The sequence below is a fragment of the Sphaerisporangium sp. NPDC005289 genome (assembly GCF_040607455.1).
Lineage (GTDB): Bacteria > Actinomycetota > Actinomycetes > Streptosporangiales > Streptosporangiaceae > Sphaerisporangium > Sphaerisporangium rhizosphaerae.
In genome coordinates this window covers 172,379-226,858 of sequence record NZ_JBEXGS010000014.1, presented here as the reverse complement: position 1 = coordinate 226,858, position 54,480 = coordinate 172,379, and the positions used below count along the sequence as shown (strand labels likewise).

At 70.1% G+C, this 54,480-nt stretch carries 54 protein-coding genes, 1 tRNA gene and 2 pseudogenes (1 of these 57 running past the window's edge); 29 read left to right on the top strand and 28 right to left on the bottom strand.

Features of this window, described 5'->3' with window-relative positions; genetic code table 11:
- The coding region (locus ABZT47_RS24830; RefSeq protein WP_354846470.1) for a lectin at window positions 1-516 on the top strand (516 nt) is incomplete at its 5' end.
- A 273-nt stretch (window positions 517-789) separates the two neighbouring features.
- Here ABZT47_RS24830 and ABZT47_RS24825 read toward each other — a convergent pair.
- From ABZT47_RS24825 to ABZT47_RS24815, 3 genes and pseudogenes are all read right to left on the bottom strand, one after another.
- A complete protein-coding gene (locus tag ABZT47_RS24825; protein ID WP_354846467.1) occupies window positions 790-1,050 on the bottom strand; it encodes a hypothetical protein in 261 nt (86 codons plus the stop codon).
- Between the two features lie 8 nt (window positions 1,051-1,058).
- Window positions 1,059-1,211 carry a hypothetical protein gene (locus ABZT47_RS24820; protein ID WP_354846464.1) on the bottom strand — a complete coding sequence of 51 codons (153 nt, stop codon included), beginning with the start codon at window positions 1,209-1,211 and terminating at the stop codon, window positions 1,059-1,061.
- 23 nt (window positions 1,212-1,234) lie between these two features.
- Window positions 1,235-1,651, bottom strand: a pseudogene (locus ABZT47_RS24815) (ATP-grasp domain-containing protein); the annotation flags it as partial.
- A gap of 232 nt (window positions 1,652-1,883) precedes the next feature.
- Between ABZT47_RS24815 and ABZT47_RS24810 the strand changes: the two are divergent.
- The 3 genes from ABZT47_RS24810 to ABZT47_RS24800 all read left to right on the top strand — a co-directional run bounded on the left by ABZT47_RS24810 (window position 1,884) and on the right by ABZT47_RS24800 (window position 4,430).
- On the top strand, window positions 1,884-2,018 hold the full coding sequence (locus tag ABZT47_RS24810) for a hypothetical protein (RefSeq protein WP_354846461.1): 135 nt from the start codon (window positions 1,884-1,886) through the stop codon (window positions 2,016-2,018).
- Between the two features lie 219 nt (window positions 2,019-2,237).
- Window positions 2,238-2,393: a hypothetical protein gene (locus ABZT47_RS24805; RefSeq protein WP_354846458.1), complete on the top strand. Its 156-nt coding sequence runs from the start codon at window positions 2,238-2,240 to the stop codon at window positions 2,391-2,393.
- A gap of 570 nt (window positions 2,394-2,963) precedes the next feature.
- Complete coding sequence (locus ABZT47_RS24800) at window positions 2,964-4,430, top strand: HAMP domain-containing sensor histidine kinase (protein WP_354846455.1); 1,467 nt, start codon at window positions 2,964-2,966, stop codon at window positions 4,428-4,430.
- Between the two features lie 387 nt (window positions 4,431-4,817).
- On the opposite strand, the gene ABZT47_RS24795 is transcribed toward ABZT47_RS24800, so the two are convergent.
- Window positions 4,818-5,447 carry a TetR family transcriptional regulator gene (locus tag ABZT47_RS24795; RefSeq protein ID WP_354846452.1) on the bottom strand — a complete coding sequence of 210 codons (630 nt, stop codon included), beginning with the start codon at window positions 5,445-5,447 and terminating at the stop codon, window positions 4,818-4,820.
- A 442-nt stretch (window positions 5,448-5,889) separates the two neighbouring features.
- Here ABZT47_RS24795 and ABZT47_RS24790 point away from each other — a divergent pair, with 442 nt between their 5' ends.
- Entirely contained in the window at window positions 5,890-6,807 is a 918-nt protein-coding gene (locus ABZT47_RS24790) for an NADP-dependent oxidoreductase (protein WP_354846449.1), read from the top strand.
- A 154-nt stretch (window positions 6,808-6,961) separates the two neighbouring features.
- On the opposite strand, the gene ABZT47_RS24785 is transcribed toward ABZT47_RS24790, so the two are convergent.
- The 5 genes from ABZT47_RS24785 to ABZT47_RS24765 all read right to left on the bottom strand — a co-directional run bounded on the left by ABZT47_RS24785 (window position 6,962) and on the right by ABZT47_RS24765 (window position 12,686).
- The gene (locus ABZT47_RS24785; protein ID WP_354846446.1) at window positions 6,962-7,924 is read right to left on the bottom strand and encodes an RIO1 family regulatory kinase/ATPase; all 963 of its coding nucleotides are present in this window, start codon (window positions 7,922-7,924) and stop codon (window positions 6,962-6,964) included.
- Between the two features lie 360 nt (window positions 7,925-8,284).
- A complete protein-coding gene (locus ABZT47_RS24780) occupies window positions 8,285-9,292 on the bottom strand; it encodes a LacI family DNA-binding transcriptional regulator (protein ID WP_354846443.1) in 1,008 nt (335 codons plus the stop codon).
- 35 nt (window positions 9,293-9,327) lie between these two features.
- Window positions 9,328-10,680, bottom strand: coding sequence for a hypothetical protein (locus ABZT47_RS24775; protein WP_354846440.1), 1,353 nt, complete (start codon window positions 10,678-10,680; stop codon window positions 9,328-9,330).
- A gap of 10 nt (window positions 10,681-10,690) precedes the next feature.
- On the bottom strand, window positions 10,691-11,815 hold the full coding sequence (locus tag ABZT47_RS24770) for an FAD-dependent oxidoreductase (RefSeq protein ID WP_354846437.1): 1,125 nt from the start codon (window positions 11,813-11,815) through the stop codon (window positions 10,691-10,693).
- 286 nt (window positions 11,816-12,101) lie between these two features.
- Window positions 12,102-12,686, bottom strand: coding sequence for a TetR/AcrR family transcriptional regulator (locus ABZT47_RS24765; protein ID WP_354846434.1), 585 nt, complete (start codon window positions 12,684-12,686; stop codon window positions 12,102-12,104).
- Between the two features lie 78 nt (window positions 12,687-12,764).
- Here ABZT47_RS24765 and ABZT47_RS24760 point away from each other — a divergent pair, with 78 nt between their 5' ends.
- A complete protein-coding gene (locus tag ABZT47_RS24760; RefSeq protein ID WP_354846431.1) occupies window positions 12,765-13,544 on the top strand; it encodes an oxidoreductase in 780 nt (259 codons plus the stop codon).
- On the opposite strand, the gene ABZT47_RS24755 is transcribed toward ABZT47_RS24760, so the two are convergent.
- The gene (locus ABZT47_RS24755) at window positions 13,541-13,675 is read right to left on the bottom strand and encodes a hypothetical protein (RefSeq protein WP_354846428.1); all 135 of its coding nucleotides are present in this window, start codon (window positions 13,673-13,675) and stop codon (window positions 13,541-13,543) included. The two genes, ABZT47_RS24760 and ABZT47_RS24755, sit on opposite strands and share 4 nt — an antisense overlap.
- Window positions 13,672-13,923 (bottom strand): hypothetical protein, encoded by a 252-nt coding sequence (locus tag ABZT47_RS24750; protein ID WP_354846425.1) that lies wholly within the window; start codon window positions 13,921-13,923, stop codon window positions 13,672-13,674. The genes ABZT47_RS24755 and ABZT47_RS24750 overlap by 4 nt, the downstream gene beginning before the upstream one ends.
- Before the next feature lie 901 nt (window positions 13,924-14,824).
- Here ABZT47_RS24750 and ABZT47_RS24745 point away from each other — a divergent pair.
- Together ABZT47_RS24745 and ABZT47_RS24740 are read left to right on the top strand one after the other, a co-directional pair.
- Window positions 14,825-15,247, top strand: a pseudogene (locus ABZT47_RS24745) (substrate-binding domain-containing protein); the annotation flags it as partial.
- A gap of 58 nt (window positions 15,248-15,305) precedes the next feature.
- Window positions 15,306-17,378 (top strand): cellulose binding domain-containing protein, encoded by a 2,073-nt coding sequence (locus tag ABZT47_RS24740; protein WP_354846422.1) that lies wholly within the window; start codon window positions 15,306-15,308, stop codon window positions 17,376-17,378.
- Window positions 17,379-17,441: 63 nt separating this feature from the next.
- On the opposite strand, the gene ABZT47_RS24735 is transcribed toward ABZT47_RS24740, so the two are convergent.
- Window positions 17,442-17,723: a hypothetical protein gene (locus tag ABZT47_RS24735; RefSeq protein WP_354846419.1), complete on the bottom strand. Its 282-nt coding sequence runs from the start codon at window positions 17,721-17,723 to the stop codon at window positions 17,442-17,444.
- 124 nt (window positions 17,724-17,847) lie between these two features.
- Here ABZT47_RS24735 and ABZT47_RS24730 point away from each other — a divergent pair, with 124 nt between their 5' ends.
- Window positions 17,848-19,215 (top strand): ISNCY family transposase, encoded by a 1,368-nt coding sequence (locus tag ABZT47_RS24730; RefSeq protein ID WP_354846417.1) that lies wholly within the window; start codon window positions 17,848-17,850, stop codon window positions 19,213-19,215.
- 528 nt (window positions 19,216-19,743) lie between these two features.
- Window positions 19,744-20,475, top strand: coding sequence for a sulfite exporter TauE/SafE family protein (locus ABZT47_RS24725; protein ID WP_354846414.1), 732 nt, complete (start codon window positions 19,744-19,746; stop codon window positions 20,473-20,475).
- A gap of 178 nt (window positions 20,476-20,653) precedes the next feature.
- Here ABZT47_RS24725 and ABZT47_RS24720 read toward each other — a convergent pair whose 3' ends face one another.
- The gene (locus ABZT47_RS24720) at window positions 20,654-21,346 is read right to left on the bottom strand and encodes a hypothetical protein (protein ID WP_354846411.1); all 693 of its coding nucleotides are present in this window, start codon (window positions 21,344-21,346) and stop codon (window positions 20,654-20,656) included.
- 223 nt (window positions 21,347-21,569) lie between these two features.
- Between ABZT47_RS24720 and ABZT47_RS24715 the strand changes: the two genes are divergently transcribed.
- Window positions 21,570-24,308 (top strand): hypothetical protein, encoded by a 2,739-nt coding sequence (locus ABZT47_RS24715; RefSeq protein ID WP_354846408.1) that lies wholly within the window; start codon window positions 21,570-21,572, stop codon window positions 24,306-24,308.
- Here the strand turns inward: ABZT47_RS24715 and ABZT47_RS24710 are convergent.
- Complete coding sequence (locus ABZT47_RS24710; protein ID WP_354846405.1) at window positions 24,297-24,698, bottom strand: hypothetical protein; 402 nt, start codon at window positions 24,696-24,698, stop codon at window positions 24,297-24,299. The two genes, ABZT47_RS24715 and ABZT47_RS24710, sit on opposite strands and share 12 nt — an antisense overlap.
- Before the next feature lie 221 nt (window positions 24,699-24,919).
- On the opposite strand from ABZT47_RS24710, the gene ABZT47_RS24705 reads away from it, so the two are divergent.
- Window positions 24,920-25,909, top strand: coding sequence for an NAD(P)-dependent oxidoreductase (locus ABZT47_RS24705; RefSeq protein WP_354846402.1), 990 nt, complete (start codon window positions 24,920-24,922; stop codon window positions 25,907-25,909).
- 194 nt (window positions 25,910-26,103) lie between these two features.
- Entirely contained in the window at window positions 26,104-26,646 is a 543-nt protein-coding gene (def, locus tag ABZT47_RS24700) for a peptide deformylase (RefSeq protein ID WP_354846399.1), read from the top strand.
- A gap of 38 nt (window positions 26,647-26,684) precedes the next feature.
- Here the strand turns inward: def and ABZT47_RS24695 are convergent, their stop codons facing one another.
- Together ABZT47_RS24695 and ABZT47_RS24690 are read right to left on the bottom strand one after the other, a co-directional pair.
- Window positions 26,685-27,239: a hypothetical protein gene (locus tag ABZT47_RS24695; protein WP_354846397.1), complete on the bottom strand. Its 555-nt coding sequence runs from the start codon at window positions 27,237-27,239 to the stop codon at window positions 26,685-26,687.
- A complete protein-coding gene (locus ABZT47_RS24690) occupies window positions 27,236-27,877 on the bottom strand; it encodes a dihydrofolate reductase family protein (protein WP_354846394.1) in 642 nt (213 codons plus the stop codon). The genes ABZT47_RS24695 and ABZT47_RS24690 overlap by 4 nt, the downstream gene beginning before the upstream one ends.
- A 106-nt stretch (window positions 27,878-27,983) precedes the next feature.
- Between ABZT47_RS24690 and ABZT47_RS24685 the strand changes: the two genes are divergently transcribed.
- Window positions 27,984-28,853, top strand: coding sequence for a LysR family transcriptional regulator (locus tag ABZT47_RS24685; RefSeq protein ID WP_354846391.1), 870 nt, complete (start codon window positions 27,984-27,986; stop codon window positions 28,851-28,853).
- Window positions 28,854-29,033: 180 nt separating this feature from the next.
- Window positions 29,034-29,174 carry a hypothetical protein gene (locus ABZT47_RS24680; protein WP_354846388.1) on the top strand — a complete coding sequence of 47 codons (141 nt, stop codon included), beginning with the start codon at window positions 29,034-29,036 and terminating at the stop codon, window positions 29,172-29,174.
- Window positions 29,175-29,361: 187 nt separating this feature from the next.
- On the opposite strand, the gene ABZT47_RS24675 is transcribed toward ABZT47_RS24680, so the two are convergent.
- A tRNA-Pro gene (locus ABZT47_RS24675) sits at window positions 29,362-29,435 on the bottom strand.
- Between the two features lie 194 nt (window positions 29,436-29,629).
- Here ABZT47_RS24675 and ABZT47_RS24670 point away from each other — a divergent pair.
- From ABZT47_RS24670 to ABZT47_RS24650, 5 genes are all read left to right on the top strand, one after another.
- Complete coding sequence (locus tag ABZT47_RS24670; RefSeq protein WP_354846385.1) at window positions 29,630-30,094, top strand: hypothetical protein; 465 nt, start codon at window positions 29,630-29,632, stop codon at window positions 30,092-30,094.
- A 231-nt stretch (window positions 30,095-30,325) separates the two neighbouring features.
- Window positions 30,326-31,231, top strand: coding sequence for a hypothetical protein (locus tag ABZT47_RS24665; protein ID WP_354846383.1), 906 nt, complete (start codon window positions 30,326-30,328; stop codon window positions 31,229-31,231).
- Between the two features lie 3 nt (window positions 31,232-31,234).
- Window positions 31,235-32,497, top strand: coding sequence for a hypothetical protein (locus tag ABZT47_RS24660; RefSeq protein ID WP_354846380.1), 1,263 nt, complete (start codon window positions 31,235-31,237; stop codon window positions 32,495-32,497).
- A 9-nt stretch (window positions 32,498-32,506) separates the two neighbouring features.
- Window positions 32,507-32,701: a hypothetical protein gene (locus ABZT47_RS24655; protein WP_354846378.1), complete on the top strand. Its 195-nt coding sequence runs from the start codon at window positions 32,507-32,509 to the stop codon at window positions 32,699-32,701.
- Window positions 32,702-32,763: 62 nt separating this feature from the next.
- Complete coding sequence (locus tag ABZT47_RS24650; protein ID WP_354846375.1) at window positions 32,764-33,159, top strand: CBS domain-containing protein; 396 nt, start codon at window positions 32,764-32,766, stop codon at window positions 33,157-33,159.
- 182 nt (window positions 33,160-33,341) lie between these two features.
- Here ABZT47_RS24650 and ABZT47_RS24645 read toward each other — a convergent pair whose 3' ends face one another.
- The 3 genes from ABZT47_RS24645 to ABZT47_RS24635 all read right to left on the bottom strand — a co-directional run bounded on the left by ABZT47_RS24645 (window position 33,342) and on the right by ABZT47_RS24635 (window position 36,133).
- Complete coding sequence (locus tag ABZT47_RS24645; RefSeq protein ID WP_354846372.1) at window positions 33,342-34,697, bottom strand: FAD-dependent oxidoreductase; 1,356 nt, start codon at window positions 34,695-34,697, stop codon at window positions 33,342-33,344.
- A gap of 42 nt (window positions 34,698-34,739) precedes the next feature.
- Complete coding sequence (locus ABZT47_RS24640) at window positions 34,740-35,138, bottom strand: ATP-binding protein (RefSeq protein ID WP_354846369.1); 399 nt, start codon at window positions 35,136-35,138, stop codon at window positions 34,740-34,742.
- 212 nt (window positions 35,139-35,350) lie between these two features.
- Complete coding sequence (locus ABZT47_RS24635) at window positions 35,351-36,133, bottom strand: SigB/SigF/SigG family RNA polymerase sigma factor (RefSeq protein WP_354846367.1); 783 nt, start codon at window positions 36,131-36,133, stop codon at window positions 35,351-35,353.
- Window positions 36,134-36,357: 224 nt separating this feature from the next.
- On the opposite strand from ABZT47_RS24635, the gene ABZT47_RS24630 reads away from it, so the two are divergent.
- On the top strand, window positions 36,358-36,726 hold the full coding sequence (locus ABZT47_RS24630) for an STAS domain-containing protein (RefSeq protein WP_354846364.1): 369 nt from the start codon (window positions 36,358-36,360) through the stop codon (window positions 36,724-36,726).
- A 71-nt stretch (window positions 36,727-36,797) separates the two neighbouring features.
- Here ABZT47_RS24630 and ABZT47_RS24625 read toward each other — a convergent pair whose 3' ends face one another.
- The gene (locus tag ABZT47_RS24625) at window positions 36,798-37,511 is read right to left on the bottom strand and encodes a GAF and ANTAR domain-containing protein (RefSeq protein WP_354846362.1); all 714 of its coding nucleotides are present in this window, start codon (window positions 37,509-37,511) and stop codon (window positions 36,798-36,800) included.
- A 146-nt stretch (window positions 37,512-37,657) separates the two neighbouring features.
- On the opposite strand from ABZT47_RS24625, the gene ABZT47_RS24620 reads away from it, so the two are divergent.
- Window positions 37,658-39,556, top strand: coding sequence for a SpoIIE family protein phosphatase (locus ABZT47_RS24620; RefSeq protein WP_354846359.1), 1,899 nt, complete (start codon window positions 37,658-37,660; stop codon window positions 39,554-39,556).
- Window positions 39,557-39,759: 203 nt separating this feature from the next.
- Window positions 39,760-40,935: a glycosyltransferase gene (locus ABZT47_RS24615; RefSeq protein WP_354846356.1), complete on the top strand. Its 1,176-nt coding sequence runs from the start codon at window positions 39,760-39,762 to the stop codon at window positions 40,933-40,935.
- A gap of 84 nt (window positions 40,936-41,019) precedes the next feature.
- Here ABZT47_RS24615 and ABZT47_RS24610 read toward each other — a convergent pair whose 3' ends face one another.
- Both ABZT47_RS24610 and sthA read right to left on the bottom strand, forming a co-directional pair.
- Window positions 41,020-41,472 carry a hypothetical protein gene (locus ABZT47_RS24610; RefSeq protein ID WP_354846354.1) on the bottom strand — a complete coding sequence of 151 codons (453 nt, stop codon included), beginning with the start codon at window positions 41,470-41,472 and terminating at the stop codon, window positions 41,020-41,022.
- Between the two features lie 415 nt (window positions 41,473-41,887).
- Entirely contained in the window at window positions 41,888-43,291 is a 1,404-nt protein-coding gene (gene sthA / locus ABZT47_RS24605; protein WP_354846351.1) for a Si-specific NAD(P)(+) transhydrogenase, read from the bottom strand.
- Window positions 43,292-43,401: 110 nt separating this feature from the next.
- Here sthA and ABZT47_RS24600 point away from each other — a divergent pair, with 110 nt between their 5' ends.
- Window positions 43,402-44,520: a family 16 glycosylhydrolase gene (locus ABZT47_RS24600; protein ID WP_354846349.1), complete on the top strand. Its 1,119-nt coding sequence runs from the start codon at window positions 43,402-43,404 to the stop codon at window positions 44,518-44,520.
- On the opposite strand, the gene ABZT47_RS24595 is transcribed toward ABZT47_RS24600, so the two are convergent.
- Entirely contained in the window at window positions 44,505-45,584 is a 1,080-nt protein-coding gene (locus ABZT47_RS24595) for a helix-turn-helix domain-containing protein (protein WP_354846346.1), read from the bottom strand. The genes ABZT47_RS24600 and ABZT47_RS24595 overlap by 16 nt on opposite strands.
- Window positions 45,585-45,678: 94 nt before the next feature.
- Between ABZT47_RS24595 and ABZT47_RS24590 the strand changes: the two genes are divergently transcribed.
- Window positions 45,679-46,596: a proline dehydrogenase family protein gene (locus ABZT47_RS24590; protein ID WP_354846343.1), complete on the top strand. Its 918-nt coding sequence runs from the start codon at window positions 45,679-45,681 to the stop codon at window positions 46,594-46,596.
- A gap of 8 nt (window positions 46,597-46,604) precedes the next feature.
- Window positions 46,605-48,230: an L-glutamate gamma-semialdehyde dehydrogenase gene (gene pruA / locus ABZT47_RS24585; RefSeq protein ID WP_354846340.1), complete on the top strand. Its 1,626-nt coding sequence runs from the start codon at window positions 46,605-46,607 to the stop codon at window positions 48,228-48,230.
- Between the two features lie 61 nt (window positions 48,231-48,291).
- Here pruA and ABZT47_RS24580 read toward each other — a convergent pair whose 3' ends face one another.
- Window positions 48,292-48,471: a hypothetical protein gene (locus tag ABZT47_RS24580; RefSeq protein WP_354846337.1), complete on the bottom strand. Its 180-nt coding sequence runs from the start codon at window positions 48,469-48,471 to the stop codon at window positions 48,292-48,294.
- Between the two features lie 308 nt (window positions 48,472-48,779).
- Here ABZT47_RS24580 and ABZT47_RS24575 point away from each other — a divergent pair, with 308 nt between their 5' ends.
- Entirely contained in the window at window positions 48,780-49,937 is a 1,158-nt protein-coding gene (locus ABZT47_RS24575; RefSeq protein WP_354846334.1) for an MFS transporter, read from the top strand.
- On the opposite strand, the gene ABZT47_RS24570 is transcribed toward ABZT47_RS24575, so the two are convergent.
- Both ABZT47_RS24570 and ABZT47_RS24565 read right to left on the bottom strand, forming a co-directional pair.
- Complete coding sequence (locus tag ABZT47_RS24570; RefSeq protein ID WP_354846332.1) at window positions 49,938-50,330, bottom strand: hypothetical protein; 393 nt, start codon at window positions 50,328-50,330, stop codon at window positions 49,938-49,940. It abuts the gene before it with no gap.
- 26 nt (window positions 50,331-50,356) lie between these two features.
- The gene (locus tag ABZT47_RS24565; RefSeq protein ID WP_354846329.1) at window positions 50,357-50,809 is read right to left on the bottom strand and encodes a helix-turn-helix domain-containing protein; all 453 of its coding nucleotides are present in this window, start codon (window positions 50,807-50,809) and stop codon (window positions 50,357-50,359) included.
- A 390-nt stretch (window positions 50,810-51,199) separates the two neighbouring features.
- On the opposite strand from ABZT47_RS24565, the gene ABZT47_RS24560 reads away from it, so the two are divergent.
- Window positions 51,200-51,883 (top strand): hypothetical protein, encoded by a 684-nt coding sequence (locus ABZT47_RS24560; RefSeq protein ID WP_354846326.1) that lies wholly within the window; start codon window positions 51,200-51,202, stop codon window positions 51,881-51,883.
- 258 nt (window positions 51,884-52,141) lie between these two features.
- On the opposite strand, the gene ABZT47_RS24555 is transcribed toward ABZT47_RS24560, so the two are convergent.
- A complete protein-coding gene (locus ABZT47_RS24555; protein ID WP_354846323.1) occupies window positions 52,142-53,317 on the bottom strand; it encodes an SgcJ/EcaC family oxidoreductase in 1,176 nt (391 codons plus the stop codon).
- Window positions 53,318-53,594: 277 nt separating this feature from the next.
- Between ABZT47_RS24555 and ABZT47_RS24550 the strand changes: the two genes are divergently transcribed.
- A protein-coding gene (locus ABZT47_RS24550; protein WP_354846320.1) for an NAD(P)-dependent oxidoreductase crosses the window boundary here: on the top strand, window positions 53,595-54,480 show its 5' portion. 5 nt of this gene lie beyond the right edge of the window; the window shows 886 of its 891 coding nt (coding positions 1-886); the start codon lies at window positions 53,595-53,597; the stop codon falls past the right edge of the window.

The following is a 54,480-nucleotide window of genomic DNA, read 5'->3' as shown; positions in this document are numbered from 1 at the left end:
ATCACCGACAAATACTCCTGGCGCTCCGGCGACACCCCCCTGCTCTTCGACGGCAACTTCAACAAAAAGCAGGCCTACACCTCCGTCCTCGACGCGCTCAATGGCGGCACCTCCACTCCCCCGCCTTCGGGTGGCGGCGCGATCAAGAGCGCGCAGTCGGGCCGGTGTGTCGACGTGGCCGGCGCCTCGCAGGCCAATGGCTCGCAGGCACAGATCTGGGACTGCAACGGTCAGACCAACCAGCAGTGGTCCTCTACCAGTTCCAGTGAGTTGCGGGTGTACGGAAGCAAGTGCCTCGACGTGAACGGCGGCGGCACCGCCGACGGCGCCAACGTGATCATCTGGGACTGCAACGGGCAGAACAACCAGAAGTGGCGCTTCAACTCCGACGGCACCATCACCGCCGTCGGCGCGAACAAGTGCCTCGACGTGTATAACAACGGCACCGCCAACGGCACCAAACTCGTCATCTGGTCCTGCAACGGCGGCTCCAACCAGCGCTGGACCCGCACCTGATCCACCTCGCGGCCCGCCTTGCCCGGCGCCACCGGCGCCCGGCGAGGCGGGCCGATGCCATGGCCGCCCCCGCGGATGGTGTACATCTCTGTGGACACCGCACTGGACGCTAAGGCAGGACGGGTTCGCGGACGCCCGCGCGCACGCCGAGGTAGGCGAGGACGCCGAGGGCCGCGCACATCACCCAGACGGCGCCGCCCACGTACTCGAACAGGGCCGTGCCGATGGTCGGGCCGAGGGCCCAGCCCGCTGCTTGGCAGGTGGAGAGTGCGCCTATGTAGCGGCTGCGGAGGATGGGGTCGCAGCGGCCAGGGCCGGGTAGGCGCCGATGCTGGGAGCGCTGATGATCTCTCCAAGGGTCCAGACGACGGCTCCGAGGATGAAGATCCATGGGCCGAAGGGGAGGCCGAACAGGCTCAGGCCCACGCCCAGGAGGAGGCAGCCGGTGGCGACGGTGGTTCGCATGGGGAAGCGCTGGATGAAGGGGGTCAGGGGCAGTTCCACGAGGATGACCAGCGCGCCGTTGATCGCCACCAGTGCGCCTAGAGAGCGGTCGGATAGCCGCGTTGTTGCACTTCGAGCGGTAGCGTCGAGTGGTACTGGGCCTCGGCGACGGCCGTGATGAACATGCCGGCGAGGAACAGCAGGTAGCGTCGGTCCCCCAGCAGATCCTTGTGCCGGAGGCGTTGCCGCACAGGTAGGAGATGAGGTCGCCGCCCAGCCGGCCGTTGATCTCGATGAGTTCCGGGCCCTTGTCGGTGAGCTTGAGTTCGGTGTGCGTGGCGCCGGTCGAGTAGCCGATGGCGGTGTGGACCTGGGTGAGGAACGTGGTGATCGCGGGGTCGGCCAGCAACGGGTCGGCGGCGTGTGTCCAGTGGCCGGTCTCCTCGAAGTACGGCGCGTAGCCCATCTCCTTGTGCGAGACGAGGATAGGCATGACCCGGCCGTTCCTCACGACCGAGTCGACGGCGATCTCCTGGCCGGTGAGGTACTCCTCGATCAGGACGGAGCGGTCCGGGGATCGCAGGTCGGCGGCCGGGAGGCGGTGCGCGGAGGGGAAGTGGCCGGCCAGCTCCCCTGCGTCGTGGATGAGCGCGACGGCCTGGCTCGCGACGCCGCCTCTCGGCTTGATGACGACGGGGTAGCCGAACTTGGCCGTCGGAGGTCGCGAGCACGAGCCGGTCCACCTCGGGCGCGCGGACGCCGTGCTCGCTCAGCACCTTGGCCACACAGTCCACGATGTACGGGGTGACCGGCCCGGTCATCTTCCGGTACGTGCCCGTCCCCATCGCGGCGAACGCGGTGTCCGGCGACACCGCGCGCCACAGGTCCTCGAGCCCGGGGATGTCCTCAGGACGGCCTTCGGCGTGACCGGTTACGCAGGCGAAGGACCCGATGGCTTCAACCCCGGCGCGGGCCACCTGCGCATCGCGCTCGTCCACCCGCAGGACCGCACCCGCGAGGCACTGACCCGCCTACGCCGGGTGCTCATGAAGCCTTGACCACCAACGACCAACAGGGGAGCTGACCAGATGAGCGGCGGTCTCATCGGATGGATCGACGTCGAACGCGACCTGACGGAGCGGGCGGACATCGTGCGCGCCCCCCAGCACACTGAACCGCCAGAAGAGCGCCTACCCCCTCCAGAACCCGTCCCACGAGAAAGCCCTGGTACACGAGGTGATGCGCATAACGAACGCCGGCGACTCCCCCTGCACGGAATGTTCGACACCCCCCGCCTCAACGACCTCCTGCGCCAGATCGACACCGGCCAACTGAACGCACAACTCCCCGGCGGCGCCAGCGCCGCGCAACTCCTCGTCCAACTCGTCGAACTCGACGCCTGGATGCGCGATCACCGAGTGACCCTCTCCTGACCCGCCGCGGCGCGGGGAACCGTACGGTCGTGCGATCGCCTCAGGCCGGCCGCGATGTGTTCCCATCAGAAGCGAGCGCGTCGGGCCGGCAGCCATGACGTCAGCGGCGTCACGGTACCGATCAGTGAGAAAGGCCTGTCGATCTGGGACTACTTCCAGATCGACAGACCTTTGCGTCCCCGATTAGAGTCCCGCCTTCTGCTGTTGACTGGACTAGATCGTCCAAACGTCGTGACGCGCGGCACCCGGCGAGGTCGCCACCGAGGCGAGCGCCACCGGGCCGTTCCGGGAGGCCGAGCCGGAGCACCAGGACTACCTGGAGCGCTAACCCCACGGCTACACCTGCCACGTCGTCCGCTCCGGCTGGAAGCTCCCCCGCCGGGACGCCCGGGCCGCCGGCCGACCTGAAGCCGCCAGACGCGCAGGGCAGTACCGTCACGTGACCGAGCGCACCATTCAGGGGCGCCCTGTACCATGATAACGGACTATATAGTCCAAATACCATAGTCGACCTGCGTCGCAGGGCGCCGGTCGTGCATCGGCTCAACGGCTCTGACGCTTGGAGGTGATATGCCGCTCCTTCGACGCCCGCGCTCCGTCCGGGCTCGGTGCACCCTCATCGCGGCGCTGTTCGCGGCCGGCATCCTGGTGGCACTCGGCGCGACGCTGAACCTGGCGATCCACTCCCACATCCGGTACGAGACCTTCAGCCAGGCCGAGCGGGTGGCGAGCCTGTGGAGCCCGATCGCTCGCGGCGGCACGGTGCCGCAACCAATACCCGCCCACCCGCCCATCGACCTCATCCAGGTCGTGGACATCCATCACCGGGTCGTGAACTCCAGCCGGGAGGCCTCCGCGACCGTACCGCTGAGCAAGCTCCGGCCCCCGCCCAACGCCCGCTTCCAGCCGCACCGCGAGTGCCCGGCGGACGGCCGGTGCATCCTGATGCAGGCCATCCGCCTGACTCCGGCACCGGACGCGGGCGTCGTCTACGCAGGCGTTCCGGAGCCGGACCTGCTGGCCACCCATGAGCTCGAGTACGCCATCGCGGCGGGGGTCGTCCTGGTCACCGGGATCGTGGCCTGGACCGCATGGGTGCTGGTGGGGCGCTCGCTGCGTCCCGTCGAGGCGATCAGGGCCCGAATCTCGCAGATCACGGTGAGCGACCTCAGCCTGCGCGTCCCGGAACCGGGGGGCGACGACGAGATCAGCCGGCTCGCCACCACCGCCAATCAGACCCTCGGTCAGCTTGAGGGCGCAGTGGAACGCATACGCCGGTTCGCCTCCACGACCAGCCACGAGCTGCGCAGCCCCATCGCCGGGCTGCGCACGCAGTTGGAGGAGGCGTTGCTCTACCCGGACGACGTCGACACCAAGGACGCACTCCGGAGCGCGTTGACCACCGCCGGCCGACTGGAGGCGATCGTCAACGACCTGCTGCTGCTCGCCCGTCTCCGGGCCGCCGATCCGCTGCCGCCGGCGAAGATCGATCTCGGCCGGCTCGTCGCCGCCGAGGTCAGCGCGCGGTCCTCGTCCGTGCCGATCAACGTCAACGCGCCCGCCGGGCTGGAGATCCGCGGCTCGCGCCTGCAGCTGATCCGCGTACTGGAAAACCTCCTGGCCAACGCTCTGCGGCACGCCGAGTCAGCCGTGGAGGTCACCGTCGAGCCGACCGACGACGGGGTCGCGGTCACGGTGGCCGACGACGGGCCCGGCATCCCGCCGGCCCACCGTGAACGCGTCTTCGACCGATTCGTCCGCCTCGACGACGGCCGCCGCCGCGACCCGGGCGGGAGCGGGCTCGGCCTGGCCATCTCGCGCGACATCGCTCACACCCACCGCGGCACGCTCACAGTCGAGGACTCGCCACGTGGGGCCAGGTTCGTGCTGTGGCTGCCGCTCATCAGCGGAGGTCCTTCCACGGCACATCAGGGGCAGGCGCCTGACGCGCATCAAGAGCCGCGTTCACCGATGGGCCGATCGGCCGGACGGCCCGAGTCGGGCTTCGGCCCCGAGCCGGTGGGAGTCGCATCATGACAACCTGCGCTGGAACCCATTGCCGAACAACCTGCACTCGGCACGAGACCTCGTCCAAACGGCGGGACGAGGTGGTCCGCCTGGAGTAGAGGCGCGACGACGGAATCCGGCCGCTGGACGACCTGGTCCAACTGCTCGCCGACGGCGATGAAGCCGGACGGTCGGCGGTTCGCGCGGGCATCGCGGCATTCGAGTCGCTCCCGGCAGGCGGAATCACCCGGATTCGGGAAAGCAGCGAGCTGCGGCGGATGCCGATCCTGAGAGGCTCGCGACCAGCCTGACGGCCCCGCTACAGGGTGGTCCGCTTCTCGCCCGCACCACCCGCGACGTGCGGCGGTTGGAGGTGGCCCTGGACACAGCCCTCGGCTACGTCCGCGCAAACGGCCGTCACGCCGTGAGGAACGACTTCACGTGGTCGAGCGCCATATCGAGGGCGACCTCCATGGGCTTGATGTCATGAGCGGTCTCCGCGAGCAGGTACCCGCCTTGCAAGGCCGCCATCAGACCCGTGGCAAGCTTCTCCGGGTCGGCGTCCGGCTTGAGCACCCCGCTGTCCCGCATCCGCCCCAGGCCGGCGGCGAGCAACCCTTCCCATTCCACGAACGACTCGGCGAGTGTGGCGCGGGCCTGGTCGTCCTGGTCGGCGAGCTCGCTGGCCAGCGAGCCGAGCGCACAGCCGTAGGCGCCCTTCCGCAACGAGTTCTGCTGCACCAGCGCGTCGCGCCAGCGGACCAGGCCGCGGAACGACTTTAAGCGCTGAAGGTTGCCGCGTTCACGCTCGAGGACCTGCGCGGCGCGCGCCGCGACGACGGCGCGGACCAGTTCCTCCTTGTCCGGGAAGTGGTTGTAAAGCTGAGATTTGCTGGTATTGCTCGCGGCCCGGACGTCGTCCAGCGTGGTCGCGTTCACTCCCTTCACGTACATCAGCTCGACAGCGGCCGCCACGATGCGCGCACGGGTGGCGGTCCCACGTGGCGTCATCCTCTGCCCCGGCTGTGCGTTCTCCGGCCTGCTCACAGTCCTCAGGCTACCCCGTCTGATCGCAGCCGCCCTATGGACCACATGGTCCCGCTCGACCACGGTTCTCCTCTAGGCGGTCGATTCCGCGATGTTGGCGTCAGTGGTCGACCGCCGGTCAGGCCGGTGGTCCAGGGGTGCCAGATGCCTTCGATCATGGCCGGCGGGCGTTGCGCGACGCGGGCCGAGCCGCACGGACGCGTCCCGCCGCCACCCATGCCTCCACCAGTACGACCCTGGACCATAACGTCCACGCTTCCTCGCGTGACATCGAGCTGCGGGTCTCCGTAGCCATCGGTGATGAGGTGAAGCAGCACATCAGACGGTCGTGGCGGTACGCCCTCGTCCGGCCGGGTGCATCTACGCTGATACCATGATGGACGATATAGTCCATAAAATGTCCATGGCGTGGCGGCCGGGACCGCATACAGGGAGGTGTCGGGTGAAGGCGATCGTGGTGACGGACCAGGCCGCGGGAACCGCCGGGATGACGCTGGCGAAGCGACCCAGGCCCGAGGCGGGGATCAACGACGTGCTGGTCGAGGTTCATGCGTCGGGGTTCACCTGGACCGAGTTGGAGTGGCCCTCGACCTGGGCCGACCGCCTCGGCCGTGACCGGACGCCGTCGATCCCGGGCCACGAGGTGGCCGGAGTGGTCAGCGCTCTCGGTTATGGGACGACGGGGCTGTCGGTGGGCCGGCGGGTGTTCGGCCTCACGGACTGGTACCGCGACGGCACCCTGGCGGAGTACGCGGCCGTCGAGGCGCGTAACCTCGCCCCACTCCCGGGCGACATCGACTTCACGGTGGGCGCGAGCGTCGTGATGCCGGGTCTGACCGCGTGGCAGGGGCTGTTCGAGCACGGCCGCCTCCAGGCGGGGCAGAGCGTCCTCGTGCACGGTGCGGCCGGCGCGGTCGGTTCGATGGCGACGCAGCTCGCACGCGAGGCCGGCGCCTACGTCATCGGCACCGGACGCGCCGCCGGCCGGCAGACGGCGCTCGACTTCGGCGCGCAGGAGTTCCTCGACCTCGAGAACGACACCCTGGAAGATGCCGGCGGAGTCGACCTGGTGTTCGACGTCATCGGCGGCGACATCGGGACGCGGTCCGCAGGCCTGCTTCGCCCCGGAGGAACGCTGGTGACCGTCACCGGGCCGCCGGAGGCGCGGCCCGCCGACGGCCTGGCGATCGACTTCGTCGTCGTGTCCGACCGCGCTCAGCTGGGCGAGATCGCCCGGCGCGTGCGGGACGGACGACTGCGGGCGAACATCGGCGACATCGCGACCCTCGACGACGCCGTCGCCGCCCTCAACCCGACCGAGCGGGCCGAAGGGAAGCCGATCATCCGCGTTCGCCCATAAGGACCCGGCGACGCGATCGCCGACGGCAGATCGGCACGGCGAGCTCGGCGTCCCCCGTCCAACCGGTGGAGCGGTCCTGGCACATTCCGCGCTCTGTGCTGCTGAGGGGCCGGGTCCTGGGCGGTCTGCTTCGACCGCGTTCTGCAGGAGGCGATCAGAACACCATGGTGAGCAGGTCGGTGAACAGTTCCTGTTCGTCGATCTCGAGCCCGCGGTTGGTGAACCACGTGGCCATGTTGTGACAGTCGCGCATCAGGAAGTCCATGCCCTTCGGGTTGCCCACGATGTCGACGACCTGGGGCAGATCGATCATCACGACCCGCTCGGCCTGCGCGAGGACGTTGTACGGCGACAGGTCGCCGTGCGCGAGCCCCGCGCGGGCCAGTTCACGCATGCCGTTGCGGAGCTGCTCGAAGTACACGCCGAGCAGCTCCTTCGACGGCCGGACCTGGGCGAGCCGGGGCGCGGCACCGCCCTCGCCGTCGTCGATGAACTCCATCAGCAGCTCGGTGCCGTCCACCTGCACCGGATACGGCACCGGAACGCCTGCCTTCCACAGCCGATTGAGGGCGTCCCATTCGGCGTACGCCCACTGACCGGCCGCGACGCCACGACCGTGCGAGGTCTTCTTCGCCATCGCCCGGCTGTCGCGGCTGTTGCGGGTACGACGGCCTTCGACGTACGACGTACTGCGGTGGAAGGACCGGTGTTCCTCGGTGCGATACCGTTTCGCGGCCAGCAGCGAGGACTTCGCCGGGTTGTCGCCGATGGCTTCGACGGCCCGTTCGAGCAGGAAGACGTCGGCTTCCTTGCCGGTTTTGAGGACGCCGAGCTCGGTGTCGATCGCAGCCTGTTCCGTCACAACCCACGAGGGGCGTGGTTCTGGGCCGCGAGACCCGCGCTCGACCTCCAGCCAGGTGGACCATCGCTGATCCCGGCCCAGCTCTTCGTCGACCGGATGAAACTCCAAGACGAAGGCGCCGGCCGGATCTGATCGAGACTCCTCACCGGTGAGATCAGCCCGGCGGGAGTGGAGGTCGGAAGAGGAATCAGAGAGTTCGTACTCGGAAGACAACGGGTGTGCTCCTGAACAAAGAGGTCGGACTGATGCGGACATGCCGCAGCACAGTGATGGCCATCCGTCAGCCCTCCTTAGTCCAGGCAGCGTTCGCCGCCGCTCGATCAACCCAGCATGCCCGCCCGTTCCGGCCTCCGCAACGCATTTACCGGAGGCGGGACCGCGCGGTCGGGCACCCGAAGCTCCCGCACCGGCTTCATGGACCGGCATGCAGGCTTCACTTGTATCTACCGGGACAAATACGCAGATTTCTGACACTGCACCTCGCAGCCTTGGCCGATGCCGTGAATCATCCGGCTGACCGCGCATCGTGCCTTTTGCCGTCGCGGAAACAGTGACGGAGCAGCGTCCCGCGCTTGAGTCAGGGTCGGCGGGAGCGCCGAGCTGCCGGGTACGGGATCAGGCCTTCTGGCGCTCGCCGCACGAGGTGCGGGCGACCAACGTAGGCGCGAAGACCAACTCGAGCGGCCCGCTGGGGCGGTCGACGACGAGTTCGCCCGCCTTCAGGCCCATCTGGTAGGAAGGCTGGGCGATCACGGTGATCCCGAGCGCGGTGGCCCACGGAAAATCGTCCATCGTCACGAACGCGATGTCGCCGGGGATGGCGATGCCGCGAGCGGTGAGGGCCGTGTGGACCGCGACGGTGAGCCGGCCGGTGGTGCAGACGATCGCGTCCAATGGCTCGCCGCGATCACGGCCACGGGTGAGCAGCGTGTCGACGGCACCGCTCACCTCGTCTTCGGTTTCCGCGACCATCACCGCGTCCTCGGGCAAGGACAGCCCCAGGTCCGCGAGGGCCCGCCTCAGCCCCGCCGTGCGCTCGATCTGAGACGTGCGGCGTCCCGAGGACACGACGCCTATGGACGACCGCCCGCACCCGGCCAGATGGACGGCCATCAGCCGCCCGGCCTCGACGTTGTCCAAGCTGATCGAGTGCATGCCGGGCGGCGCGTCCAGCACGGAGCGCGCGATGATCACGCAGGGGGTGCCGTTCTCGGCCATCCGGCGTGTCCGGCCATCGGTCGCTTCGCCGGTCGTCACGATCAGGCCACGCACCCTCTGTTCGTCCATGGTCCGCACCTGGGCGACCTCGCGGTCGACGCGACGGAACGTGTTGGCGAGCATGACGAGGCTGTCGTTCGCGGCCGCCACCTCGTCGATGCCGCGGATCAGGTCCAGGTAGAACGGGCTGCTCAGGTCGCGGATGACGACTCCGATCGTGCTGGAGCGTCCGGCGAAGACGCCCCTGGTGAGCGCGTTGGGGGTGTACTCGAGACGAGCGACCGCTTCCCACACCCGGGTGGCGGTCGCCTCGGTGACGGCGCCGCCGTTGAGGACGCGGGAGACCGTGGCCGTGGACACGCCGGCGTCCGCGGCGACGTCGCCGATGGTCGCTCGTTTCACCATGATTCTCCCGGTCCCCCCAGCAGTTCCGGCGCCGGTCAGGCGGCGACGCGCCGACCGGCTCTCGCGACGATCTCGCCACCGACCATGACGATCCCCACGTGGTGGAGCTCCGCAGGGTCCGTGAGCACGAGGTCGGCGATCGTTCCCGGCAGGACACGGCCACGCCGCGGCGCCACGCCGGGGATGGCGTCCGCGACGTTGGCGGTCGCCATCCGGACCGCCGCCGGCAGACTCACCACGCCCGCCTTGATGGATCGGTCGATCGCCAGCAGGATCGGGTCGTGGTGGCCGCCCGCGTAGTCGGTCGAGATCGTGTCGACCACCCCCGCGGAAAACATCGCATAAAGCAATTCCGGCCCCGTTGTGAGCCGCTGTGCCCCGAAGGTGTCCAGGGTGGAGACATCCACGATCGCACCCATCTCCTTGAGCCGTCCGGCGTGCTCGACCGCCTCGCGGAGCTCGAAGCTCGAGTGGTTGGAGTGCCCGGCGATCAGCGTCACGTCCGTCTCCGCGATGGAGGCGACCTGGGTCATCGATGCCGCCGCGTTGTGCACCAGCACCGGGACGCCCGCCTCGCGAGCTTGCCCGGCCGCCTCGGCGAGCCCGTTCAAGGCGATGTCGAAGGCTGGCAGCACGATGCCAGAGACGATCTCACAGGTGTCCTCGACCGAGAGCGTGCCAGTCAGGCCCGCGCTCGCCAGGGCCTCCTCGACACGGTCCCGATCGAACGCCTTCTTCGAGATGTGCCGGCCCAGCACCGCGGTCTTCAGCCCGTCCGCCTGCCGGGGTGTGATCTTCACGCCGGTACGTCTTTCGACCTCGGCCGGGATGTACATGTAACTCGCCCCGCCCCCACCGAGAGTGTGTCCCGCCCCGATCTCGCCGAGCGCGACCGCGCCGGCGCGTACCGCGTGCCGCGCGGTGAACATGCGGTTCGCCTCGGTGAGGCCGCCGCCGTCGGCGATGGTCGCCGCCGCCAGGCACGCCGGGGTGTTGCACGAGGCGAGTTTGACGTTGATCGGGTGCGCTTCACCGGTGCACGCGAGCGCTTCGGCGGTGACGAACCCGTCCACGCAGAGCACCGTGGTCGTCCCCTCCAGCAGGTGCCGGTCAAGGTTGGCGAGGACCTGCTCGTGCGGCAGGCCCACATGTCCGCTGGGAAACAGCGGTCCGTACGCGGTGCCATGTGTGTGGTTGTTGATCAGTCCGGGGATCATCAGCATTCCGGCCGCGTCAACGATCTCGTCCACCGTGCCGTAGGCGTCAGCCGGTCGCGCGGGAACGATCTCGCGGACGGTGCCCCCCGCGACGACGATGTCGACCCCGTGCCGTGGATCCGTGCCAGTGCCGTCGACCAGGTCGCAGCCATGCAGGACGATCGTGCGCATGATCACTCCGTTACCGGGCCGCCAGTGCCGGCCGCTCGAACCGGAACGCGGCCAGCGCGTCGTCGTGGTCCTCACCGAGCACCTCGCCGGCGACCAGGTCGCCGGCGTGCACGCTGAGCGTCGCGCCGCTGTGCGAGACCGCGAAGTGGAAGTTGGGCAGCGCGACGACCCGGCCGAGTACCGGCAGGCCGTCGCCGGGGATGGGGCGTTGACCGACCCGGACGGCCTCCACGGTCGAGGCTCGCAGTCCCGGGTACAGCGCACGACCGGCCTCGACCACCTTGTCGACGGCCGACGGGTCGACGCTGATCTCCCCGGTGCCGGACACGTGCGCCGTGCCGTCGATCTCATGGGTGTGCAGCAGCAGCCGCCCGCCGCCATCCGGGCGTAGGTGGACGTGCGGGGCATGGATGACGCGCGAGACCGATACCGCGACCGGTGAGGAGGAGACGAGCACACCGCGGGTGTTGCGCATGGGCAGAACCAGTCCGGCCAGCGCGGCGACCCCGGCGGCCTGGGGTCCCGCACAGTTCACGACCGCATCCGCGAGGAGCCGCCGACCGGAGGCGAGCCGTACGGCGCGCACCGTGCCCGCGGTCACCTCCAGTCCGTTGACGGCGTCGTTCGCCACCAGTTCGGAACCGCCGACCACCGCGCTCGACAGCAGGTGGGCGATCAGGCGCACCGGCTCGATCCAGCCTTCGCGGGGGAAGTAGGCGATCTCGCCTGCCGGCAACTCGGCGGGGTCCATGTCCGGTTCCAGGCCCAGCGCCTCCGCTCGGCTGAGCCACCGTGCCTCGTAACCGTAGTCGAGGACGCCCGCGACCTTCTTGCGCAGTTCCTCGCGGCCGGCGTCGTCGGCGGCCCATTCGAGGTTGCCGCCCTCGTGGTACCAGTCGCCATGGGGCACGTCGGTGGCCAGCTTGCGATGGGCCGCCATACTCGCGACGCTGAGATCGTGGTACGACCGCGGCTGCTTGCCGCAGGAGTTGATCCACGAGAACGTCGCACCAGAACTGCCGGCCGCCGGTGCACCGGCGTCAACGACCGTGACACGAGCGCCCCGCCGCGTCAGCGCGGCGGTCACCGCCGCACCGTAGACGCCGGCACCGATGACGACCACATGCTCGACCATGCTGATCGGTCTCCCTCGTCTCTCGTGGGGCTTGCTGGGTCCTTTCGGATGTCGCCGGTCTCGGCGCTCATCGTCTGAGCCGGGGCGGATGAAAAGGAACTGATGACCTCGGCTCGACGGCTTACGCCCTCCCGAAGTAACTAGTTACAGTAACTAGTTACAAAATAGGCATACGCCGTTCCGCGTGTCAATCGAATCCGCCCCGCACGGCCTTCGAAGACATGACGGCGCCGGTCCGCCACTCACTCCAGCACCACCTGCGAGACTCCCTACGACATCCAGCTGGTCAAGAAACCGGCAGTGCGATGCTGTCGATCGCGGCGCCGGCGATTCGGTTCCTGGTCTTCGCGTCGATCCCTGCCTTGGCGAGTGCTTCGAGCCCGCGATGCGTGGTGAGGATCAGTCCGCCGAGCACCTCTGCGTCGGCGGCCGGATCCACATGCCCGGCGCGCTGCGCCTGCTGGACAAGCCGGCGGCAGCTGTCGAGCAGCATTTCGTACGCCGCGAGTGACCTGGTCGCGATGGCGTCGTTCTCCGACGCCAGTTCGGCCGTGGCCTTGGCCAGCAGACAGCCAGGCCTACCAGTGTGGTCGTCCGGCGCCGTGAGCCATTTGCGGAGACGGTCGAGGGCCTGGTCCTCCGGGCCTTCGAGCAGGGCGGCGGCGTCCTCGTCGGAGTTCGCGCAGTACTCCTCGAAGATCCGCTGGAACAGGGCCTCCTTGTCGCCGAACGCGCCGTAGAGGCTTCCCTTGCTGAGCCCTGTCGCGCGGGAGAGATCGTCGACCGAGGTGCCGTGGTAGCCGGTTTCGTTGAACTGCCGGCGCGCAGCGGCCAGGACGTCTTGCTCGCTGAATTTCCGTGGTCGCCCCATGCCTCCATGGTACGTCGTTCTGAACTACCGGTCCAGAACTTCTGGACGATCGGTCCAGAACCCATTATTGTGGACCGTATGTTCAGAACTAGCACTTCACCCGACACCACTGAGTTCGCAGGAAAGCGCGCGATCGTCACGGGAGGCACTCGCGGGATCGGCGCGGCCATCGTGCAGCGGCTGCTCGACGGCGGCGCGACCGTCGTCACCACGGCGCGTAACGCCTCCGACGAGACGCCGAAGGCCGCCACCTTCATCCAGGGCGACATCGGCACTCTCGCAGGCGTGCAGGCATTCACTGCGGCGGCGCTCGACGAACTCGGCGGCGTCGACATCGTGGTCAACAACGCGGCGGCGGCACGCGCCCACATCGGGGGCATCTCATCCATCCCCGATGACGAATGGACCGACGCACTCGACCTCAACTACCTGTCCGCCGTGAGGGTCAACAACGCGCTGCTGCCGGCGCTGCGCGAGGCCGGGCCGGGCAGCGTGATCGTCAACATCTCATCGGGAGCGGCCCTCACGCCGGCGCCGCCATTGGCTCACTACGCTGCCGCCAAGGCCGCCCTCAACACCTACGGCAAAGCGCTCGCTTCCGAGCTCGCGCCTGCCGGAATCCGCGTCACCACGATCATCCCCGGCAACGTGCTCACCCCGGGTGCCGACGCGATCCGCCAGAAGTTCGCCGACGCGATGGACGTCCCGCTCGCCGCCACCACAGCGGGCATCCCTCTGGGTCGTCCCGGAGACCCGCGCGACATCGCCGAGGCCGTCGCCTACCTCGCATCGGACCGGGCTCAGTGGGTCACCGGGGTAAGCCTGACAGTCGACGGCGGTGAACTCCCCGTCATCTAGCTCTTGCCTGGACCTTCACGCCACGAGTCTCGGCCGATCTGCTCGAACAGCTCGACCTTGGTGAGCGCCACCAACTCCCCCCTCGGGATGGTGGGGTCCGGCACCGGAGGCGCCGGACCCCAGGCGGTCACTGGCGCATGGTCAGACGCCAGGTCTGGTAAGTGCCGTAGTTGCATTTCAGCGCGTACGCCGTACCGTTGGAGCCGGCGTCGATGCAGAGCGGGCCGTCGGACGGGTTCATGAACTGGACGTTGTTGTAGTTCGGGCCGCGGGCGTCGAGCCCCTGAGCGTCGTTGAAGAGCGGATCGCCGACGCAGTCGCGCATCCGCAAGGTGTCCCACGCCCCCTTGAACAGTTCGATGCAGAGCTTGGTCTGCATGTTGCGGATCTGGACGACGTTGTAGTTCGGGGTGGCCGGCCCTGCGGCCGGGGCGCGGGCCGTAGTTCCCCTTGATCTCCCAGGTCTGCCAGTTGTTCCCGGCCTGGCACGGGTTGGTGTACAGCACCTGGTAGTTGGCCCCTTGCCCCGTGGACGATGTCCGATGCTGAAGCGGCCCTGAGCATCTCCGGTGACGGAGAGGCTGCTGCCCCGGTAGGCGGTCTCGTCCAGGGGCGGGTACGTGGCGACGAAGAAGGAGCCCTCATCGCGGATCGTCCCCGCTGCCCAAGAGCCTGGCCCCCTTCATCACTTACTCCGCCCGGGCCGGACCGCGCGGAGGTCCGTTCACGGCGCAAGAAAACCCGTCCGCCCGCGACGGCATGTGCACCTCCTCATCAAGGATCCATCAGCGGCCGGAGCCGCCTGGGATGTGCTGGGACGCGTGGCCGTCGCCGTACGCCGAATCCGCGCTGAAAGATTCAGAGGGTCTGCCTGGCAAGTTTCTCTGCTTACGGGCGTTTCAGGTCGGCGTCGATGACAAAGGCGATGGTCATAGGGGCAGCGGACCAGTCGGTGAGAGGGCGAGGCCGCCCGCGTGGGGTGACGGTGCCGAGGGCGGGTGGACCGAGACGTGCCTCATCTCTAGGTTATGTTTCTAGCCGATCAGCCGGAAAGTTTCCGTTCTGAGACGGTTCGACGGGTCGGGCGGACCGCTCCTCATCAACGGAGAGTCCATGGCGCGCACGAGGCCCAGTACGCGCCGATCGTCTCCATATACCTGTCCACATATCTGGTCGTCCGATGCCGGTTCAGCAAGGAAGTACTGATCGGCGCCGTCAAGGTCGACATGGAGGGAGAGCGATCGTGAAACCGCCTGGCTCACGAAAAGTCCACCTGCGGATCGGCGACCCGACATCTGATCGAACTGGGACACCGTCGCATTGCCATGATCGCCGGCCGTGACCGGATTCTGTGCTGCCGAGCCAGACTGGACGGCTACCGCTCGGCCCTGGAAGCCGCGGGCCTTCGCGTGGGCACCGACCTCGTCGTACACGCCGAGCTGACCAGACATGACGGACGAGTGGCCGCGCTCCGCCTGCTGCACTGCCCCGAACGACCCACGGCGATCTTCGAAGCCGGTGCCGTGTCGCCCACGTTCGCGGGTGGCGTCGCCGTCGCCGATGTCCTCCTCGCCGCCTCCGTCGCCGCGGTGATCGCCTGCAACGACGTGATCGCCCCCGCCGGCCTGACGGGCAGGGAAACGCACGGATTCACACCGCTGACCCGCTGGGATCAGTCCCTTTCGGGAGGAGGGAATCGATGACCGGTTTCTGATGCGAGTCGCTCAGCGCTCCATGCCCTCCCCACAACAAGGAATCCCCGTGAAGATCAAATCTCTGGCGAAGCTATTGATCAGCACACTGCTTGCCGTCGGCGTCGGCGTCGGCGCGACCGCCCTCGTGGTGCCGGAGTACGGCGCGATTGCGGCGACCGGCCCGGCCGGCAACGACTCGGCCGGCCTGGCAGCCGGCGGCTGCGTCGCCGATCCCGCGCTGCCGGGCGCCACGAAGAGTTCCCTTTACACCGTCACGGCGGACGGCTCCCCGCTGTACGTCGAGAAGATGACCAAGTTCGCTCCCGAGATGCAGGTGCACTACGCGCACTGCTCGATGGCGGCGGGCACCGCCAGGCTCTCCGTCACCGTCGCCCAAAGCTTCAACTCCTACACCGTCAGCCCCAAGAGTCGGAAGCTGGCGGTCACCAGAAGCGGCAACACCATCACCTTCGACAGCGGCCCGAACTACTTGATCGTCCAGTTCGACTCCGCAGAGCTGCTGTTCATCCTCATTGACGCACCCGAGTCCGCTCCGCCGCACCTGGGGGACGCCAACGTCAAGAGCCTGGCCGACTACGGGGTCGACAACACCGGGGGGACACTCGTCACGGCCAAGATCCAAAGTGCCATCAACGCCGCGTCGGGAGCGACCCGCAATATCCTGTACGTGCCGGCGGGCAAGTACCTGGTCGGCGAGCTCTGGCTGAGAAGCAACATGACGTTGTATCTGGCCGCCGGTGCGGTCCTCTACGGCTCGAACAACAAGGCGGACTTCAACACCGGCAGCGGCGGGGTGAACATCGAGGGCATGCAGCATGCTTCCCTGCGGGTGTACCAGGTCAGCAACGCGAAGCTGCTGGGCCGCGGTGTCATCGACGGTAACGGGAAGTCGCTGCGGGCGCAGGGCTTGAATCTGGCGTTGCTGAAGATCGAGCAGAGCTCGAACATCGAGGTCGACGGCCCGATCGTCCGTGACTCCAGCTACTGGAACACGCTCGTCTACCGCAGCGACAAGGTCACCATCAAGAACTACAAGCTGATCAACTGTCGGCCCACGACGGGTTACAACAACACCGACGGTGTGGATTTCGACGAGTCGACCAACGGCCTGTTGTCCAACGCCTTCCTCTACACCGGTGACGACAACATGGCGACCAAGAACGAGGACACGACCGCCGGTGCGATCGACACCAAGAACGTCGTCCACGAGCATGTCGTCTGTTACAGCAATTCCGGCTGCGCGAAGATCGGCACCAAGACGGAAGGGCGGTCGATGGACGGGGTCGAGTTCCGTGACATCGACGTGGTGAAGGCGGGACGCTCGATGGTGATCGACGCGGTCGACACGGCCGTTGTCTCGAACACCCGGTGGGAGAACATCAGGGTGGAGAACACCGACAGCCTGATCGACCTGGAGGAGGACCGGCCGCCTTCCTGGCGAACCGTGCAGAACACCGCGACGATCCGCGACGCTTACTTCACCAACGTCTCCTCCGACGTGAAGAAGGTCGTCAACCTGCACGGTCGTTCGTCGGCCGTGAACATCAACGGCGTACATTTCACCAACTTCACCGTCCAGGGCAAACCCGTCACCAGTTCGACCGACGCGGACGCGAGCTGGAACATCAACTCCTACGTCTCCAACATCACCTTCTCCACGGCCCCGACCCCCACGCCGTCGCCGACCCCCACACCCTCACCGACGCCCACACCGTCACCGACCCCCACGCCCTCGCCGAGTCCCACGCCGTCACCGAGCCCCACACCCTCGCCGAGCCCCACTCCGTCGCCGAGCCAGTCCGGTGCCTGCGAGGTGGGCTACACGATGAACTCCTGGAACGACGGGTTCACCGCCAGCATCCACATCACCAACCGTGACACATCAACGATCAACGGTTGGACTCTGGCGTTCACCCTTCCTGGCGGGCAGACCATCACCAGCGGCTGGAACGCCACCTACACCGGCTCCAGCGGTCAGATCTCCGCGCGCAACGTCTCGTACAACGGAACGCTGGCAGCAGGCGGATCCACCGACATCGGCTTCCAGGCCACCCATACCGGCAATACCGGCAAGCCTGACCAGTTCGCCCTCAACGGCGTCAGCTGCGCCATTTCCTGACGGGAACGTCGGGTCACCGATGGGACCTCGGCCTGCCCTGCCGCAGGCCGGGGTCCCACCGGCTCACCACGCACACTCCGGCCTACAGCCCTTGGTCGACGGCAGAATGCCGATGAACGTCCGGAAGAACTCTCCCGGGGGAGTCCGAGCGGCGCCGTCCGGCAGCAGTTCTCCCGCGTACTGGACATGATCGGCGAACGGTTCCCACGCCGCCGATCTGTTGAGGCCGACGATGACGGTGGAGCCTTTGTTCCCGGCCACGTCCAGCGGCGGCGGCAGGTCGCCGAACAGGTCCCAGGCCACGAGCACGGCGATGAAGGTGGCGGCGATGACAAAATTGGCCATCACTAGCTACTTGCCCCTGAAGAAGGGTTCGAGGTAGGCACTTCTGACCTCGGCAATCACAGCGCTGGGAGGCTCGGCCGGTTGAGAATGACGTCGATGTCGTTCCCGCCGGAGGTGGTAACCGGTGCTGCGTGTCTCGGGGCAACAGATCGCGTTGTGGGAGACGCTGCTGCCGGAGGAGGTGACGCGGCTACCGCAGGAGCTGGCCCGGATCGACGCCTACCTTGATGATGAGCGGTTCATTGCACCCTGGAGAGGGTTGTTCCACGCCCGGCTGGGCCGCCCGTCGGTGCCGATCTCCTGCCTGGTGCGAATGTTGTACCTGAAACACCGCTACCAGCTGGGCTATGAATCGCTGTGCCGGGAAGTCGCCGATTCCATCAGCTGGCGTCGCTTCTGCCGCATTCCACTGGATGGGCGGGTGCCGCACTCAACGACGTTGATCAAACTGGTCCGGCGGGCGGGACCAGAGGTGTTCGACCAGCTCAACACTGCACTGGTGGGCAAGCTGACGGAGGACAAGCTACTGCGAGGACACAAGCTGCGCATCGACACCACCGTGGTCGAAGCCGACATCGACCACCCCACAGATGCCGACCTTCTGGAGCACGGGGTCCGAAAACTGGGTGGGCTGGTACGGCGCATCAAAGCGGCGGGCGCGGCGATCCGGACCCCGTTTCGCAACCGCAGCCGCTCAGCGGGGCGCCGGTTGAAGCAGATCAGCCGCACCCTGCGGCGGCGCACCGGCCAGGCGCTGGGGGAGATCGATCGGCTCACCGGCGAGATCGCCGGCATCGCGGCCACGACGTCGGCGCAGGTGGCCCAGGTGATCCGCAATGCCCGCCGTGCCCTATCGCGTCGGCCCTCCAGGCGGCTCGCACGCCTGATCAACGATCTGGAGCAGACGGTGTCGGGCACCGGTCGGCTGCTGGCTCAGACCACGCAACGCCTAGCCGGCAACCGCACCATCCCCGACCGGATGGTGTCGCTGGCCGACCCCGATGCCCGTCCGATCCGCAAGGGCAAGCCCCAGCACCCGACCCAGTTCGGTTACACCCTGCTGGTGGCCGAAGACGAACGTGGCTTCATCTGCTTCCATCGGCTGAACAAGGGCAATCCCAGTGATGCTCCCCAACTTGTGCCGGCTGTCGAGCAGGTCATCGAGCGGACCGGCCGTGTCCCAGCCACCGTCGTCGGCGATCGCGGATTCGGTACCGCGGCAGCAGACAAGGCCCTGGCCGAGTTGGGGGTGCGGCACATCGGCCTGCAGCGTGGTGGCACCCTCAGCAAGTCCCGGCGTGAGTACGAGCACACCCGCAGCTTCCGGCGGATGCGCAACTGGCGGGTGGGAGTCGAAGCCCGTATCAGTCACCTCAAGCGGACATTCGGACTCCGCCGGACCCGGCTACGCCGTCTCGGAGGCGCTCAGACCTGGGCCGGGCTGGGGATCTTCGCCTACAACCTGCAGCGGATGGCCGTGATCGGCGGCTGACTACCGGCTGCCGCTCCGGCAGAGCCGACACCCAGCCAACTCGATCAAGCCTCAACCGACCGGCAAGATCCGCCCGAGCCTCAAAGCCTCTTTTTCAGGGGCAAGTAGCTATAGCTAGGCAAAATGACTCAAGACGGCAGGTCCCCGGCTGCGGGTGGTGTAGCCACACGCGATGAGCCGGCCGACATAAAGAAAGGTCTGTCGGGACGACAGGATTTGAACCTGCGACCCCTGACCCCAGGAAGTGGGAGTAGGCGTTTCCGCAGCTCAACGGCATTTAGACAGCTTCGAACAGCGTCCGCTGACATGCGGCTTGTTCGGCTGGACGCATAACGTGTGGTCCCCATCTGGTCCCCGTCCCTACAGAGGCTGTAGATCTCTGACGCTGCACCTCGCAACCCTGGACCGATGCTTTGAGTCATCGAGCCGGCGATCACGGGCGAGATTCTGCTCGCCGCGATGACCGCCGTCACCCTGACAACGACGGCCCGGCTGTGACCGGCGTGTGGTCGCTGGCAGGCTGGACCGGTGACCCTCGACCTGCTGCCGACACTGTCGGCCGCATCGCTGGCGGCGTTCGCCCTGGCGCTGCTGTCCGCGGTAGCCGGGTTCGGCGGCGGGGTACTGCTGCTGCCCGTCTTCACCGCCCTGTTCGGGCTGCGCTTCGCCGTCCCGATGCTGACGCTCACCCAACTGTCCAGCAACGGCGGCCGGGCCTGGCTCAACCGCCGCGAACTGCGCCGGCCGCTGGTCGGCTGGTTCGCCCTGGGCGCCGTCCCCCTAGCGGTCGCCGGCGCGCTCGTGCTGGTCCACGCCCCGCTCAGCCCCTTGAAAAGGGTGCTCGGGGGGTTCCTGATCGGCGTGGTGATCTGGCGGCGGCGGAACCCCCACACCGCCAAGCCCCGCGACCGGGCCTTCATCGGCGTCGGCGCCGCCTCCGGGCTCGGCTCGGCTCTGCTCGGCTCGGTGGGCCCGTTGACCGCCCCGTTCTTCCTGGCCTACGGGCTGACCCGGGCGGCCTACATCGGCACCGAAGCCGCGGCCGCCCTCACCATGCATCTCACCAAGATCGCCGCCTACGGCGCCGGTGACCTGCTCACCAGCCGCGTCGTTCTTTACGGCGCCGTTCTCACTCCGGCCACCCTGGCCGGCGCATGGACCGGAAAGAAGATCGTCGGACGGGTCAGCGACCGCATGTTCGTCCTGCTCGTCGAGATCGGCCTCGTCGCCGCCGGCCTGCTCTTCCTCGCCGGCCTGTGACATCTGTTCGGGACACGCCAGAGCCTGACCCGGTGCGGCTCGGTCCGATGTGGATCGTCAACCCGTACAGCCCCGCCCAGCTGATCAGGCCTGCCGCGTTCGTCGAATGTTCGGGCGAGCGCCGGTTGGGCCGGTCGGGATGGTGGGCCCGGCACCGGAGGCGCCGGGCCCCGTGCGGTCACTGGCGCATGGTCAGGCGCCAGGTTTGGTAGGTGCCGTAGTTGCATTCCAGCGCGTAGGCCTTGCCGTTCGAGCCGGCGTCGATGCAGAGCGGGCCGTCGAAGGGGTTCACGAACTGGACGTTGTTGTAGTTCGGGCCGCGGGCGTCGAGCCCTTGGGTGTCGTTGTGGATTGGATCGCTGACGCAGTCGCGCATCCGCAAGGTATATTCTCTGGTTATTTCGATCGTGCCTTCGAACATTTCGATGCAGAGCTTGGTGTGCATATTGCGGATCTGGACGACGTTGTAGTCGGGGGTGCCGGCCCTGTGCCCGGGGCGCGGGCCGTAGTTCCCCTTGATCTCCCAGGTCTGCCAGTTGTTCCCGGCCTGGCACGGGCTGGTGTACAGCACCTGGTAGTTGCCGTCCAGGCAGCGGCCGGTCGCCCACTGCTGCAGGTGTCCCCGGAAGGTGAACAGTCCGGCCGCCTGGCTGGGCGTTGCCAGGGCCACGCTGGGAAGCAGGACGAGCATGAGCGCGGCGATGAGCATCAGCGGTCGCCACGTGCGCCGACGATCGCCGGCCGAAGGCTGCGCCGGGGAGGGCGTGGCGTCACCGGCCGTGGCGCGGGTCGCGTATGGGGCGCCTCGCCGCGGGAGACCACGAGATGGTTCCGGTTCGCGCTGTGGACGGCGTTGGTTCGGAAATGGCATGTGATTCCTCTCTGAGGCGAGGCTCCCGCCGGGCATGGCCGATCGATCGGGAGCGGAGTGAGCCAGACGCTAGGGGCAGGCGGCGTGTTCAGGTTCGCCGCCGGAAACTGAACAACGAACCTCGAACATTTGGCCCGGCTCGAATGTCAGAGGAAGTACAACTTCAGGCTCTTGCCGACGGTGATGAAAATCGTCTGCGACGATGTCGGCGTAAGGGGGGTCAGTGCCACGTCAGGAACGTCCGCTGGGCGTCGAGGACACGCCGTTGCTTCGGTTCGCCGGTGATCTGCGGCGATTACGGCGGCAGGCCGGGCAGCCGTCGTACCGGGAACTGGGCAGGCGGGCCCGCTATTCGGCGGCGGCGCTGTCGGAGGCCGTGGCCGGGCGGAGGTTGCCGAGCCTTGCGGTGACGGTGGCGTTCGTCGCGGCCTGTGAAGGCGATGTCGAGGCGTGGCGGGAGCGGTGGCGGGAGCTGGCCGCGTCCGATGCCACGCCGGACGGGCAGGCGTCGTCGCCGTACGTCGGGCTGGCGGCCTACCAGGTCCAGGACGCCGACCGGTTCTTCGGCCGGGAGGCGCTGACCGAGACCTTGGCGCGCCTGGTGGACGAGCGACCGTTCGTGGGGGTGTTCGGCGCCTCCGGCGCCGGCAAGTCGTCGCTGCTGCGCGCCGGGCTGGCCGCCGAATCAAAACGCACCGTCCTGGTCCTCACCCCGGGCTCCGACCCGGTCACGGAGGTGGCGACCGTCGTGGCCGGCCTCGTCGACGAGCCTTTGGCCCACGTCCGTGAGCGACTCGCCACCGACCCGCACGCCCTGCGCGGCCTGCTGTCCGAGGCGTGCGACGACCTGCTGCTGATCGTCGACCAGTTCGAGGAGGTGTTCACCCTTTGCGCGGATGACGACCGGCTGTGGCTGGTGCGGGCGCTGACGGCCGCCGCCTCTCCGCGCGGCAGAGTGGTGCTGGGCGTGCGCGCCGACTTCTACGGCCACTGCAGCCGCCACCCCGAGCTGGTCGCCGCCCTGTACCGCGCTCAGCTGATGGTCGGCCCGATGTCGCCCGACGAGCTGCGCCGCGCCGTCACCGAGCCGGCGGCGCGGGCGGGTGCCTCGGTGGAGTCCGCCCTGCTGGCCCGGCTGATGTCGGACGTCACCGGGCAGCCGTCGGCGTTGCCGCTGGTGTCGCACGTGCTCGCCGAGACCTGGCGGCGCCGCCGCGGCATGGTGCTGACCCTGGCCGGCTACCAGGACGTCGGTGGCGTCGAGCACGCCCTGGCGCGCACCGCCGAGCACACCTTCCAGCAGCTCACGGGCGGCGAGCGGGACGCCGCCCGGCTGATGTTCCTGCGACTGGTCACTCCCGGCGACGGCACCGAGGACACCAAACGGCGGCTTCGGCGCGACGAGCTGGGGGCGTCGCACGGCCCGCTGGAGCGGTTCGCCGCCGCCCGGCTGGTCAGCGTGGACGACCACGGCGCCGAACTGGCCCACGAGGCGCTGCTGCGTGCGTGGCCACGGCTGGCCGCCTGGATCGCCGAAGACCGGGACCTTCTGCGGGCCCATCGCCTGGTCACCGAGGCGGCCACGGCCTGGCAGGCGCATGGCCGCGATCCCGACCTGCTGTGGCGCGGTGAGCGCCTGACCGCGATCGACCGTCTACTCGACCGGCTCAACCCGGTCGAACGTGACTTCCTCGACGCCGGCCTGACGGCACAGAGGCTCCGCGAAACCAGGCGACACCGGCGGCGACGCCGGCGCAGAGTGCTCATCGCCGCCCTGTCGGTTCTCGTCGTCCTGCTGACGGGAGCCGTCGGCCTGGCCGTCACGGCGAAAAGCGAAGCCGACCACCGGAGAAACGAGGCCATCAGCCTGCGCGCGGCCGACACCGCCCGCGCCCTCCTGCTCACCAAGCCGCGCGACGCGGCGGCGCTCGCCCTGGCCGCCTACCGAATCAGCCCCACGGCCGAGACCCGTGCGGCGCTGATCCTCGCCCACGCCGCAGCGGGGGCGACGACCCTCGGTGAGGGCTACCAGGACACGCCCCTCCGGGTCGCCGTCACCCCCCGGACCGTTCGGTCTGGCAAGTACTCCGGTTATCAACTCTGGCGCCGGGACGGCACCGCCTGGCGGCCCGCCGGCGTTCTGCCCGGCGGCGCCTTCCTCTACAGCAGCAGCGCCGACGGACGCCGCCTGCTCACCTGGCACGCGCCTACCAGATTCCATCTGTGGGACGTCTCCGATCCTGACCATCCACGAGAGATCGCCGTACCAGCCGATCTCTCGATAGTGAACGACCTCACTCGTGACGGTGGACTGCTGGTCGCCACGGGAGCCGACCGGACGACCGTGGTGTGGCGGGACGCCGATGGATCGGTTCGCCGGCTCCCGGCCAGGGACGTGGAGGGCGCGGCGCTCGTCCCGGACGGCTCTGGGATCGTGCTGACCCGCCGCGACGGCGGGCAGTACGCCGTCGAGCTGTGGAGCCTCGGCGGTGCGCGGATCGCGACCCTTATGCGCACCCCGGACGTGGTGTATCCCTACGCCGGGCCCGCCGGGACGGTGGCCGTGGTCGGAACGAAATCGGGGAAGCTGACCGTGCTGAAGGCCACCGACCCGAGATCGCCGCGCACGATGGTCCACGCCGACGGCATGGGGTCTCCGACCTGGGTCGTCTTCGATCCGCAGGGCCGTACGGCCGCCGCGCTGGACGACGACTCGATCAGAATGTGGGACCTGTCCTCAGGAGCCGTCGTCCTGTCCCTCCACTTCGACGGCCTGCCGCTGACACGCCCCCGGCTCCTGTCGGCGACCGGCGAACTGCTGGTCCTCAACTCCGGAAGCGGCGCCCTGTGGCAGGTGGACCCCAACCTGTCCCGAGTGATCCACCACACGTGCGCCGGCCGGGTGGAACTCGACTGGAATCGGTACCTCCCCGACACGCCGCGGGTCTCCTTATGCGGGTGAACCCACAAGCCTCGCCACCTCCGCGGCGTGGTCACGGTCGCGGGTGGTGGCGGCGTCGGTCCAGGCTTGTTCGACCTCGGCGAGGGGCAGGGTGCGGACTCGGACGTCGAACGCGCCGCCGGTGATCGCGGAGGCGAGCTTGGGTAGCTCTTTGATGAAGTCGCGGCCCGGGACCGAGCCGATGCCGCTGCCCACGATGTTCAGGCGGGCCGAACGCAGGGCTGCGGAGGGCGATGACCACGTCGACATCACAGGCGGCCGCGAGTTGGTCGAAACGCTCTCGATCAGGCTGAACAGTTTCGGGCCGTAGGCCATCTGCACGCGGCGCAGTGCCGGCCAGCCGATGCCCAGCACCTCGGCCGCCTGCTCGATATAGAACTCGTAGAACAACCGGCCCAGGGTCCGCGTTCTCCGGCCGGTGCGACTCGTCGGGCCGCAGGACGAACCTCGGCTGCGCGAGGATCTCCCGCACGTCGCGAGGGAGTCGATGCATTGATATCAAACTATTCGATGGCTATGCATCCGAGATGGGCGGCCGGGATCGCGTGCCGAGCGGCACCGACAACCCGGCACGCACGACAAACGCGTACTCGATCACAAGGGGTGCAAGCATGAAGGTCTTCGTCACCGGCGGCAGCGGTTTCCTCGGCGGCGCTGTGGTCCATCGCCTCGTCGCCGAAGGACATGAGGTCATGGCGCTTGCCAGATCGGGCTCGAGCATTCAGCGGGTACGTACGGCCGGAGCCGATGCCGTTCCCGGCGATCTCGCCGAGCTCGGCCGGATCGGTTCCCCGGCGCCGATCTGGCTCTCCCAGCTCCGCGGGGCCGACGCGGTCGTGCACGCCGCGGCTCACATGGAGTTCTGGGGGCCCGACTCGCTCTTCGAACAGGCCAATCACGTGCCCACCGTCGCCCTGCACGCCGCGAGCGTCGCAGCCGGGGTGCGACGCTTCGTGCTCATCAGCGCCGCCTCCGTCTCCACGGGAAGTCAACGTCGACCCGTCATCGACGAGTCGACGCCGCAAGGCCGGCCGAACATCGCCTACAGCCGGGTCAAGCTGGCCACGGAGCGCGCACTGTTGCAAGCCCACAGCCAGAACACCGAACTGGTCGTGCTCCACCCGCCGTTCATCTGGGGTCGCGCAATGACGACGATCAACGACATGGTCAAGGTCGCCGAGGCAGGACGGTTCGCCTGGATCGATCACGGTAAGCACATCGTCGACTTCGTGCACGTCGAAAACCTGGCCGGTGCCGCACTCCTTGCGCTCACACGGGGCCGCCACCGCGGGGTGTACTACGTGACCGACGGCACACCGATGCCCATACGAGACTTCCTCACCCCCTTGCTGGCGACCCGCGGCGTGGATCTGTCCACGAGCCGCAGCTTCCCTTTGGCGATGGCGGCGCCCATCGCCGCGATGATGGACGCCACGGCACGCCTGCTTCGCCGCAAGACGGCGCCCCCGCTGACCAACTGGCTGGTGAGCTTCACCGGCCGTGACCGGTCCTACGACATCACCGCCGCGCAGAGAACTGGGCTACTCGCCCGACGTGAAGGTGGAGAAAGGCCTGGCGGAGATGAGCTTCCCGTGAGGTGACGACCCCGCGCGCCACGGTCTCACCGCCCTCGTGGGAGATCACCTGAAACATGGAACTTCGGTACTTTTACATGGTCACGGGCATCGCTTCTGTGGTGCGCTGACGACAGGCCCCGCTGTGACAGGGCTACGTGGTGCGTCATGTGCCGCCGCCACGTCCTTCCGTTCATGTCCCCCGGCGATGGAGTTCCCGCGTGACCGTTCAACCCGTCCGGCTGTTCGACGATCCCATCCTGCGTGAGCCGGCCGCGCCGGTGGTCGACTTCGATGCCGAGCTGCGCCAACTGATCACCGATCTCACCGAGACGATGCACGAGAAGAACGGGGCCGGGCTGGCCGCCCCCCAGATCGGCGTGGGCCTGCGGGTATTGGTCTTCCATCCCGACCTCGCCAAGGGTGAGCTCGGCCACCTGGTCAACCCGGTTGTGGACTTCCCCGACGAAGAGGAGCAGGACGGGCCCGAGGGCTGTCTGTCCATCCCCGGGGTCTACCTCGACACCAGGCGCCGCATGAACGTCGTCGCCAAGGGCTTCACCTCGCACGGCGACCCGGTGCAGATCGTCGGGAGCGGCCAGCTCGCACGCTGCATCCAGCACGAGACCGACCACCTGGACGGCGTGCTCTTCCTCGACCGAGTGGACGGTGACAGGCGCGCGCGGATGATCGAGGCGATCCGTCAGGCCGGCTGGTACGACCCGGCCGCCCCGCCGGTCGTCAAGACCAGCCCGCATCGCTGAGCACCCGCCCACGAATGTCAGGAGCGATCTCCTCACCCCTAAGGCGTGTCCCAGCCGGAGACGAACCAGCGCACTTCGCCCGTCTCGGGGTCGTACTCCCGCCGTTTGGTCGTGCCGATGTTGCCGCCGTACACGTGGATCCCGATGGTGGGCTCGCTGCCGACGGCGGTGACGGCGTGCACGTCGTCATCGGTGGTGCAGCAGACGGTCACCTGCCCCGGCGTCCACCGGGCGTCGCCGGCGGGCGTCAGCGGCCCGCTCTGGGTGGACTCGGTCGGCTTGAGGTAGCGGGTCTCGTGCTCGACCCCGGCGTAGATGCCGACGACACCCCACGTCTCGTGTGAGTGCACGTTGGTCCGCTGGCCCACGTCCCAGACCACGGACGCCATCGACCAGCCGTCGTCGGGGGCGATGTACATCGGGTACGTCAGGTGACGCGCGGCCGAGGCCCGCGTCAGCTCCGGCGGCAGCCGGTGACCCTCGGCCAGGAGCGCCGACATCAGCTCGCCGACCCGCGCCGTGATCTCGTGCTCGTCGCCGGTGCCGTCCACCACGAGTGCGACGTCGTCGATGAACGTCTGGAGGCGGTTCATGACACTCTCCGGTACTTGAGGTGGGTGACGCTGGGCGCCTCGACGGCCCGGACCTGCTCAAGCCGTACGTCCCCGAGATTCTCCAGGAGGCGGGAACCACTACCGAGCAGCACCGGGACGACGTGCAGTTCGAGCACGTCCAGCAGCCCCGCGGCCAGGTACTGCCGGACGACCTGGCCGCCGCCCCACACCATGACGTCCTTGCCGTCGGCGGCCTTCTTCGCCTGGTCGAGTGCCGACTCGATCCCGTCGGTGACGAAGTGGTAGGTGGTCCCGCCCTCCATCTCCACCGGGTCGCGGGGGTGATGGGTCACGACGAACACGTCGTAGTGGTACGGCGGGTTGTCGCCCCACCAGCCCTTCCACTGCTCGTCGACCCAGGAGCCGCCACCGATGGGGCCGAACATGTTCCTGCCCATCACCGCGGCGCCGATGTTCTCGATCGACTGCTCGAACACCGGCGTGCTCGGGTTCACCTCGCCGCCCTCCTCGCCGTGGGCCCGGCGGAAGGCGGCCAGCGTGGCCACCCAGTCGTGCAGCCGCTCGCCGCCCTCGCCGAGCGGATTTTCCACGCTCTGGTTCGGGCCGGCGACGTACCCGTCCAGCGAGATCGAGATGTGACACCTCAGCTTGCTCATGTGTGTCTCCTCAGTCGACTTGCCCGCGTTCACCAACGAGCATGGCGCGCCAAACAGATGACGTCTAATGGCACTATTTCGGAACATTCATCGATATTCTCGATACATGCTGAACCTGGTCCACCTCAGGGTTCTGGCCGCGGTGGCGCACCTCGGGTCCGTGACCGACGCGGCGAAACACCTGCACTACTCGCAGTCGTCGGTGAGCCACCACCTGGCCCGCCTGGAAGCGGCCACCGGCGTCCGGCTCATCCAGCGCGTCGGCCGCGGCATCCGCCTGACCCCGGAAGGCCGCCTGCTGGCCGGCCGCGCCACCGAGATCCTCGGCCGCGTCGACGCCGCGGCCAACGAACTGGCCACCCAGGCCAGCCTCCGATCGGGCCGCGTCCGCCTGGCCGCCAACGCCTCGACCCTGAGCACGATCGTCCCCAAGGCGGCCGTCGCCCTGGAACAGGCGTACCCGGGACTCGAACTCATCCTGATCGACCACCACCCCGTCGAAGCCCTGCAGATGCTGCGCCAGGGCGAGATCGACGTCGCCCTGATCTTCCGCTACGCCAACGCCCCGGTCGAAGAGGAGGACGAGGGCTTCCGCCTGGTCCACGTCGGCGACGACCCCGTCTACCTCATCAGCCGCCAACCGGGCGACAGCCTCACCAACCACCGCGACTCCCCCTGGATCGGCGGCTGTGAACGATGCCGGAACGAACTGATCAACGTGTGCCGCGGCGAAGGCTTCACCCCGCGCATCGCCTCGCTCAGTGACGACATGGTCGTCGTCCAGGCCCTCGTCGCCGCCGGCAAAGGCGTCACCACCCTGCCGGGACTCGCCCTCCAGGCCCACCGCCGGCCCGACATCCACGCCACCGAGCTGGCCGGCTTCACCCGCCGCCTCTACGCCGTCACCTACGGCGACCCACCCGACCCACCGGCCACCGTCGCCCTGATCCAGGCCATCCAGGACTCCACCCGGTAAGGGTTCGGGCGCCGACGTCGCGGTCAGCGCCTTCGCCCTGTCGCTGGAAGGACTCGCCGGAGCCTCCGCGCTGGGAGGCGGCGAACCTGGTGCCCGGTGCGCGGCGCTGCTGCTCGGGGCGCCGCGGACGCGGCACGCCGCCAGGTCGGTGCCCCGCTACCGCCGGCCGAACGTGGCGACGTGGACCGGATCACCACCGCCGCGCGGGCCCTGCTGGGCGACGAGCGGTTCGCGGCGGAGTTCGCACGCGGTGCGCGGCTGAGCGTGCCGGAGGCGGTGCGGCACGCCCGGGACGCTCTCGGCCGGCTGGCGCCCTGCTGAAAACGGCCAGTGGACCACTGAGGCAGAACGGGCTGCACCGTCAGCCGCGACCTGCCCAACTCTCGGGGCGCTGGTCCCCAAATGATCCCCGGCTGCGGGTGGTGTAGCCACACGCGATGAGCCGACCGACATTAAGAAAGGTCTGTTGAGCTGGGACTACTCCCAGATCGACAGACCTTTTCGTCTGTCGGGACGACAGGATTTGAACCTGCGACCCCTTGACCCCCAGTCAAGTGCGCTACCAAGCTGCGCTACGTCCCGTTGCCCGCCGTGGCGAGCAAGAACAACCTTAGCGCAGATCGAGCAGTCCTGCGTACGGGTGAGCCTGGCGGGTGGGCACTCCTGTCCCACTGGTCGCGCGTCTTAGCTGCGAGCGTCGCGGGATGGCCGATGATCGATCTTCGGAGCTCGTGGCGCGATGAAGCGGTGGAGCCGACTGAAGGCGGGATGGGCATATGGGGCGGAAGGCTCATATCGATCGGGATGAGCTGGGGCGGCTGGTCGCCGGCGGATGGTCCAACGCGCGACTGGCCGCACACTTCGGGGTGACCGAGTCGGGGATTCTGCAGGCCAAGCGGGCGGCCGGGCTGGCCAAGCCGATGCTCGACCACAGCGCGGCCATTCCGTGGAAGCTGAACCGCGCCCACAACCAGACCGGGCCGGCCACCAACCTGAGGAACCTGTCGGCGGTGGCCCAGGGGGGCGAGGTCCCTCGCATGAAGGTCAACACGGCTCTGCGCTGGGCTCGCAGGCTCGTGGACAGCGGCCTGGACATCTCCTACGACCCGGAGGAGGGGTTCTTCGAGACGCCGGTGGCCGGCGAATCGCACGTGGAGTCGGTGCTCAAGGGCGCCCTGGCCGTCCTCGGTGAAGGGGAAGGGGAAGCGGAACAGGAGGAACCGCCGCAGAACGGGTCCTGACCGGCAGCTGGGCGACCCGGGACGGTTCGGGCGAATGGGGTCCTGGGCGGTGGCCCGCCGGGGGGTTCGGCGGGGAGATTCCCCGTGTCGGCGAGGGGGGCCGTTGACCGGCGCTCGAGCGGGTCGTGGCCCTGGAGCGGACGTCGAGGAAAACCGGGGGATCGTGTCGTTTTGGAATCGTCTTCTCGGGCAGTCGGGGGGTTACAAAGGCAGACATAACCGGAGGCAGACATGACCATCACCTGGGTGGCCGTCGTTGTAGCCGCGGTGGTGGCGATCCTGGCCGTCGGCTACCTCGTGGCGCAGCAGCAGCGCAGGCGTCGACTCCAAGAACGCTTCGGACCCGAGTACGAGCGCACCGTGCGTGAACGCGAGAATCGCCGTGAGGCGGAGCAGGAACTGCTCGAGAGGGAGCAGCGTCACGCCAAGCTGGACATCCGGCCGCTGTCCGCGGAGAGCCGGTCGTCCTACTCCAAGAAGTGGACCGAGGTTCAGGAGCGGTTCGTGGACGCTCCCGGTTTCGCGGTGACCGAGGCGGATCATCTGGTCACCTCGGTCATGGCCGACCGGGGTTACCCGACCGAGGGCTTCGAGCAGCAGGTCTCCGACCTGTCGGTCGCCCACGGCCAGACCCTGGACCGCTACCGCAAGGCTCACGAGATCAGCAGCCGCGCCGCCCGCCGGGAGGCCTCGACCGAGGAGCTGCGGCAGGCGATGGTGCACTACCGCGCGCTGTTCCAGGAACTGCTGGAGGACGCGGCGGACATCGGCGCCGAGCGGCGCGAGGCCGAGGACCCGCGCGACGAGCGTCGCCGGTACGAGGAGGCGCGCGAGGAGCGCCGCGACGTCGAGACGGCTCGCGAGGCCGAGACCGCTCACGGCGAGCGGCAGGCGTACGAGGGCGACGCCGCCGGGCGGCGGGCGGACGGCGAGACGGGAACGGACTCCGGCGGGTACGACGGGCAGCGGCGCAACGGCGCCGGGTTCGGCGACGCGGAGCTCGACCGGCAGCAGTTCGAGCGCCGTGAGCAGGACCGACGGCAGTACGGCGGCCAGGAGCCGGGCGGTCACGCCTCCTCCGAGACCGGCACCCGAGTCGCCGGCGGCCAGACCTACCGCAACGCCCAGGGGAGCTGACCGATGGAACCGTACCGCCGCGACCCCACGCCCGGATCGGTGCACGACCCGGACTCCGACCGGCCCGAGAACGGCGACGCCTCCGGTTCCCCCGTCGATGACATCCGCACCGTCTACGACCCCTCCCGGCCCAACTGGGCGGGCGACGCCGGCGGGGCCGGCGAGCGCGGGCTGGACGAGGACGACGACCCCGACGACGACCGGCACGACAATGACGGACTCGGCGTGCGGAACGACATGAACGTGTCCCACGCCCGAAACGACGATGGGTTGAACGTGCGGAACGACCACGACACGCGGAACGACCACGACACGCGAAACGACCACGACGGGCTGGACGTGCACAACGACCACGGCACGCGAAACGACCACGACGGGTTCGGCACGACGGACGACCACGACGGACCGGGCGTGCGGGACGAGCACGACCGGCTGGACGAGGCCGATCAGCGCCACGCGGTCGACCGGGGGTCGGACGACCTGACCGGGCGGGACGACGACGACACCACCGACTCCGCCGACCCCGGCGACCGCGCGTCCGGGCTGAGCACCGGCGCGGCGGGTGACCCGGATCCGGCCCACCACTCCCCCGGCCTGGGCGACGCCCGGTCGGAGGACGCTTCGGACGAGCAGGCCGCCGCTGACGGGCGGGCGACGCCGGTGGGGCAGACGACCCCCGAGCGGGACCTGATGGTCTACCCGGAGGAGGCCGACTACCCGACCCGGGCGGATGACGCCGAGCTGTCGGCCGTGCCCCAGGTGGAGCCCGAGCCGGTGAGCGCCAGGGACGACCTGGACGAGCGGTCCGGCGAGACGCACGCCGGAGTCCCCCACGGCACCGGCACCACGACCGGGCTGGACTCCGTGGCCGGCACCACGACCGGGCTGGACTCCGTGGCCGGCGTCGGGACCACGGCCGGCGAGGTGGGCACCGCGGCCGCGGGGACGGCCGTCTCCGGTGGTACCGGGGGGAGCGACCGCGGGTTCGGGGCCGAGGACTTCGAGCGGCGGTGGCGCGAGGTCCAGGTGAGCTTCGTCGACGACCCCCGGGAAGCCGTCGAGCGGGCCGACGGGCTGGTCGACGAGGCCGTCGCCGCGATCACCTCCCGTAAGCAGGCTCTGGTCGACCAGTGGAAGGACGGCGACCAGAACGACACCGAGCGGCTCCGGCTCGCTCTGCGCGACTACCGTTCGCTCCTCCAGGACCTGGTGGGGCTCTCTTACTCCGGCGCCCCGCGCAGCGGTGGCCCGGCCGACACGAAGTGAGGTAATCCGATGCTTGCCATCGTCGCGGCGATCGTCTTCGGCATCGCTTTCCTGTTCAGCCTGCTCGGCACGAGCATCGGCATCTCCACCACGGCGCTGATCGCGCTGGGCCTGTGCCTGCTCGCCCTGCACCAGGGCGGCATCGGCACGGCCAGCATGGGCGGCGGCGCCCCGTGGCGCGGCTACCGGCGCACCCGCCGCTGACGGCACGGCGACTCGAGGGCGGAGATGGGGTGCCGATGATGAGCCAGAAGGTACGGGACGTCATGACGCATCGGCCGGTCTGCCTGCCGGCGGACGCTCCGGTGTCCAAGGCGGCGCGCCTGATGCGCGACCAGGCGATCGGGGACGTGCTGGTGACCAGGGACGACCGGCTGTGCGGCCTGGTCACCGACCGGGACATCGTCGTGCGCGCCGTCGCCGAGGCCAGGGACGCCGATTCGACTCCCCTGGGTGCCCTGTGCACCTCCGACCTGGTGACCGCCCGGCCGGACCAGGACGTCGAGGACGTCATCCGGCTGATGCGGGAAAGGGCCGTCCGCAGGGTGCCGGTGGTCGTGGACGGCCGGCCGGTCGGCATCGTGTCCCTGGGGGACATGGCGCTGGAGAACCGGCCGTCGTCTCCGCTGTCGGAGATCAGCGGCGCTCCCCCGAACGGCTGAGGACCCCACCGCGCGTCCCCTCCGGGCCTCGGGGCACGCGGTGAAGGAGGAAGGGCGCCGTCCGTCACGGGCGGCGCCCTTCCGCGTCTCCGGGACGCGCGCGGCGGAACCTCGCCCCCTCCCCCAGAGCACCCCCTGCGCGCCGTACGGCCCGCCCTCCTCCCGCGCCGCGTCGCCAAGGGTCACTCGCGGGCGCCGGAGGCGGCCGGGGAGCGGGCGGGGACGGGGCGGTGGGCGGTGCGGGCGGCCAGTTCGAACTCCTGGCGGGGGTCCTGCATGGCGCCGAGGGAGACGATCTCGCGGGCGAACAGCAGGCTGAGGGTCCAGTCCATCAGGATGCGGGCCTTCTTGTTCATCGTCGGGATCTTGCTGAGGTGGTAGGTCCGGTGCAGGAACCAGGCGGGGAAGCCGCGCATCCGGTGCCCGTAGACGTTGGCGACGCCCTGGTACATGCCGAGGCTGGCGACCGATCCGGCGCTGCGGTGCCGGTACGGGCGGCGCGGCTCGCCCCGCAGGGTGGCGATCAGGTTGTCGGCGAGCCGGACGGCCTGGCGGGTGGCGTGCTGGGCGTTGGGCGGGGTGGTCCGCCCGGGCCGGGTGAGGTCGGGGACGGCTGCGCAGTCGCCGGCGGCGAAGGCGAACCGCGTGCCGTCGACGAGCAGTCCCGCGTCGACCTTGACCCGGCCGTGCTCGTCGAGGGGCAGGTCGGAGGCGGCGGTGAGCGGGTTGGGCTTGACGCCCGCCGTCCAGACCAAGGTGTCGGCGTCGAAGGCGTCGCCGTCGCTGAGCATGATGTGGCGGTCCACCGCGGACTCCAGCCGGGTGCCGGTGCGCACCTCGATGCCGCGCATGCGCAGCTGGGATGCGGTCCACTTCCCCATCTCGACGCCGATCTCCGGCAGGATCTTCCCGGACGCCTCGACGAGGATCCATTGCATGTCCGAGGGGCTGACGTGGGCGAAGTAGCGGCAGGCGTCGGCGGCCATGTCCTCCAGTTCGGCCAGGGCCTCGACGCCGGCGTAGCCGCCGCCGACGAACACGAACGTCAGGGCGCGCCTGCGCACGCGCTCGTCGGTGGTGGAGTCGGCCAGGTCGAGCTGGGCGAGGACGTGGTTGCGCAGGTGGATGGCCTCTTCGAGGGTCTTGAAGCCGATGCCCCACTCGGCGAGCCCGGGGATGGGCAGCGTGCGGGAGATCGATCCGGGGGCGAACACCAGGTAGTCGTACTCGAGCACGCGTTCCGGCCCTTCGTGGGGGTGGAAGCGGGCGGTGCGCGAGGCCAGTTCGACCCGGCTGATCCTGCCGCTGAGGATCTGGCAGCGGGGCAGCACCCGGCGCAGGAAGACGACGACGTGCCGGGGTTCGACGCTCCCCGCGGCGGCCTCGGCGAGGAACGGCTGGTAGGTCATGTAGGAGTCGAGGTCGGCCACGGTGACGCGGGCCTCGCCGCGGTGGAGCCGCTTCTCCAGGCGGCGGGCGGCGAGCATGCCGACGGCGCCGCCGCCCACGACCAGCACGTTCGGGATTCGCAGGGTCATAGCCGGGGACGTACCCCGGGCCCCCAAGGACTACATGGGGATTTACGGCAGTTTGAAGCGCATTATTAGTTCTGTGCCGTTTTGCCCGGTTCGCAGGACGAGCTCCTTGGTGAGCCGCCGGGCGACCCACAGGCCCATGCCGCTGGTGGAGTAGTCGTGCGGGGCGATCATTCCGGGCGGTTCGTCGGGGACCCAGTGCCCGTCGTCGTGCACGCCGACGAGCAGGTCTCCGCCGTCGCACCAGACCCGCATCCGCGCCTTGGCCGCCCCGTGGGTGACGGCGTTGGTCGCCACCTCGTTGACGGCCACCAGGTAGTCGCCGATGGAGTCGTGGCGCATCCCCACGCGGCGCGCCTGTAGGGCGGCGAAGTCCCGCACCTCGGGCAGGTCTCCGACACTGAAGGTCAGTTCCTTGACCACCACGCCGGACGGGAGCGGCATTGGGCCGCCCCCGTCCGAGAGGAAGCGGGGAGGAGGGACTTCGTCCTCGTTCACCCGATAACCGCCTCCAGAAGCGATCAGCTATGGAAAGGTCACCCTGCTCGGGGCCGATTACATCGACGAAGATACCCCGGGATATCGGCCCGTAAGGGAAGTGCCCCCTCCACGCGACTACTGTTCCGCCCTTCAGTGCCCCAGGAAGGGCGGCTTAATCAGCCCGCGGCCACCAGTTGCGAGCGGAGCTGGTCGAGCACCTTGCGCAGGATGCGCGAGACGTGCATCTGCGAGATGCCGAACTCCGCCGCGATCTCCGCCTGGGTCATGTTGCCGTAGTAGCGCAGCAGGAGGATGTTGCGCTCCCGCTCGGGGAGCTGGTCGATCAGAGGCTTGATGGCCTCGCGGTCGACCAGCGTCGCCAGCTCGTCGTCCTCGTCGGGGATGAGGTCGCCGAGCGCGGCCGCGTCGTCGTCGGCGCCCATCGGGGCGTCCAGCGACAGGGTGCTGTAGGCGGCGGAGGCGTCCATCGTGAGGAGCATGTCCTCCTCGGAGATGCCCATCCTCTTGGCCAGCTCGGCGACGGTGGGGAACCGGCCGAGCTCCTGGGTGAAGTCGGCGACCAGGCGGTTGAGCTCCGAGCGCCGCTCCTGGTACAGGCGCGGCACGCGTACGGCCCAGGTGCGGTCGCGGAAGTGGCGCTTCACTTCGCCGGTCATGGTCACCATGGCATAGCCTCTGAAGCTATGTCCGAGCTCGGCGTCGAATCCGTTGATCGCCTTCATGAGGCCGACGTACGCGGCCTGGAGCAGGTCCTCCATGGGCTCGCCCCTGTGGAGGTAGCGCCGCGAGATCTCGCGGGCCATCGGGAGGTGCATCTCCACGATCATCTCTCGCAGCCGCGCCTGCCGGTCGTGCGTCGTGCCCGGCTCGTGCAGCTCGCGCAGCAGGTCCTCGGCGGTGACGTCGGTCTGGGAGAAGGTGTGGTTCTCGGCAGCCATTGCTGCTCCCTCGTATGCCTTGCAAGCGAGGCGGAACCGACAATGCCCATGCAGAGCCGACATCGCCTCGCGTACTACTGTCGAGACGAGGCCCTCTGCTGGACCTCGGCTCCAGTATTCCCCAAAAATCAAGAGTATTGCTACCCCCCAGGCAACAGTAATGTTGCGATTGACCCCCGATGGGGTTGGCGCCATGCGCCAGGGAAGCGGCTTGGAGGCGCGTGGTGACCGTTCCAGACAGGGCGAATTCCGCTCTGACCCTTACGTCCGAGCTCACGGACGATGTGCCGGTGGTGCGGGTCAGCGGCATCCTCGACGCGACGACGCGCGACCGGTTCACCGACCGGCTGGCGCAGATCGCCGACGACCACGGCCCCGACCTGGTGCTCGACCTGGCCGGCGTGACCTTCATGGACTCCCGGGCGCTCGGGCTGATCGTCCATCACTGGCAGCGCACCATGGCGGCGAAGGGACACTTCGCCCTGGTGGGGGTGCAATATTCCAACTCCAAGGTGATGTGGGTGACCGGCCTGGCGCAGCGGCTGCCGCTGTACGACACCACCGAGGAGGCGCTCGCCGCGTTCAAGGAGTGACCGATCGCCCCGCTTCGAGCAGATATATGGCGCTAAAGTGCCTCGAAGCATGAGAAGTCACACGAACGCGGTCAGGACGGCAGGGCGCCGCCATGCTTGCTCTGGTGCTCGCTGACCAGCAGGCGGGCCAGGTCGGCCACCTTCACCTGGTGGTGCTGCGAGAGCCGGCGCAGCTCGTCGAAGGCAGCCTCGGCCGAGCAGCCGCTCGCGTGCATGATGATGCCCTTGGCCTGGTCGATGACCGCGCGCCCCGCGAGCGCCTCCTGCATCTGGGCGGCGTCGGTGAGCACCTCGTCGTAGTCCGACACGTTGGCCAGGGCCACGGTGAGCTGCTCGGTGAGCAGGGCGGCCAGCGGGTCGGCCGAGCCGCCGGCCAGGGCCCCCGGCCGCGTGGCGTACAGGCCGAGCACCAGCGTCGCGCCGTCCACCGAGATGGGCAGCACCAGCGACGAGCGCACCCCGTGCTTGACGGCCGTCGCGGCGTACCGGGGCCAGCGGGGCTCCTGCAGCACGTCGGGGATCAGGACGTTCCTGCCCGTCGCCACCGCCTCGACCGACGGCCCCTCCCGCAGGGCGCTCTCGCGGTCGACCAGGGCGATGAGGTCGCTGTGCGAGGCCGACAGCATCAGGCGCTCGTCGCGCCGCAACTCCACGGTGCCGCCCGCGCACCCCGGCACCCCGACGGCGACGGCCCTGGTCACGCCGCTGAGGACGCTCTCCATGGAGGTGCCCTCGTTGACGCGGCCAAGGGCCGCGAGGTCCCGGGCGAGGGCCGGACTGAACATGCGCATCGTCTCCATACAGGCCTTCCGCTTCCCCTCAGAGCCAGGTTAATTCCCGCCGGGAGGTGCTCATCGATGACGGGCGTCTCCTTGACGTACGGTCTAGCAGGGGGACCCCACGCTCCCCGCCGCCATCCGAAGGACGCAACTTGACCGACCCCACTGATCTTCCCGCACTGGAGCAGGCGCTGAGCGGCCTGACGGCCCGCATCTCCTCGCTCCGGGACGCCCGCTCGGCCTACCCCGGCGACCCCGGCCCGACCCTGGACGCCGCGCTGGTCGAACTGGACACGGCCCGCGACCTGCTGCGGGCCTCGATCGGCGAGCTGGGCAAGACCAGGCGCAGGTCGGGCGGCAAAGAGAGCAGCTCCAACCGCGAGCTGAAGCTTCTGCGGACGGTCTACCGCACCCTTCCCGTCCCGGTGATCATCCTGGACACGACGGGCACGGTGCGGCGGGTGAACGCCGAGGCGTCCCGCCTGCTGGGCAGCCCGGACGGCTACCTGACCGGCCGGGCCTTCCCGCTGCTGGTGGACGTCTCGCGCCGGGCGGCGTTCCGCTCCCATCTGACCTCGGTGCTGCACACCGGCGAGACGGCGGCCTTCCCGACCCGGCTGGCCCACCAGGGACGCGCGCACAACGTGCGGCTGGTCCTGACCCAGCTGCGCATGGCCGGCGAGCCGCAGGAGATGATCGCCGCGGTGGCGCTGCCGGTCGAGGTGCGCGCGCCCGAGGCCGGCCAGGTCGCGCCGGAGCCGGAGCAGTCGCCCGAAGAGTCCTTCATCATGGCCGCCGCGCGCCGCCAGGAGCTGATGTCGCGGCTCACCCGCCTGCTGCTTGACGAGGAGAGCCTCAGCGAGCCGGTCGCGCTCATCCGCGCCGGCCGGCTGCTCGCCTCGCACACCGCCGACTGGGTCTTCGCCGACGTCGTGCGCGAGGGCGCGCCGCAGCGCTCCCTGGTCATCGGGCCGGCCAACCAGCCCGTCGCCCGCCTGGTGCAGACGCTGGAGCGCATGGACCCCTCGGGGGCGGCGCTGGTCGCGCACGTGCTGGCGAGCGGTGGCGGCGTGGTGCACGAGATGGTCGAGGACGACACCGTGTTCGGCGCGCTGCCGGACGGCTCCTCCGTCCTGCACGCCACCCGGGCGGGTTCGGTGCTGAGCGTCCCCATCCTGGCCGGAGAGGAGGTGCACGGCGTCATCACGCTGCTGCGGATGCGCGAGCGGCCGCCGTTCGGCCTGGCCGACCTGGCGCTCATGGAGGACGCCGGCGCGCACATCGGGCTGGCGTTGCGTGCCCAGCGCGTCTTCCAGGGCAGCGCGCAGGCGGCCGACACCCTGCAGACCGGCGTGCTGCCGCGCACACTGCCCGACGTCCCCGGCTATGACGTGGCCGCGACGTACCACACCGGCGCGGGGCCGAGGGCGATCGGCGGGGAGTTCTACGACGTGTTCCCGGTCAAGGACGGCTGGGGCTTCGCCGTCGGCGGCGTCGTCGGGCAGGGTGAGGAGGCCGCCTCGGTCACCGCGATGGTGCGCGGCGGCCTGCGCACGCTCAGCGTGTGGGAGGACGACCCGGGGACGGTGGTCGCCCGGCTGAACGACGCCCTGGTGGCGCAGGACACCGGCATGTTCGTCATGGTCGCCGCCGGGTTCGTCACCCCGGGCAGGCGCGGCGGGCGGGTCAGGCTCGCCTCGGCCGGCAACCATCCGCCCGCGATCCTGAAGAACGACGGCGGGGTGCGCTACACCTCCGGGGGCGGCATGCCGCTCGGCATCGAGACCGGCGTGGCCGTCCCGGTCGAGGAGGTCGCGCTGGCCCTGGGCGAGACGCTGGTGCTGTACTCCGACGGGCTGGCCGGCTCGCGGGGCAGGTCGGGTCAGGAGGAGCTGGCGTACGGCGAGAGCCGGCTCACCGAGGTGCTCGCGCGGTGCACGGGCCAGCCGGGAGCGGCGGTGGTGAAGGCCGTCGAGGAGGACCAGCGGGCCTTCTGCGGCGGTCAGATCCTCGATGAGGCGACCATCCTGGCCATGCGCCGCACGCGCTGACCTGCGCGGACGCCGTCCGCACGTACGGGGACGTTTCTCCTGCAACCCGGGCAACAAGGTTTTTCTAAGATTTTTTGCCCTGAGGGGTTTGTCGAGTTCCAGACGCCGGTAAGCTTAGACACAGATTCCGTGCCTAAGACGCAGGCACAACTCAGTACGCCATTCGGGTCCTGTGCGACCCGGCATCCCTGAGGTGTGCCCCAGTGAATATCGCCATCGTCTCCGTGCACGTGCTTCCCGCCGACATTCCGGCCATCGCCCGCGAACTCAGCAGTTCCCACCGCGTCACGATTTACACCCGCCGCAACGCTCCCGACCGCAAGCCGCGGGTGAAGGTGGCCACCGGTGTGACGATCGAGTACATCGACGCGGGCCCCGCGCAGCCGCTGCCGGAGAGCGACCTCATGCCGCACATCGCGGAGTTCAGCGAAGAGCTGCGGCGGCGCTGGACCAAGGAGAGCCCGAACGTGGTCCACGCCCACTCCTGGACCGGCGGCCTGGCCGCGGTGGCCGCGGCCGACGGCATGGACATCCCGATCGTGCAGACCTTCCACCAGCTCGGCTCCTCGCGCATCCGTCCCGGCGGCGCCGGGCAGGCCGCGCGGGTGCGGCTGGAGCGCGCGATCGGCCGCCGCGCCGACGCGGTCATCGCCTCCTGCGGGAGTGAGGGCGAGGAGCTCATCCGGCTCGGCGTGCCGCGCAAGAACATCGCGGTCGTCCCGCACGGCGTCGACACCGAGCGGTTCCGCCGCCAGGGCCCGTCCCTGTCGCGTGGCGAGCGCCCCCGCCTCGTCCACGTCGGCCACATCACCCAGGGCGGCGGCGCCCACACCGCGATCCGGGCCCTCGACGGCATCCCGGGCGCCGAGCTGCTGATCGCGGGCGGCCCGGTCGCCGGGGCCCCCGACACCGAGACCGACCTCGAGCGGCTGCGCCTGCTGGCCAAGGAGGTCGGAGTCGAGGACCGCGTGACCCTGCTCGGGCACGTGCCGCACAACTCGATCGCCAAGCTGATGCGCAGCGCCGACGTCGTGCTCTCGCTGCCGGTCGCCGTCCCCAACGGCAAGGTGGCCCTGGAGGCCATGGCCTGCGGCGTCCCGGTCGTCGCCTCGGCCGTCGGCGCCCACCTGGACTCGGTGGTGGACGGGGTGACCGGCCTGCTGGTGCGCCCGAACGACCCCGCCCCGATCGCTCGCCGCACCCGCCTGCTGCTGGGCGACCTGACCCGGCGCACCGCCCTCGGGTTCGCCGGCGCCGACCGCGCCGGCTCGCGCTACTCGATGGAGCGCATCAGCCGCGAGCTGGTGCGGGTGTACGACACCGTCACCGGTGTCGCGCTGCCCGCCGAGGCCGACGCCGAAGAGGCCGAGGCCGCCTGAGCCGGCTCCCTCCACACTCCTCGAGCCCGCGCCACCGGTGGTGGCGCGGGCTCGTCGGTTCTCTAAGGACGCGGGGACGAACGGTCAGCTGTACGTCACCGACTGCGGGCTGCAGGTGGTGAGCCACGGGCCGGGGTACACGGGGGCGGCATAGCACCCCCAGGTGGCGGTCACGGTGGTCGTGCCCGCGGGGATGCTGACGGAGCCGACCGACCCCGCGTAGTCGCCGTACTGGTGTCCGCTGCTGCACGTCGCGGGGACGCTCGCCGCGGAGGTGCTGCCGGCGGGCAGGGTCACGGTGTACTGCCACGCGTGTGTGGCCGGGATCGCCGTCATGGAGCTGTAGGGCAGCGCCGTGATCGTGGGATACCAGTCTCTGGTGTCCCCGTAGTAGTCGTTGTTGAGGCAGTCCACCGTGGCCTGCAGAACGATGCCGTCGGCGGCGGCGGGCGGCGACGCCACCACGCCCAACGCGCCGATCGCCACCAGCGTCGAGCCGAGCGCCAGCACCCGCCGGACCGGATTCCCAGCAATCATGGACATCCCTTCATGTAGCGCCGACTTCGAGCAAAGCGAATTCAGCACCTTCCCGGACCGGCGGTCAACGCCCACGGGTTTCGTCCGGGCTCAAACGCCGGTGCGGGGCGGGACGTATCGACGGCGCGCTCCGCCGGCGGCCCGCTCCGCGATCGCGGAGCCCGCGGCCCGCGGGAGACCGCGCGCCCGGCGACGAGCCGGAATCCGCACCCGCGACCGGCGAGCGCGCCCCGGGCCGGGAGCGACCCTCCGGCCGGCCGTGCGGTCCACGGTCCGCTGAAACATTCACTGTTCGAAAGCGACCGGTGCGCGCGGAGGGACGAAAGCCCGTGCCACCTCCCTCGGCACGGGCTTTCGCCGTTCCACCCCGGGCGGGGCGGAACGGCCTTCGGCGCGGGGTCTCGGCCGGCGGATCTCAGTCGGCGAAGCGAGCCATCCTGCGGATCTTGTTCATGGCGTCGAGGGCGGCGACCTTGTAGGACTCGGCGAGGGTCGGATAGTTGAAGACCGCGTCCACCAGGTAGTCCACCGTGCCGCCGCAGCCCATGACGGCCTGCCCGATGTGGAGCAGCTCGGTCGCGCCGGTGCCGAAGACGTGCACCCCGAGCAGGGCGTGGTCGTCGGGCGAGACCAGGAGCTTGAGCATGCCGTAGGTGTCGCCGATGATCTGCCCGCGGGCCAGCTCCCGGTACCGCGAGATCCCGACCTCGAAGGGCACCAGTGCCTTGGTGAGCTCGTCCTCGGTCCGGCCGATGTAGCTGATCTCGGGGATGGTGTAGATGCCGATCGGCTGCAGGTCCGACATGCCCTTCAGCGGCTCGCCGCAGGCGTGGTGAGCGGCGATGCGTCCCTGCTCCATCGAGGTGGCCGCGAGCGAGGGGAAGCCGATGACGTCGCCGACCGCGTAGATGTGCGGCACAGGTGTGCGGTAGTCCTGGTCGACCGCGATGCGGCCCCGGGCGTCGGCCGTGAGCCCGGCGGCCTCCAGGTTCAGCGCCTCGGTGACGCCGTGCCGGCCGGCCGAGTACATGACGGTGTCCCCGGGGATCTTCTTGCCGCTCTCCAGGACGGTGACGCAGCCGCGCGCCCGCCGTTCGACGGCGGCCACCGTCTCGCCGAACCGGAAGGTGACCGCGAGGTCGCGCAGGTGGTACTTCAGCGCCTCGACCACCTCAAGGTCGCAGAACTCCAGCATGCGCTCGCGCCGCTCGACCACGGTGACCTTGGTGCCGAGGGCGGCGAACATCGAGGCGTACTCGATGCCGATCACCCCGGCGCCGACGACGACCATCGAGTCGGGCACCTTGTCGAGCTGGATCATGCCGTCGGAGTCGATGATCGTGCGGTCGTCGAACTCCACGCTGTCCGGGCGGGCGGGCCGGGTGCCGGTCGCGATGATGATGTTGTCGGCCGTGATCTTGGTGCCCCTGCCGTGCTCGTCGGCCACCTCGACCGTGTGCGGGTCGAGGAAGCGGCCCGAGCCGAGCAGCAGCGTCACGCGGTTGCGCGACAGCTGGCTCCTGATGACGTCGATCTCGCGCCCCACCACATGGGCGGTGCGCATGGTCAGGTCGGCCACCGTGACGTCTTCCTTCAGGCGGTAACTCTGGCCGTACATCTCTCGTTGGTTGAGGCCGGTCAGGTAGAGAACGGCTTCGCGCATGGTCTTGGAGGGGATCGTGCCGGTGTTGATGCACACGCCGCCGATCATGCTGCGCCGCTCGACGATCGCGACGCGGCGTTCGAGCTTGGCGGCCGCGATGGCCGCCTTCTGGCCGCCGGGTCCGGAACCCAGGACAAGTACCTCGTAGTCGGACACAACGCCAAGTGTGCGGCTAACGACCAGATTGGTGAAGCGGTGCGTCCGACCGGGAACGCCAAATCGCTATAACCCTGTGATCAGGGGACGATGCTTGCTTTCATGGGCGCATGTCGATTCGTAGCGCATACATGATCGTAGCGGCGACGACGTTGACCCTCTGTCCTGGCCCCGGCCACGACGGCCCGCACGGGCGGCGCCCCGGCGACGGGCGTCCGCCCGTCCACGCCGGCGCGTCCCCCTCGGCCGGCGACCGTAGTTTCCCTCCGCACGCCGGCCCGGTGCCCAGCCGGGTGCCGCGCGCCGCCTCCCCGGGCGGCTCCTCGGGAGCTCCTCTGGGCGCGCCCGGCTACCCGCCTCCCCCGGTCTACGACCACCGGTACGGGCCGCGCGGCGGCCCGTCGTACCGGCCGCCGGGCACTCCTTCCTCCCGGCCGCCGGGCCCGGGCGCTCCCTTGGACGTGCCGCCGGGCACGTCCCCGGGGGCACGGCCGGGCGGGCCGCCGACCGCCTCCAGCACCGTGCCGCCCCCGGTCGCCACGAGCGCGGCGCCCACGGCGGGGCAGCGCGCCACGTCCGGCACCGACCCCCGGTGGGGCGCCCCGGTGCTGGTGGAGAACTTCGACGGCACCCAGATCGACCGCGGCACCTGGGAGGTGTACCACTCCCCCGACGCCAAGGTGAACCCGCGCACGGCACAGGCGACCAGCGTCGGCGGTGGCATGCTGCGCATGACCGGCGGCTTCTACGGCGGCAAGGACCTGTCCGGCGGCGTCGCCTCCCACCTGTCGCAGACCTACGGCCGGTGGGAGGTGCGTTTCCGCGGCGAGGCCGGCGCCGGGTACTCGCTGGTCGCGCTCCTGTGGCCGAGCAGCGAACGCGGCGAGTACGCCGAGATCGACTTCGCCGAGGTGATCGACCCGACCCGGCGGACCGGCGGCATCTACGTCCACCGCGGCGAGGCCCCGCAGGCGCAGAGCCAGATGCGGGCCGACTTCACCCAGTGGCACACCGTGGCCGTCGACCGGCTGCCCGGCCGGCTGACGTTCTGGCTGGACGGCAGGCAGGTGTGGGACTACACCGGGCCGCGCGTGCCCGAGGCCCAGCCGATGCACCTGACCCTGCAGAACGACGTGGTGTGCAACCAGTGGTCGCCGTGCAGGAACGCCTCGACGCCGCGCACCGTGTCGATGTTCGTCGACTGGGTCAAGATCTACCGGGCTTCTTGACGGGCGCCCTGACGGTCGCCGGCGAGCAGCTCGGCGGCCTTGAGCCCGAGATGCAGGACCAGGCGGTTCTCACCGTCGTCCAGGTCCAGCCCGGTGACGCGCTCGGCCTTGGCCAGCCGGTAGTACAGCGTCTGGCGGTGCACGCCGAGCCGGGCGGCGGTCTCGCGCGCCCGGCCGCCCTGGTCCAGGTAGGCGCCGACGGTGGCGGCGAGCTCGCCGGACAGGGCGGCGGCCTCGGCCGCCAGGTCGGCCAGCTCGGCCGGAGACAGCCGCACCAGCAGGCGGTGCACCCCGAGATCGGCCCAGACGGCGACCGGGGCCAGGCGCGGCACCCTCTGGGCCGCGCGCAGCGCCAGGGTCGCCTCCCGCCAGCTCCGCCACGCCTCGCCGGGGTCCTCGCGCGGGCCGCCCACGCCGGCGGCCGTGCCGTACATGCCCTGGACGCGGGCGGCGACGGCGGCCGCCTGCCCGGCGGGCGCCAGCAGGGCGGTGAGCGGGTCGCCGGCGTCGGCGAGCACGCCGCGCGGGAGCGTCCACAGCGGCGCGACGACACCGGAGGCGGTGCGGACGGCGACCGCCGCCACCGGGCCGGACAGGTCCAGCGGGACCGCGGCGCGTACCTCCGGGTCGGCCGAGAGCAGGTCGCGCAGGCGCACCCCGAGGTCCTGGCGGCTGCGGGCCTCCTGGGCGAGCGCGGCGGCGGCCCGGGCGACCAGCGGCGCGACGGCGTCCAGGCGCTGGTCGGTGAGCGCGCCGGCGTCCAGCAGCCACAGGTATCCATAGGTGACCCCGCGGTGGCGCAGGGGGACGCACACGCGGGCCAGCACGCCGAGGCCGCGGTCGGCGGGGATGCGGACCGGCCCGGCGGCGGTGGCGACGCCGTAGCCCTCGAAGTAGGCGCGCACCTCGTCGGAGGCGCGGCGGCGCAGGATGGACTCGCGCCGGACGGCGTCGATGTCGCCGCTCTGGGCCGCGTAGGCGAGCAACTGGAAGGCCCGGTCCTCCAGCGTCGCCGAGGCGTCCAGAATGCGCGCGATGTCGTCCACGATTTCCTGCAGATCCACCCGCCCATTGTCATACATCTGTATGAAGCGGGTAGACGAGGCCCGTGGCGGATGTCCATAGAAGCCGCTCACCTGCGCATTTATGGTGGTGAACATGCTCGGTTCCGTACTTCTGGCGGTCTCGCGGAGCCCGCTCGCGCGCCGCGCCGTCTCCGGTTTCCCGGTCACCCGGCTCGTGGTCGACCGGTTCGTCGCGGGTGAGGACGCGGGATCCGCGCTCGCGGCCGTCCAGCGCCTCACCGACGCCCGCCTGACGGTCACCCTCGACCACCTCGGCGAGGAGACCAAGGACGCGCGGGCCGCCGCAGAGACGGTCAAGGCCTACGTCTCGATGCTCGACGCGCTGCGCCCGATCGGTCTCGGCACGCGGGCCGAGGTCTCGGTCAAACTGTCCGCCGTCGGGCAGATGCTCGACCGCGGCATGGCGCTCGACCACGCCCGGGAGATCTGCGCCGCCGCGCGGGACGCCGGGACCACCGTCACGCTGGACATGGAGGACCACACCACGGTCGACTCCACGCTGTCCATCCTGCGGGAGCTGCGCGAGGACTTCCCGGCGACCGGCGTCGCCGTCCAGGCCTACCTGTTCCGCAGCGAGGGCGACCTGCGCGACCTGTCCCGCGAGGGCTCGCGGGTGCGGCTGGTCAAGGGCGCCTACGCCGAGCCGGCGTCGGTGGCCCACCAGAAGAAGGCCGACGTGGACAAGGCGTACGTGCGGTGCCTGCGCATCCTCATGGAGGGGAAGGGGTACCCCATGGTGGCCACGCACGACGACCGGCTGATCTCCATCACCGAGCTGCTGGCCGACCGCGCCGGACGCGGCCGGGACTCCTTCGAGTACCAGATGCTCTACGGCATCCGGACCGACAAGCAGGAGGCGCTGGCCCGCGCCGGCTCCACGGTCCGCGTGTACGTCCCCTACGGCGACGACTGGTACGGCTACTTCATGCGCCGCCTGGCCGAGCGCCCCGCCAACGTCGCCTTCTTCCTGCGTTCACTCCGCTCCAAGTGAGGTCTTCCATGGATGCCGTCAGCAACGTCCCCGTCCCGGCCAACGAGCCGGTGCACGGCTACGCACCCGGCAGCGCCGAGCGCTCGGTGCTGGAGAGCCGCCTGAAGGAGCTGTCCGGCACCGCGATCGACCTGACGATGACGATCGGCGGCGAGCGGCGCATGGCCGCGGGAGCCTCGATCGACGTCGTCCAGCCGCACAACCACGCCCACGTGCTCGGCCGCACGGCCGACGCCTCCGCCGGCGACGTGCGCGCCGCCATCGACGCGGCGCTGAAGGCCGCGCCGGCGTGGCGGGCGCTGCCGTTCGAGGAGCGGGCCGCGATCTTCCTCAAGGCCGCCGACCTGCTGGCCGGGCCGTACCGCGCGACGCTGAACGCCGCCACGATCCTCGGCCAGTCCAAGTCGGCGCAGCAGGCCGAGATCGACGCGGCGTGCGAGCTGATCGACTTCCTGCGCTTCAACGTGTCCTTCGCCCGCCGGCTCCACCAGGAGCAGCCGATCTCCTCGCCGGGCGTGTGGAACCGCATGGAGTACCGGCCGCTGGAGGGGTTCGTCCTCGCGATCACCCCGTTCAACTTCACGGCCATCGCCGGGAACCTGCCGACCTCCGCCGCCCTGATGGGCAACGTCGTGGTGTGGAAGCCGTCCCCGACCCAGCAGTTCGCCGCGCACTTCACCATGCGGCTGCTGGAGGAGGCGGGCCTGCCGCCGGGCGTCATCAACATGGTCACCGGCAACGGCGCCGCCGTGTCCGAGGTCGCGCTGACCGACCCGAACCTGGCGGGCATCCACTTCACCGGCTCCACGGCCACCTTCCAGCACCTGTGGGCCACCGTCGGCGCCAACATCGCCGGCTACCGGAGCTACCCGCGGCTGGTCGGCGAGACCGGCGGCAAGGACTTCGTGCTCGCCCACCCCTCCGCCGACCCGGCCGCGCTGTCCACCGCGCTGATCCGCGGCGCGTTCGAGTACCAGGGCCAGAAGTGCTCGGCCGCCTCCCGGGCGTACGTCCCGCGGTCGGTCTGGTCGGCCATCAAGGACGACCTGGTCGCGACGGCCGAGTCTCTGACCGTCGGCGACGTGGCCGCCGACCTGTCGACGTTCATGGGCGCCGTCATCGACGACCGCGCCTTCGCCAAGAACAAGGCGGCCATCGACCGGGCCCGCGCGACCGGCGGCATCGAGGTGCTCACCGGCTCCTACGACGACTCCACCGGGTACTTCGTCAAGCCCACCATCCTGGTCGGCGACGACCCGGCCGACGAGATCTTCGTCAAGGAGTACTTCGGCCCCGTCCTGGCCGTGCACGTGTACGACGACAGCCGGTTCGACGCCGTCCTGGACCAGATGGAGAGCGTGTCTCCGTACGCGCTGACCGGCTCGATCATCGCCCAGGACCGGTACGCCATCGCCTCGGCGACCGAGCGGCTGCGCTTCGCGGCGGGCAACTTCTACATCAACGACAAGCCCACCGGCGCGGTCGTCGGCCAGCAGCCCTTCGGCGGGGCCCGCGCCTCGGGCACCGACGACAAGGCAGGCTCGATCTTCAACCTGGTCCGCTGGGTCAGCGCCCGCGCGATCAAGGAGACCTTCGTCCCGCCGACCGACCACCGCTACCCCCACATGGGCTGAGACCCCGCGGCCACTCCACCGGCCCGGCAGGACGCACCACGCGCCCTGACCGGGCCGGCCGTCATCGCGGCGGCGTGTCGTCCGGCTCCGCATGCGCCATGACGACGTAGGCCGCGCCCGTCCGGCCGAAATGGAGCAGCAGAACGCAGCTTCCCCTGAGCGTCACGGCGGCGAACCGCCGGACCTTCGCCCGCCAGCCCTCGCCACCCATGCCCGGTCCTTCCTTGTGAGCGATCGCCATACCCGAGGATCACAACGAGGGACAGAGCCTCCCTGGAGACGCACTCGCGGCGAGCGCCCACATCCCAGGAGATGCCGGGAACCCGCAGGCCGGGGAGCGGCCCCGTGGACCGTGGAAATGTCGGTGCCGACCGGCAGGATGCCTTCCGCCTGTCCGCCGCCGTGGCGGGTCTGCGCTCGGGTGGTCGTCACGGGTCCGGCCACCGCCACGAGCATCGCCGCGACCCTTCCGATGACGGTGGTCGTCACGGGTCCGGCCACCGCCGTGAGCATCCCCGCGACCCCTCCGATGACGACGGGAGGTCCGAGGTGTCGGCTGCGCTGCCGGGGGCGGCCAAGGCGCTGCTGTGGGTGCGAGTGCTCAACCAGCTGGGGGCCTACGCGCTCGCCTTCCTCGCGGTCCTCGCCGGGCCCGATCTCGCCCCGGCCGCTCTGGCGGTCTTCGGGGTCGCGGCCCTGCTGTCCCGCTGGGGCGGGGCGCTGGTGCTCGACCGGCTGCCGCCGGGGCTCACGGTGGCCGCCGGCCTGGGGGCGACGGGTATGTCGCTGGCGATCCTCGCCTTCGCGCGCACTCCCGCGCAGGTGCTGATCGGCATCGCTCTGGTGGGCCTGGCCTTCGAGATCTACGAGCCGGCGAGCCAGGAACTGGTGGCCACGGTCACCGAGGGCGACCGGCGCCAGGAGCTGTACGCGCTGCTGGGCAACGCGCTGGTTGCGGCGGGCGCCGTCGCGGGGCTGATCGCCGCGGTGCTCCTGCCGCTGGGAGTGCGGTGGCTCGTGGTCGTCGACGCCCTCACCTGCCTGGCCGCCGCGGCGGTCGCTCTGGCCTTCCTCCCGAGAACCGGCCCCGCCCTCACGAGCGGCCGGCCCGGCCATAGGCGGGGCGGGGGACGCTGGCGGCCGCCGCCGGTGTTGGTGCGCTTCACCGTCGCCGGCACCGCCTTCGCCCTCGGCTACCTGGCGGTGGTGATGTTCCTTCCCCTGGAGCTCCTGCGGCGGGGCGCCCCGGCGTGGCTTCCAGGGGTCGTGCTGGCCGGCGCCGCCCTGCTGGCCCCGCTGGCGCTGTGGGCGACGCGGCGGCCGCTGACCGGCCGCTCCCACGTGGTCGTGCTGGCCGCCGGCGCCATCCTGCTCGGCCTGCTCGCCCTGGCCATGGCCCGGGCACAGGGCCTCGCCGTCGTCATCGGCGCCTACCTGGCCTGGGCGAGCGTCAACGGCGTGCTGCTCGGCCGGTGGATGGGACTGATCGCCGACACCGCCCCGGAGGCCGAGCGACCCCGGTGGTTCGCCTTCCTCGGATCGTCCTGGGGCCTCGCCCAGCCCGCGGTGCCCGGCGTGGTGGCACTGGCCGCCGGCCTCACCGGCAAGACCGGCCCCGCCCCCTTCCTCACCGCCGCGGCCGCCTTCCTCCTCGTCCCCCTGACCCTCCCCATCCGCCCCTCCCCTGCCACCAAGCAGGCCATCTGATCAGAGGCCTTCGGGTACGACGAGCAGGCGGTCGCGCAACCTGCGGGCGAACACGGGCACCCCGGCACGTTCCAGCGCATGGGTGATGTCCACTGCGGTCATGGGCGGTCGCCGCCTGCCCGCCGCCATCCTGGCCAGGGCCGCGCCCACCTCGTGAGGGCTCTGCGCCAGCAGAGAGCACAGATAGCTGTCGGGATCGGTGACGGTCAGCCCATAGCGGCCCAAGGTCGTGGCAGGGAAGTCGGCGAGATTCCAGGTGACCAAGGTCTGTGCGCGGCCGGCGATGGCGGCCGCCATGTGGTGAAGATCATCGGGATCAGGACCGACCAACTGGTCCAGCAGATACTTGTAGTCCTCCTCGGGCACTCGAGTGTCAACGAAGACCCGCACCATCGGCATGCTCCCCGGGAGGTCAGAGGTCAGTAGGGTAGATCCGCCTCTTCGGCTACCTCCATGATCCTGCGACGGCCTTCCGCGCGGCGTTCGCGACGAGCCTGGAACTCCAGGACATCCGCGAGGCGCACCAGACGATGACGGCTGTCCGGCAGATGTTGCGAGGGGATCTCTTCTTCGTCGAGCAGTCGCGCGACGAAGGGGCGGGACAGTCCCAGCAGTTCGGCGACCTCGTTCGGAGTCAGCCGAGTCTCGACCGGCAAAGCGAGGACGGCATTACCCTTCGCCAGGTCGTGCGCTGCCGCCACCAGGAGGCTCACCAGTGACCGGGGCAACTCGATGTCGGCACCGTCGGGCTCTCGCAGCACCAGCGACGCCTTCGTCGAGGCCGCTGCCGCCTCCAGGTGGGCAAGCAGCTCGCGATCGCCGCTGTCCGCCTCGACACGGGTCGCGCCGGCCAGAACGCCTGTGCGGGGCATGACCACCTCCCACCGAGAATATCTGAAATAAGTGTAACCTGGCGTGGCCGGACACGCCAGCGCCAGAACCCGATGCACGGCACCACGACATGACCGCACGTCCGCGGCGTTGGCTGGCGGCTCCCGTCGTCCGGCCGGCGCCTGTTTCGCTGTGGAGTCGCTTTCCGGCCGGGGGCGCGCATGGGCGGGTGGCCGGGGGCCCTTGATTCGCGTCGGGGGGCGGCGGCAAAGTGAGCCCAGGGATGCGGACGGCACGGCGGCGCCGCCGGAACGAGGTCACCGGAACAGGGGCGCGGGGGCGGGATCGCCTGGGCGGGGACGGCCGTATGGGTGATGACGGGGAGTGCTGTGGACGTGCAACGGGGAAGGCCTGCTCTGGTGGAGCCGGGCGTGGTGGTGCTGTTATGGGTACGGGTGCTGCTGCTGGTGGTGTTGTCATGGGGGGCGCTCGTCACCGCCCTCTCGGGGAACCCGCCCCTGCGCCCCCTCGGGGAGTTCCGCGCGGCGCTGCGGGCTGGGGAGGTGAGCTACGTCATCGCCGAAGGGTCCGGGCGCGTCCTGCGTGACCTGCGGTGGTCGTCCGGGACGCTGTTCTGGTCGCGCGCGATCCTCCCCGTTCCTGGCACCAGCGGGTATTCGCAGACCGATCTGAACGCGGACCTGAGCGTCGTGTACGGGCCGCCTCCCGTGGACCGGCGGATCGGCACCCAGAACGGGCGAGGCTTCCTTCCCCGCTGGCCCTTCCACGTACCGGTGCCCTACGGGTCGTGGCCGGTGGGCGCGGCCTGGGTCCTGGCCCTGCTGGGCATGCTCGCCACGGAACGGCCGCGCACCGGCAACCGCTGGGCGTGGTTCTGGCTGTTCACGGTGGGCCGTGGCGGGGCGATCTTGTTCCTCGTCCTGGAGTCCCGCCCGCTCTGGCGGCCGTTCGACGACCTGTCACCGCCCTCTTCGCGGCTGGGCGGCGGGCGAGGATGCCTGTTGTCCCTCGTCATGGGCGTCATCTCTGCTGTTGCCGCATACGCGGTCGGCGAGGCGGTCGAAGCGGTGGTCCTGACCGCCACCCGCCTCTGAACGCCGCCTCGCTCCTCGTCGAGGGCGGGCGCCTGATGGCCGTGCGTGCTTCGTGAACACGGAGGCGAAGGCATGCCGAGCCGGGCGGGCCGGCTCCGCCCCGGCTCGGTGATTCCGCCTCGCCTGCTCCGCCCGGGTGCCCACCGTCGTGTCGGGCCGTCGGGCCGTCGGGCCGTCGGGCCGTCGGGACGCCGGGACGCCGGGACGTCGGGACGCCGAGCCGTCGGGACGCCCTGACCATGCCGGCGGGGTGTGCCGTCAGGTGCGGGTGGGGCTCGGGGACGGGGTGGTCTTGCGGCCGGGCTGGTTGACCAGGGTGTTGTGGAAGGACCTGACCAGCCATTGGCCGGACTTCTTGACCACGACGCTCGTGTTGTAGGACACGGTGTTGGGGCGGCACTTGTTCTCCGCGCCGAAATGCACGCACCCCTTGCGGATGATGAAGGCGACCGTCGGGGAGACCAGGTCGATCTTCTCCTCCAGGGTGACGATGCGGCTGTGAGCGAGCTGGGCGTGCAGGTAGCGCTGGAACTTCTCGCCGATCTCGGCGCTGGTGCGCAGGTGCTCGCCGGTGACGTTCACGAAGTCGGCGTCCGGGGTGTAGGTGGCGCCGTACGCCTTGCCGTCGCCCTTGGACCACGCGTCGGCCTGACGCAACCACAGCCGCCTCAACGCGGTGAGCTCGGCCGCGATGTCACCGGCGGCCGCGGCGGGCGATGCGAGGGCGGGTGCGGCCGCGCCGGAGGACGCGAGACCCGGCGCCGCTGCGACCGCGCCGGACGCTGAGAGGCCTGGTGTGGCCGCGCCGGGCGGCGCGAGGGCGGGTGCGTTGGGGGCGACGGGAGGCGGCTGGGCGGCGGCGAGCGCGACGGAGGGGTGGTCGGGGGCCGGGCCGCCGGTCATCCTGAACGGGCGCTGGCGCTCCTCCTGGGGGCTGACCAGGGTGTTCTGGAAGGACTCGATCAGCCAGTGGCCCTGGCGCTTGACGGCGACGCTGCTGTTGATCGACAGGTTGGACGGGCGGCAGACACTCTCGGCGGCGTACAGGACGCAGTCCTTCCTGAGGATGATCGCCGTCAGGGGCGCCACCATGCGGACACTCTCGGCCAGCCGCGTGATCTGGGTGTTCCTGAGCTGGTTGTTGAAGTAGTACCCGATGCGGGCCGCGATCACCGAGCGGCCGTGCAGGTGCTCGCCCTTGATGTTCACCAGGTCGGCGTCCGGGGTGTACATCGCGGCGTAGGCGACGGCGTCGCCCTTGCCCCACGCCTCGGCCTGCCGGCGCCAGATGTCGCCGAGAGCGGCCGCGTCCGGGTCGGCGCCCCGCGGCGCGGCCGCGGCCGCGGCCGGTGGCAGGGCGCACAGCAACGCCAGACCGGCTCCTCCGATGGCTGCCAGGCCGCTGGCCCTGTTCCCGCGTCGACGGTTTTCCATTCGTGCCCCCCGATTATGCGCTCCTGCGGCAAACATATATGCGGTTCGCGTCCTCACCCGGCCATGCGGCCGCGTGTCCCCGCTCCGGGCGGAATTATGCGTGTATATACCCCTCTCCCCCATGACACCAATCAGCGAGCGCGAACTCCGCCCTTATCACACATGAATGACATCCCAGCTCAGCACGCCCGCCAGATCCCCATCTCCGGCCTTCTCCAGCGAGTCTCCGCGGCGAGAGCGGCGCTTGCGGCGACAATTGGCGGCAGGGGGATGACATATGCAAATAACTGTCCTGGGAATGGGCAACATGGGGCGTGCGGTGGCCGTGCGGCTGGCCGCTCAAGGGCATCGGCCGCGGGTGTGGAACCGCACGCCGGGCAAGGCGGAAGAGGTGGTGGCGGCCGGGGCGGTGGAGGCGTCCTCCCCCGCTGAGGCGGCCCGGGGCGCCGACGCGGTGCTCATGTCGCTCGCCGACGACCAGGCCGCTCTGCAGGTCATGGAGAGGCTCACCGAGCAGGCGTCCAGCACCGACGGGCCGATCGTGGTGGACATGAGCACCGTCTCTCCGCGCACCTCCCGCCGGCTGGCGGACCTCGCGCCCGGGAGCCGGTTCGTGGCCGCGCCGATCATCGGCGCGCCGAGGACCGTCCTGGAAGGCAGGGCCTCGGGCCTGCTCGGCGGCGAGCGCCATCTGGTGGAACGGCTGGAGCCCCTGTGGGGCCGCCTCTTCGACGTCCACTGGTACTGCGGCGAGGACCCGGGCGGCGCGACCACCTTCAAGCTGCTCAACAACTATCTCCTGATGGCGGAGGTCGCCCTGGTCGCCGAGGTGGTCGCCACGGCGGAGGCGACGGGGCTGGACACCAAGCTCCTGCGCGAGGTCCTCGACCAGTGGCCGACCGTGCCGATCGCCGTCCGCAACCGCGTCGACGACATCATCGGCGGCGAGCACCACGGCTGGTTCTCCACCCGGCTCGGCGCCAAGGACGTGCGGCACCTGGTCGAGGCGGCCGACGCGCACGGGCTGTCGCTGCCGATCGCGCGGCTGGTCGGGCGCCGGTACGAGGAGGCCGCGGAGCGGTGCGGCTCCGGCGCCGACATCGCCGCGGTCGTGGAGGTGCTCCGCGCCGAGCGCGGCGCCGCCCGTCCCACCGCGGAACAGG

Bases quoted from the DNA above. Each gene is read 5' to 3' on its own strand.
- ABZT47_RS24720 (WP_354846411.1), bottom strand. From the start codon at position 21,346: ATGCCATTTCCGAACCAACGCCGTCCACAGCGCGAACCGGAACCATCT.
- ABZT47_RS24650 (WP_354846375.1), top strand. From the start codon at position 32,764: ATGACGCATCGGCCGGTCTGCCTGCCGGCGGACGCTCCGGTGTCCAAG.
- ABZT47_RS24600 (WP_354846349.1), top strand. From the start codon at position 43,402: ATGTCGATTCGTAGCGCATACATGATCGTAGCGGCGACGACGTTGACC.
- ABZT47_RS24635 (WP_354846367.1), bottom strand. From the start codon at position 36,133: ATGGCTGCCGAGAACCACACCTTCTCCCAGACCGACGTCACCGCCGAG.
- ABZT47_RS24750 (WP_354846425.1), bottom strand. From the start codon at position 13,923: ATGCAGACCAAGCTCTGCATCGAACTGTTCAAGGGGGCGTGGGACACC.
- ABZT47_RS24775 (WP_354846440.1), bottom strand. From the start codon at position 10,680: ATGCGCACGATCGTCCTGCATGGCTGCGACCTGGTCGACGGCACTGGC.
- ABZT47_RS24665 (WP_354846383.1), top strand. From the start codon at position 30,326: ATGACCATCACCTGGGTGGCCGTCGTTGTAGCCGCGGTGGTGGCGATC.
- ABZT47_RS24800 (WP_354846455.1), top strand. From the start codon at position 2,964: ATGCCGCTCCTTCGACGCCCGCGCTCCGTCCGGGCTCGGTGCACCCTC.
- ABZT47_RS24640 (WP_354846369.1), bottom strand. From the start codon at position 35,138: ATGCCGCTCCCGTCCGGCGTGGTGGTCAAGGAACTGACCTTCAGTGTC.
- ABZT47_RS24805 (WP_354846458.1), top strand. From the start codon at position 2,238: ATGTTCGACACCCCCCGCCTCAACGACCTCCTGCGCCAGATCGACACC.
- pruA (WP_354846340.1), top strand. From the start codon at position 46,605: ATGGATGCCGTCAGCAACGTCCCCGTCCCGGCCAACGAGCCGGTGCAC.
- ABZT47_RS24655 (WP_354846378.1), top strand. From the start codon at position 32,507: ATGCTTGCCATCGTCGCGGCGATCGTCTTCGGCATCGCTTTCCTGTTC.
- ABZT47_RS24760 (WP_354846431.1), top strand. From the start codon at position 12,765: ATGTTCAGAACTAGCACTTCACCCGACACCACTGAGTTCGCAGGAAAG.
- ABZT47_RS24770 (WP_354846437.1), bottom strand. From the start codon at position 11,815: ATGGTCGAGCATGTGGTCGTCATCGGTGCCGGCGTCTACGGTGCGGCG.
- ABZT47_RS24690 (WP_354846394.1), bottom strand. From the start codon at position 27,877: ATGAGCAAGCTGAGGTGTCACATCTCGATCTCGCTGGACGGGTACGTC.
- ABZT47_RS24735 (WP_354846419.1), bottom strand. From the start codon at position 17,723: ATGGCCAATTTTGTCATCGCCGCCACCTTCATCGCCGTGCTCGTGGCC.
- ABZT47_RS24625 (WP_354846362.1), bottom strand. From the start codon at position 37,511: ATGTTCAGTCCGGCCCTCGCCCGGGACCTCGCGGCCCTTGGCCGCGTC.
- ABZT47_RS24565 (WP_354846329.1), bottom strand. From the start codon at position 50,809: ATGCCCCGCACAGGCGTTCTGGCCGGCGCGACCCGTGTCGAGGCGGAC.
- ABZT47_RS24670 (WP_354846385.1), top strand. From the start codon at position 29,630: ATGGGGCGGAAGGCTCATATCGATCGGGATGAGCTGGGGCGGCTGGTC.
- ABZT47_RS24555 (WP_354846323.1), bottom strand. From the start codon at position 53,317: ATGGAAAACCGTCGACGCGGGAACAGGGCCAGCGGCCTGGCAGCCATC.
- ABZT47_RS24660 (WP_354846380.1), top strand. From the start codon at position 31,235: ATGGAACCGTACCGCCGCGACCCCACGCCCGGATCGGTGCACGACCCG.
- ABZT47_RS24610 (WP_354846354.1), bottom strand. From the start codon at position 41,472: ATGATTGCTGGGAATCCGGTCCGGCGGGTGCTGGCGCTCGGCTCGACG.
- ABZT47_RS24590 (WP_354846343.1), top strand. From the start codon at position 45,679: ATGCTCGGTTCCGTACTTCTGGCGGTCTCGCGGAGCCCGCTCGCGCGC.
- ABZT47_RS24695 (WP_354846397.1), bottom strand. From the start codon at position 27,239: ATGAACCGCCTCCAGACGTTCATCGACGACGTCGCACTCGTGGTGGAC.
- ABZT47_RS24685 (WP_354846391.1), top strand. From the start codon at position 27,984: ATGCTGAACCTGGTCCACCTCAGGGTTCTGGCCGCGGTGGCGCACCTC.
- ABZT47_RS24570 (WP_354846332.1), bottom strand. From the start codon at position 50,330: ATGGTGCGGGTCTTCGTTGACACTCGAGTGCCCGAGGAGGACTACAAG.
- ABZT47_RS24780 (WP_354846443.1), bottom strand. From the start codon at position 9,292: ATGGTGAAACGAGCGACCATCGGCGACGTCGCCGCGGACGCCGGCGTG.
- ABZT47_RS24645 (WP_354846372.1), bottom strand. From the start codon at position 34,697: ATGACCCTGCGAATCCCGAACGTGCTGGTCGTGGGCGGCGGCGCCGTC.
- ABZT47_RS24785 (WP_354846446.1), bottom strand. From the start codon at position 7,924: ATGTCCGCATCAGTCCGACCTCTTTGTTCAGGAGCACACCCGTTGTCT.
- ABZT47_RS24580 (WP_354846337.1), bottom strand. From the start codon at position 48,471: ATGGCGATCGCTCACAAGGAAGGACCGGGCATGGGTGGCGAGGGCTGG.
- ABZT47_RS24765 (WP_354846434.1), bottom strand. From the start codon at position 12,686: ATGGGGCGACCACGGAAATTCAGCGAGCAAGACGTCCTGGCCGCTGCG.
- ABZT47_RS24705 (WP_354846402.1), top strand. From the start codon at position 24,920: ATGAAGGTCTTCGTCACCGGCGGCAGCGGTTTCCTCGGCGGCGCTGTG.